At 55.5% G+C, this 57,056-nt stretch carries 55 protein-coding genes and 1 tRNA gene (1 of these 56 running past the window's edge); 26 read left to right on the plus strand and 30 right to left on the minus strand.

Going from position 1 to position 57,056, the window contains the following annotated elements; translation table 11 throughout:
• Nucleotides 1–157: 157 nt before the first annotated feature.
• From Q1A43_RS17745 to Q1A43_RS17805, 13 genes are all read left to right on the plus strand, one after another.
• Nucleotides 158–337: a hypothetical protein gene (locus tag Q1A43_RS17745; RefSeq protein WP_299924596.1), complete on the plus strand. Its 180-nt coding sequence runs from the start codon at nt 158–160 to the stop codon at nt 335–337.
• A gap of 187 nt (nt 338–524) precedes the next feature.
• Nucleotides 525–1,385, plus strand: a complete 861-nt coding sequence (cpaB, locus tag Q1A43_RS17750; protein WP_299924593.1) for a Flp pilus assembly protein CpaB — start codon at nt 525–527, stop codon at nt 1,383–1,385.
• Between the two features lie 204 nt (nt 1,386–1,589).
• Nucleotides 1,590–3,020: a type II and III secretion system protein family protein gene (locus Q1A43_RS17755; protein WP_299924590.1), complete on the plus strand. Its 1,431-nt coding sequence runs from the start codon at nt 1,590–1,592 to the stop codon at nt 3,018–3,020.
• Between the two features lie 16 nt (nt 3,021–3,036).
• On the plus strand, nt 3,037–3,717 hold the full coding sequence (locus Q1A43_RS17760) for an OmpA family protein (protein WP_299924587.1): 681 nt from the start codon (nt 3,037–3,039) through the stop codon (nt 3,715–3,717).
• Between the two features lie 236 nt (nt 3,718–3,953).
• Nucleotides 3,954–5,201 carry an AAA family ATPase gene (locus tag Q1A43_RS17765; protein ID WP_299924584.1) on the plus strand — a complete coding sequence of 416 codons (1,248 nt, stop codon included), beginning with the start codon at nt 3,954–3,956 and terminating at the stop codon, nt 5,199–5,201.
• Nucleotides 5,202–5,216: 15 nt separating this feature from the next.
• Nucleotides 5,217–6,665: a CpaF family protein gene (locus tag Q1A43_RS17770; RefSeq protein WP_299924581.1), complete on the plus strand. Its 1,449-nt coding sequence runs from the start codon at nt 5,217–5,219 to the stop codon at nt 6,663–6,665.
• A gap of 5 nt (nt 6,666–6,670) precedes the next feature.
• Complete coding sequence (locus tag Q1A43_RS17775) at nt 6,671–7,636, plus strand: type II secretion system F family protein (protein WP_299924578.1); 966 nt, start codon at nt 6,671–6,673, stop codon at nt 7,634–7,636.
• Nucleotides 7,637–7,648: 12 nt separating this feature from the next.
• On the plus strand, nt 7,649–8,620 hold the full coding sequence (locus Q1A43_RS17780) for a type II secretion system F family protein (RefSeq protein ID WP_299924575.1): 972 nt from the start codon (nt 7,649–7,651) through the stop codon (nt 8,618–8,620).
• Between the two features lie 2 nt (nt 8,621–8,622).
• Complete coding sequence (locus Q1A43_RS17785) at nt 8,623–9,204, plus strand: tetratricopeptide repeat protein (RefSeq protein ID WP_299924572.1); 582 nt, start codon at nt 8,623–8,625, stop codon at nt 9,202–9,204.
• A gap of 15 nt (nt 9,205–9,219) precedes the next feature.
• Nucleotides 9,220–10,071, plus strand: a complete 852-nt coding sequence (locus Q1A43_RS17790; RefSeq protein WP_299924570.1) for a hypothetical protein — start codon at nt 9,220–9,222, stop codon at nt 10,069–10,071.
• 18 nt (nt 10,072–10,089) lie between these two features.
• The gene (locus Q1A43_RS17795) at nt 10,090–10,623 is read left to right on the plus strand and encodes a prepilin peptidase (protein ID WP_299924568.1); all 534 of its coding nucleotides are present in this window, start codon (nt 10,090–10,092) and stop codon (nt 10,621–10,623) included.
• A 129-nt stretch (nt 10,624–10,752) separates the two neighbouring features.
• Complete coding sequence (locus Q1A43_RS17800; protein WP_299924566.1) at nt 10,753–12,066, plus strand: ATPase; 1,314 nt, start codon at nt 10,753–10,755, stop codon at nt 12,064–12,066.
• Between the two features lie 171 nt (nt 12,067–12,237).
• Nucleotides 12,238–12,314 (plus strand) — tRNA-Met (locus Q1A43_RS17805).
• A gap of 152 nt (nt 12,315–12,466) precedes the next feature.
• On the opposite strand, the gene Q1A43_RS17810 is transcribed toward Q1A43_RS17805, so the two are convergent.
• Nucleotides 12,467–13,216 carry a cell cycle transcriptional regulator TrcR gene (locus Q1A43_RS17810; protein ID WP_299924563.1) on the minus strand — a complete coding sequence of 250 codons (750 nt, stop codon included), beginning with the start codon at nt 13,214–13,216 and terminating at the stop codon, nt 12,467–12,469.
• 287 nt (nt 13,217–13,503) lie between these two features.
• On the opposite strand from Q1A43_RS17810, the gene Q1A43_RS17815 reads away from it, so the two are divergent.
• Both Q1A43_RS17815 and Q1A43_RS17820 read left to right on the plus strand, forming a co-directional pair.
• On the plus strand, nt 13,504–14,154 hold the full coding sequence (locus Q1A43_RS17815) for a ribonuclease T2 (protein WP_299937378.1): 651 nt from the start codon (nt 13,504–13,506) through the stop codon (nt 14,152–14,154).
• Between the two features lie 9 nt (nt 14,155–14,163).
• The gene (locus tag Q1A43_RS17820) at nt 14,164–14,469 is read left to right on the plus strand and encodes a DUF1294 domain-containing protein (protein WP_299924557.1); all 306 of its coding nucleotides are present in this window, start codon (nt 14,164–14,166) and stop codon (nt 14,467–14,469) included.
• Nucleotides 14,470–14,473: 4 nt separating this feature from the next.
• On the opposite strand, the gene Q1A43_RS17825 is transcribed toward Q1A43_RS17820, so the two are convergent.
• The 3 genes from Q1A43_RS17825 to Q1A43_RS17835 form a co-directional block, all read right to left on the minus strand.
• Nucleotides 14,474–15,157: a Crp/Fnr family transcriptional regulator gene (locus Q1A43_RS17825; RefSeq protein WP_299937380.1), complete on the minus strand. Its 684-nt coding sequence runs from the start codon at nt 15,155–15,157 to the stop codon at nt 14,474–14,476.
• A gap of 179 nt (nt 15,158–15,336) precedes the next feature.
• Complete coding sequence (locus tag Q1A43_RS17830; protein ID WP_299937383.1) at nt 15,337–16,014, minus strand: DUF1295 domain-containing protein; 678 nt, start codon at nt 16,012–16,014, stop codon at nt 15,337–15,339.
• Between the two features lie 11 nt (nt 16,015–16,025).
• A complete protein-coding gene (locus tag Q1A43_RS17835; RefSeq protein ID WP_299937386.1) occupies nt 16,026–16,481 on the minus strand; it encodes a DUF2269 family protein in 456 nt (151 codons plus the stop codon).
• Between the two features lie 90 nt (nt 16,482–16,571).
• Here Q1A43_RS17835 and Q1A43_RS17840 point away from each other — a divergent pair, with 90 nt between their 5' ends.
• Nucleotides 16,572–17,099 (plus strand): TetR/AcrR family transcriptional regulator, encoded by a 528-nt coding sequence (locus Q1A43_RS17840; RefSeq protein WP_299937388.1) that lies wholly within the window; start codon nt 16,572–16,574, stop codon nt 17,097–17,099.
• Here the strand turns inward: Q1A43_RS17840 and Q1A43_RS17845 are convergent.
• Nucleotides 17,087–17,725 carry a sulfotransferase family 2 domain-containing protein gene (locus Q1A43_RS17845; protein WP_299937390.1) on the minus strand — a complete coding sequence of 213 codons (639 nt, stop codon included), beginning with the start codon at nt 17,723–17,725 and terminating at the stop codon, nt 17,087–17,089. The two genes, Q1A43_RS17840 and Q1A43_RS17845, sit on opposite strands and share 13 nt — an antisense overlap.
• Before the next feature lie 96 nt (nt 17,726–17,821).
• On the opposite strand from Q1A43_RS17845, the gene Q1A43_RS17850 reads away from it, so the two are divergent.
• Entirely contained in the window at nt 17,822–19,444 is a 1,623-nt protein-coding gene (locus tag Q1A43_RS17850) for an AMP-binding protein (protein WP_299937392.1), read from the plus strand.
• Nucleotides 19,445–19,572: 128 nt separating this feature from the next.
• Here Q1A43_RS17850 and Q1A43_RS17855 read toward each other — a convergent pair whose 3' ends face one another.
• From Q1A43_RS17855 to Q1A43_RS17875, 5 genes are all read right to left on the minus strand, one after another.
• Nucleotides 19,573–20,679, minus strand: a complete 1,107-nt coding sequence (locus tag Q1A43_RS17855; RefSeq protein ID WP_299937395.1) for a hypothetical protein — start codon at nt 20,677–20,679, stop codon at nt 19,573–19,575.
• Between the two features lie 289 nt (nt 20,680–20,968).
• Nucleotides 20,969–21,229 carry a hypothetical protein gene (locus Q1A43_RS17860; protein WP_299924535.1) on the minus strand — a complete coding sequence of 87 codons (261 nt, stop codon included), beginning with the start codon at nt 21,227–21,229 and terminating at the stop codon, nt 20,969–20,971.
• Nucleotides 21,230–21,264: 35 nt separating this feature from the next.
• Nucleotides 21,265–21,744, minus strand: a complete 480-nt coding sequence (locus Q1A43_RS17865) for a hypothetical protein (RefSeq protein WP_299937398.1) — start codon at nt 21,742–21,744, stop codon at nt 21,265–21,267.
• 187 nt (nt 21,745–21,931) lie between these two features.
• On the minus strand, nt 21,932–24,073 hold the full coding sequence (locus tag Q1A43_RS17870) for a hypothetical protein (protein ID WP_299937400.1): 2,142 nt from the start codon (nt 24,071–24,073) through the stop codon (nt 21,932–21,934).
• On the minus strand, nt 24,070–25,182 hold the full coding sequence (locus Q1A43_RS17875; protein WP_299937403.1) for a phosphatase PAP2 family protein: 1,113 nt from the start codon (nt 25,180–25,182) through the stop codon (nt 24,070–24,072). The genes Q1A43_RS17870 and Q1A43_RS17875 overlap by 4 nt, the downstream gene beginning before the upstream one ends.
• 280 nt (nt 25,183–25,462) lie before the next feature.
• Between Q1A43_RS17875 and Q1A43_RS17880 the strand changes: the two genes are divergently transcribed.
• The 3 genes from Q1A43_RS17880 (at nt 25,463) to Q1A43_RS17890 (ending at nt 31,502) form a co-directional block, all read left to right on the plus strand.
• Complete coding sequence (locus Q1A43_RS17880) at nt 25,463–27,040, plus strand: hypothetical protein (protein ID WP_299937406.1); 1,578 nt, start codon at nt 25,463–25,465, stop codon at nt 27,038–27,040.
• A 162-nt stretch (nt 27,041–27,202) separates the two neighbouring features.
• Entirely contained in the window at nt 27,203–28,447 is a 1,245-nt protein-coding gene (locus tag Q1A43_RS17885; RefSeq protein WP_299937409.1) for an efflux RND transporter periplasmic adaptor subunit, read from the plus strand.
• 4 nt (nt 28,448–28,451) lie between these two features.
• On the plus strand, nt 28,452–31,502 hold the full coding sequence (locus Q1A43_RS17890) for an efflux RND transporter permease subunit (protein WP_299937412.1): 3,051 nt from the start codon (nt 28,452–28,454) through the stop codon (nt 31,500–31,502).
• A 60-nt stretch (nt 31,503–31,562) separates the two neighbouring features.
• On the opposite strand, the gene gltS is transcribed toward Q1A43_RS17890, so the two are convergent.
• Both gltS and katG read right to left on the minus strand, forming a co-directional pair.
• Complete coding sequence (gene gltS, locus Q1A43_RS17895; RefSeq protein ID WP_299937415.1) at nt 31,563–32,774, minus strand: sodium/glutamate symporter; 1,212 nt, start codon at nt 32,772–32,774, stop codon at nt 31,563–31,565.
• 117 nt (nt 32,775–32,891) lie between these two features.
• A complete protein-coding gene (gene katG / locus Q1A43_RS17900; RefSeq protein ID WP_299937416.1) occupies nt 32,892–35,069 on the minus strand; it encodes a catalase/peroxidase HPI in 2,178 nt (725 codons plus the stop codon).
• A 106-nt stretch (nt 35,070–35,175) separates the two neighbouring features.
• Here katG and Q1A43_RS17905 point away from each other — a divergent pair, with 106 nt between their 5' ends.
• From Q1A43_RS17905 to Q1A43_RS17920, 4 genes are all read left to right on the plus strand, one after another.
• Nucleotides 35,176–36,066, plus strand: a complete 891-nt coding sequence (locus tag Q1A43_RS17905; protein ID WP_299937419.1) for a hydrogen peroxide-inducible genes activator — start codon at nt 35,176–35,178, stop codon at nt 36,064–36,066.
• Nucleotides 36,067–36,089: 23 nt separating this feature from the next.
• Complete coding sequence (gene pcaQ, locus Q1A43_RS17910; protein ID WP_366944275.1) at nt 36,090–37,061, plus strand: pca operon transcription factor PcaQ; 972 nt, start codon at nt 36,090–36,092, stop codon at nt 37,059–37,061.
• An 84-nt stretch (nt 37,062–37,145) separates the two neighbouring features.
• Nucleotides 37,146–37,553 carry a hypothetical protein gene (locus tag Q1A43_RS17915; RefSeq protein WP_299937422.1) on the plus strand — a complete coding sequence of 136 codons (408 nt, stop codon included), beginning with the start codon at nt 37,146–37,148 and terminating at the stop codon, nt 37,551–37,553.
• A gap of 78 nt (nt 37,554–37,631) precedes the next feature.
• Entirely contained in the window at nt 37,632–38,333 is a 702-nt protein-coding gene (locus Q1A43_RS17920) for a DUF1045 domain-containing protein (RefSeq protein ID WP_299937425.1), read from the plus strand.
• Here the strand turns inward: Q1A43_RS17920 and Q1A43_RS17925 are convergent.
• The 12 genes from Q1A43_RS17925 to Q1A43_RS17980 all read right to left on the minus strand — a co-directional run bounded on the left by Q1A43_RS17925 (nt 38,325) and on the right by Q1A43_RS17980 (nt 52,023).
• Entirely contained in the window at nt 38,325–38,861 is a 537-nt protein-coding gene (locus tag Q1A43_RS17925) for a hypothetical protein (RefSeq protein ID WP_299937428.1), read from the minus strand. The genes Q1A43_RS17920 and Q1A43_RS17925 overlap by 9 nt on opposite strands.
• Before the next feature lie 202 nt (nt 38,862–39,063).
• Nucleotides 39,064–40,134: a DUF1513 domain-containing protein gene (locus Q1A43_RS17930; RefSeq protein WP_299937429.1), complete on the minus strand. Its 1,071-nt coding sequence runs from the start codon at nt 40,132–40,134 to the stop codon at nt 39,064–39,066.
• Between the two features lies 1 nt (nt 40,135).
• Nucleotides 40,136–41,164: an imelysin family protein gene (locus Q1A43_RS17935; RefSeq protein WP_299937432.1), complete on the minus strand. Its 1,029-nt coding sequence runs from the start codon at nt 41,162–41,164 to the stop codon at nt 40,136–40,138.
• Entirely contained in the window at nt 41,164–42,723 is a 1,560-nt protein-coding gene (locus Q1A43_RS17940; RefSeq protein WP_299937435.1) for a di-heme oxidoredictase family protein, read from the minus strand. The genes Q1A43_RS17935 and Q1A43_RS17940 overlap by 1 nt, the downstream gene beginning before the upstream one ends.
• A 69-nt stretch (nt 42,724–42,792) precedes the next feature.
• The gene (locus Q1A43_RS17945) at nt 42,793–44,055 is read right to left on the minus strand and encodes an imelysin family protein (RefSeq protein ID WP_299937438.1); all 1,263 of its coding nucleotides are present in this window, start codon (nt 44,053–44,055) and stop codon (nt 42,793–42,795) included.
• A 228-nt stretch (nt 44,056–44,283) separates the two neighbouring features.
• The gene (locus tag Q1A43_RS17950; RefSeq protein ID WP_299937441.1) at nt 44,284–45,429 is read right to left on the minus strand and encodes an iron-containing alcohol dehydrogenase; all 1,146 of its coding nucleotides are present in this window, start codon (nt 45,427–45,429) and stop codon (nt 44,284–44,286) included.
• Nucleotides 45,426–46,808 (minus strand): aldehyde dehydrogenase family protein, encoded by a 1,383-nt coding sequence (locus Q1A43_RS17955; protein WP_299937444.1) that lies wholly within the window; start codon nt 46,806–46,808, stop codon nt 45,426–45,428. Before Q1A43_RS17955 ends, Q1A43_RS17950 begins: the two co-directional genes overlap by 4 nt.
• A 95-nt stretch (nt 46,809–46,903) precedes the next feature.
• Nucleotides 46,904–48,265, minus strand: a complete 1,362-nt coding sequence (locus tag Q1A43_RS17960; RefSeq protein WP_299924479.1) for a glutamine synthetase family protein — start codon at nt 48,263–48,265, stop codon at nt 46,904–46,906.
• A gap of 60 nt (nt 48,266–48,325) precedes the next feature.
• Nucleotides 48,326–49,360 carry a TRAP transporter substrate-binding protein gene (locus Q1A43_RS17965; protein ID WP_299937447.1) on the minus strand — a complete coding sequence of 345 codons (1,035 nt, stop codon included), beginning with the start codon at nt 49,358–49,360 and terminating at the stop codon, nt 48,326–48,328.
• 65 nt (nt 49,361–49,425) lie between these two features.
• Nucleotides 49,426–50,751, minus strand: coding sequence for a TRAP transporter large permease subunit (locus Q1A43_RS17970; RefSeq protein WP_299924473.1), 1,326 nt, complete (start codon nt 50,749–50,751; stop codon nt 49,426–49,428).
• A complete protein-coding gene (locus Q1A43_RS17975) occupies nt 50,741–51,259 on the minus strand; it encodes a TRAP transporter small permease subunit (RefSeq protein WP_299937450.1) in 519 nt (172 codons plus the stop codon). Before Q1A43_RS17975 ends, Q1A43_RS17970 begins: the two co-directional genes overlap by 11 nt.
• Nucleotides 51,256–52,023 (minus strand): N-formylglutamate amidohydrolase, encoded by a 768-nt coding sequence (locus Q1A43_RS17980; RefSeq protein WP_299924467.1) that lies wholly within the window; start codon nt 52,021–52,023, stop codon nt 51,256–51,258. The genes Q1A43_RS17975 and Q1A43_RS17980 overlap by 4 nt, the downstream gene beginning before the upstream one ends.
• 73 nt (nt 52,024–52,096) lie before the next feature.
• Between Q1A43_RS17980 and Q1A43_RS17985 the strand changes: the two genes are divergently transcribed.
• Nucleotides 52,097–52,978: a MurR/RpiR family transcriptional regulator gene (locus Q1A43_RS17985; RefSeq protein WP_299924464.1), complete on the plus strand. Its 882-nt coding sequence runs from the start codon at nt 52,097–52,099 to the stop codon at nt 52,976–52,978.
• 24 nt (nt 52,979–53,002) lie between these two features.
• Nucleotides 53,003–53,635 carry a transglycosylase domain-containing protein gene (locus Q1A43_RS17990; protein ID WP_299937453.1) on the plus strand — a complete coding sequence of 211 codons (633 nt, stop codon included), beginning with the start codon at nt 53,003–53,005 and terminating at the stop codon, nt 53,633–53,635.
• 8 nt (nt 53,636–53,643) lie between these two features.
• Here the strand turns inward: Q1A43_RS17990 and Q1A43_RS17995 are convergent, their stop codons facing one another.
• The 6 genes in view from Q1A43_RS17995 to Q1A43_RS18020 are tightly spaced (at most 45 nt apart) and all read right to left on the minus strand, a layout consistent with a single transcriptional unit that may run on beyond the window.
• Nucleotides 53,644–53,880 carry an Lrp/AsnC ligand binding domain-containing protein gene (locus Q1A43_RS17995; RefSeq protein ID WP_299924458.1) on the minus strand — a complete coding sequence of 79 codons (237 nt, stop codon included), beginning with the start codon at nt 53,878–53,880 and terminating at the stop codon, nt 53,644–53,646.
• A 10-nt stretch (nt 53,881–53,890) separates the two neighbouring features.
• Nucleotides 53,891–55,087: a kynureninase gene (gene kynU / locus Q1A43_RS18000; protein WP_299937456.1), complete on the minus strand. Its 1,197-nt coding sequence runs from the start codon at nt 55,085–55,087 to the stop codon at nt 53,891–53,893.
• Nucleotides 55,088–55,132: 45 nt separating this feature from the next.
• Entirely contained in the window at nt 55,133–55,795 is a 663-nt protein-coding gene (gene lepB / locus Q1A43_RS18005) for a signal peptidase I (RefSeq protein ID WP_299937459.1), read from the minus strand.
• 4 nt (nt 55,796–55,799) lie between these two features.
• A complete protein-coding gene (locus Q1A43_RS18010; protein WP_299937462.1) occupies nt 55,800–56,201 on the minus strand; it encodes a RidA family protein in 402 nt (133 codons plus the stop codon).
• On the minus strand, nt 56,198–56,605 hold the full coding sequence (locus Q1A43_RS18015; protein ID WP_299937465.1) for a thioesterase family protein: 408 nt from the start codon (nt 56,603–56,605) through the stop codon (nt 56,198–56,200). Before Q1A43_RS18015 ends, Q1A43_RS18010 begins: the two co-directional genes overlap by 4 nt.
• A 2-nt stretch (nt 56,606–56,607) precedes the next feature.
• On the minus strand, nt 56,608–57,056 hold the 3' portion of the coding sequence (locus Q1A43_RS18020; protein ID WP_299937468.1) for an ABC transporter ATP-binding protein. Its footprint extends 241 nt past the window's final position; only the last 449 of its 690 coding nucleotides appear in the window; its start codon lies beyond the right edge, outside the window; it ends in the stop codon at nt 56,608–56,610.

The following is a 57,056-nucleotide window of genomic DNA, read 5'->3' on the forward strand; positions in this document are numbered from 1 at the left end:
TCGACCATCGAAACCAACGCCACAACCCTGATCACCGCTGCCGGTGGCGCAGTTGCGGCTGAAAACGACTTCTAAGTCGATCTAGCTGATACACGCCTCGCGGAAGCAGGTAACTTGCTTCTGCGGACCCTCAATTAAGAGCAGGAAAGGGCCAATAATGCTTAAATTTTTCAAAGCATTCCGTGATGATCAGTGCGGTGCGGTAACTGTCGACTGGATTGTAATCACTTCCGCCGTCGTCGGTATGTCAGCTGTTGCTTTCTTCACCGTTGAAGATGCTTCATTTGCGCTGATGGACGCCGCAGGCACAGCAGTCGCTGCAGAAAACGACTTCTGATCCCCTGTTCCCTACGCACCGAGGGCTGTTTCCCAATTGGGAAGCGGCCCTTTTCTCTGGCACGACTTCAACGCGTGATTTTCACGGAAGTACCGCCATCCCGGCCTCATTTGGCCACAATTGACGATCAAATTGGTACTCGGGCATCAAACCTTTTGCTGCCCTGAGGTTAAAAACGAGGTGAAACATGCGACTTGTATTCGGATTGGTACTGATAGCAGGGCTTGGCTTGGCCGGCTTTGCCGTCTACATGGCGCAAAACTATATCGGTGCCTATGAAAACGCGCTGCAACAGGAACGCGCCAAAGTTGTCGCGGCCATTCCAACCCAGCAGATTTATGTCACCAACCGCGCAATCGCCTATGGCGAAGTCATCTTGCCCGAAGACATCCAATTGGCCCCCTGGCCAAACGAAATCCTCCCCGAGGGGTATTTTGACGAAGCCAATCCAGCCGCAATCGAAGGCCAAGACCCCCGTGTCGCAATGCGTCAGATGGAAAAGTTCGAGGCATTGGTTGCCGTCAAACTGTCTGAACCAGGTGGTGATGCCGGTCTAACGTCTCGGCTTAAGCGAGGCCAACGGGCCTATGCGATCAAGGTTGACGTGGCTTCTGGTGTATCGGGTTTCTTGCGCCCAGGTGACCGTGTTGACGTCTATTGGACAGGTCGTATTCCGGGCAATGACCCCAACCTGCCCAAAGGTGATGTGACAAAGCTTATCGAAACCGGTGTTGGTCTAATTGCGATCGACCAAATGTCAGAAGCCGAATCCAACGCTGCCACGATTGCGCGTACCGTTACCGTTGCTGCCAGCCCTCAACAGGTTGCCGCTTTGGCTCAGGCCCAGAAAACCGGTCAACTGTCGCTGTCCCTGATGGCAAGCAATGACGACACTGTTGCCGAGGCGATTGAGGTCGACCAAATGTCGCTCTTGGGTCTTGAACAGTCCGCCCCTGACGACGCACCCAAACGTGCATTGCAGACCTGTACCCGAATTGAACGCCGTGGCGTTGAGCGTACAGAAATTCCGATCCCCTGCACGAACTAAGGGTAAATCAACAGTCATTGACAGGCGGGCATCCCAAGTGGGTGCCCGTTTTCATTGGTAGTTTTTGCCATCTGTTGCGAGTTATCCACATATATCTCCCTTCCGAAGTCATTGATTCTTGCAAAAAAATCAAAACTAGCGCAGGTTTGGACAAAATGCAGGCAATAAGACCTGCGAGTGAGGCGTGATCGAAAGGCAGGTCACATGAAATTTGATAGATTCATGAAAGCAGCCCTCTTTGGGCTGACATTGGCTGTGGCTCCCGCTGCAACCGTGCTCCCAACGATGCTCGAGGCCGAAACCTTGCGTGTCGTACGTAGCGGGACGGAACAGGTGCTAAAGGTTCCGATGAACCGAGCCGTGGTGGTGGAAAGCGATCAGCCCTTTGCAGAGCTGTCGATCGCCAACCCGTCCATCGCGGACATTTCATCGCTCTCAGACCGGTCAATATATGTCTTGGGTAAATCGCCCGGCACAACGACGTTGACCATTCTGGATGGCCAAGGCCAGCTCATCACCAATGTGGATGTGCGGGTCGCGGCGGACGTTACCGAATTTAAGGAACGCCTCCGCCAAATCCTTCCGGACGAAAAAATCGAAGTGCGTACCGCCAATGACGGTATCGTCTTGTCGGGCACCGCCTCTTCGACGGCACGTATGCAACGCGCGCTTGATCTTGCTGAACGCTATGCGCCTGAACGCGTGTCCAACCTGATGACGGTTGGTGGCATCCAACAGGTGATGCTGAAGGTCCGCTTTGCTGAAATGCAACGCACCGTCGGCAAACAGCTGCGCGCCTCGCTGGCAACCGGTGGGTCGGTGCTTGGCGGTGATCTAGGCCTTGAAATCGGGACAGGCAACGCCGCCCCGCTGGCCAATGTTGATCAGGTCGCCAACAAACTCTTCCCCGAAGGGATTGATAACGAAGGCGCAGCCTTGTTGGGCTTTAACATGGGTGGCCTCGAAGTTGGTATCCTACTCGAAGCGCTCGAAGCCAAAGGCGTTGTTCGCACCCTTGCCGAACCAAATCTGACGGCCCTTTCCGGCCAAGAGGCCAAGTTCCTTGCAGGCGGCGAATATCCGATCCCGGTGGCACAGCAAAACGACACAATCACCATTGAGTTCAAACCCTTTGGTGTTGAGTTGAACTTTATTCCGCGTGTCATGGACGGCGATTTGATCAACCTCGAGCTTGAGGCAGCGGTGTCGTCAATCGACAACACCAACGGGATCAACCTGTCGGACATTACCATTGCGGCCTTTAAGCGCCGCGAGACACAGACAACCGTTGAGCTGCGCGATGGTGAAAGCTTTGCCATTGCTGGGTTGCTCATGGATGACTTTACCGACCTCAACGGTCAGGTGCCGTGGTTGGGTGATGTGCCCGTACTGGGGGCGCTGTTCCGCAGTGCAGAATACCAGCGCGAACAATCCGAATTGGTCATTATTGTAACACCGCACTTGGTCACCCCAACCCGTGGCGAGGCCTTGGCCCTGCCAACGGATCGGGTGATGCCACCAACCGAGAGCGATCTGTTCTTGCGCGGTCGTGTGGTCGGAACCCCGAAAACTGGCGCAGCCGGAGAGGTGGCGAAACAAGATTTCACCGGCTCTTACGGCTATGTGATGGATTAAGCGGAGGCTTGGACAGATGATCAGGACCACCATAACCGGCATCGCCATCAGCTTCGCTTTGGCAGGCTGCGGATCCGAACCGGTCGCAGGGGCATTCCACCGAGAAGCGGGGTCGCTCATCGATACCGGGCATTTCGGCAATGCCACGATGAACAACACCCAAATTCAGAACGGCGAAAAACAATACGTCTATGACCTGTCACAGCGTTTTGCGTCTGAGGTTATGACAACCGTGAACTTTGCCTTCAACAGTTCGCAACTGGACGCCGGGGCGATTGACACCCTACGTGAACAGGCGCGCTGGATCCGCCAATTCCCTGAAGTCCGCTTTAAGGTTTATGGCCACACCGACAAGGTTGGTGGCGACGGGTTTAACAAAAGCCTCGGCATGAATCGTGCGCGGGCGGTGGTAAATTACCTTGTTTCCCAGGGGATTGACCGCAACCGCCTCGAAGCCGTTGTGAGCTTTGGCGAAAGCCAGCCGTTGATTGTGACCGAAGGTCGTGAACGCCGCAACCGCCGCACAGTGACCGAAGTTTCCGGATTTGTTGGACGCCATCCTACTGTTATGGATGGGAAATACGCCGAGGTCGTGTTCCGCGAATACGTGCGCTCTGCTGAACCGACAACCGGCCTTACTGGTCTGTCCGGGTCTGACATCGCCGTTGACCAAGGCGCGGCTGGCGCCGGCGGTTAACACTGGAAGACATGTCTTGAAAGGGCGCCCTTTGGGGCGCCTTTTTGTTTTCACCGTCCAGAAATACCGTACAATTTCGGCTTTTTGGCCCAAATGTTGCCGCCTTTCCCCGTCAATTTCCTTTCCAAAGGATCAAAGCGCCGCAGTGAGTCGGTGCATCGGGTCCGGAAATCGGGTGGCAGATGAGCAGTATCACGCCCCACTCCGAACCGGCTCGTAGGAAAGGACGTGAGGCTATGACGAGTTCGACACCAAACCAGGCGGATCCATCGCCCATCGTGGCATGCACCATCAGCCGCGATGTGCAGAACTTCGATCTTCTGATCGAAGACATGGAAACCATTTTAGGTGAAAGCTGGGGTGACCTCGGCTTTGACGAAGCCCTCGCCTTTCTCAATCAAAAAGAAGCCGAGGGGCTAGAGTTTGTCGCCATGGCAATTGACGCCATCGACGAACCCGATCTTGCCCTTTTGGGTGGGATTATTTCCGGTGCCAAAGACCGTGGTATCAAAGTGGTCCTAATTGCAGAAGATGTGACGCCTGCCTCGCTTCACCAATTGCTCCGCCAAGGTGCCGATGAATTTGTCCCCTATCCTTTGCCCGAAGGTGAACTTGCTGCTGCGGTTGAACGCATGCGCAATCCCCCTGCCCCAGTGGCCCAAGCCAACGCGGCTCCGGGCAACGATGGAGTCAAGCTAAGCGGTGGTGGTGACGGAGTTCTGATTGCGGTGCAAGGGCTTGCTGGTGGGGTTGGTACCACAACCATGGCCGTGAACCTTGCCTATGAGCTGGCGACATGTCGTGCCGAAAACGCCCCCAAGGTTTGCCTCATCGACTTTGGTCTGCAGTTTGGCACTGTCGCAACCTATCTTGACCTTCCACGTCGCGAGGCGGTTTTGGAAATGTTGTCCGACATCGAAACGATGGATGGTGACAGCTTTGGCCAGGCCTTGGTCAGCTATGAAGACAAGTTGCAGGTTTTCACCTCGCCTTCCGATATTCTGCCCTTGGACATGATTGGCCCAAGCGAAGTCCAGGCCATTTTGGACGTTGCGCGCGATCACTTTGACTATGTCATCGTCGATATGCCGTCGACCATCGTGCAATGGACCGAAACCGTTTTGACCGAAGCGCAGGTTTACTTCGCCATGGTGAGCCTCGATATGCGCTCGGCCCAGAACACGATGCGTCTGAAACGAGCCTTGCAGGCCGAAGATCTGCCCTATGACAAGCTGCGCTATGTTCTCAACCACGCCCCTAAATTCACCGATTTGCAGGGCAAAGGTCGGGTCAAGCGTATGGCGGATGGCCTTGGCATTACGTTGGATCTGCAATTGCCCGATGGTGGCAAACCTGTGGCTCAAGCCTGTGACCACGGACTGCCATTGGCAAACCACGTTCCTAAAAACCCGCTTCGCAAAGAATTTGTAAAACTGGCAGCTCAGCTTGATGCGATCGGAAATTCCGACGCCGAAGCCGCTTGAAAACGAGGAAAATAGATGTTTTCGCGCTATAAAAAGACCCAAGTTGCAGAAGCGGCCCCGGTAGAAACCAAGTCACCTGAACCTGTTGCGGCCCCTGCAGCGGAAACCCAAGCGGACAAGCCAAGCGCACGCCGTGTGGTTCAATCCGGTACTCCGGCGCGGGCAGCCCCTGCGGACAAGGAAAAGAAACGCAAAGAACGCCTTGCCGACATCAAGTTGGAAATGCACCGCGCTCTTTTGGAAAACTTGAACCTTGCCGCCCTTGATGGCGCAAGCGAAGCCGAGTTGCGTGAAGAAATCAACGACATCACGTCTGAAGTTCTCCAGGAAAAAGGCATCGTTTTGAACCGTGACGAACGGCGCGCGATGATCAATGACCTGTATGACGAAGTTAAAGGCCTTGGCCCGCTCGAGCCCTTGCTCAAAGATGAGAGCATTTCAGATATTCTGGTTAACGGCCCGCAGCAAATCTTTATCGAACAGAACGGCAAATTAAGCCTGTCTGATGTGACGTTCAAAGATGAAAAGCACCTAATGCGGATCATCGACAAGATCGTCTCGGCGGTGGGTCGTCGTGTTGATGAATCCAACCCCTATGTTGACGCCCGTTTGCAAGATGGCTCGCGTTTCAACGCGATGGTTCCCCCTGTTGCGATTGATGGCTCGCTCGTTTCCATTCGTAAGTTCAAAAAGGACAAGCTGGGCATTGATGACCTGGTGAACTTTGGGGCCTTTACCGAAGAAATGGCCGTTTACCTTCAGGCCGCCGTTGCGACGCGCCTCAATATCATCGTTTCCGGTGGTACAGGTTCTGGTAAAACAACCACGCTGAATGCGCTTTCGTCGTTTATCGACAATGCCGAACGTATCCTGACAATCGAGGATACAGCGGAACTTCAGTTGCAACAGGCCCATGTTGGCCGGATGGAAAGCCGCCCGCCAAACGTTGAAGGCAAAGGGGCTGTTACCCCGCGCGACTGTTTGAAAAACGCCCTTCGTATGCGCCCGGACCGTATCATCGTCGGGGAAACGCGTGGCGAAGAAGTTATCGACATGTTGCAGGCCATGAACACCGGCCACGATGGATCGATGACCACAATTCACGCCAACTCGGCGCGCGATGGCGTTGCCCGACTGGAGAACATGATCGCCATGGCCGGCATCGAGATGCCGCTCAAAGCGATGCGCGCGCAGATTTCATCGGCTGTGAACCTCATCGTTCAGGCCTCGCGCCTTCAAGACGGCTCGCGTCGGATGACTTCGATCACCGAGATCACCGGAATGGAAGGCGATGTGATTTCCATGCAGGAAATCTTTCGGTTCCAACGTGTTGGCCTAACACCCGATAACAAGATCCTCGGTCACTTCACCGCCACCGGTGTTCGGTCTGCGTTCTCTGAACGTTTCCGGATGTGGGGCTATGACGTGCCGTCCTCGATCTATGAACCTTTCCGAGCGGAGTAAGACCTATGCTCAGTGCAGCCCCTATCATCTATGGCATGATCTTCCTTGGCGTGCTGGTCATGGTCAACGGCATCTATCTGGTGGCGTTTGGCAAATCGATCAGCCTGTCCAACAAGGTCAACCGCCGCCTCGAAATGCTCGACAAGGGCGAACGACGCGAAGACGTTTTGGCCAAACTCCGCAAGGAGATGGACCAACACATGAAATCACGGTCTTTGCCGCTTTATTCGCTTTTGGCGGACAAAGCGCAAAAGGCTTCCATCGCCTTTACTCCACAACAGCTTATCATGGTGATGGCCGTTGCATCGGTTGGGGCCTTTCTGGGACTGACAGTCGGCACCGAGGCCTCTTTGCCCGTGCGTGTTGTCATGGGGCTCATGATGGGTGTTGGCGGGGTCTATATGTGGGTCAATCACAAGGCCAACAAGCGCCTTAGCATGATTGAAGAGCAGCTCCCCGATGCAGTTGAGCTTATGGTGCGATCCCTGCGCGTTGGTCACCCGTTTAGCTCGGCGATCACCATCGTATCCAAAGAAATCAAAGACCCTCTGGCCACCGAATTTGGCGTCATCGCAGACGAGGCGACCTATGGCCGCGACGTTGGCGAAGCCTTGAAACATATGGCCGAACGCCTCGACATGCAGGATTTGCGCTTTCTCGCCGTGGCCGTTGCCATTCAACAGCAAGCCGGTGGTAACTTGGCCGAAATTCTCGAAGGTCTGGCCAAGGTGATCCGGGCGCGCTTCCGCCTCTTCCGCCGTGTCAAAGCGATCACCGCCGAGGCGCAATGGTCGGGTAAGTTCCTGTCTGGTTTTCCGGTTGGTGCGTTGATCTTTATCCAGGTGGCCAAGCCCGATTACTACGACGACGTGCTCGACCACCCATGGTTTATCCCCGCCTGTTTTATTGTGGGTATCATGCTGACGCTGAACGTTTTTGTGATGCGCGCACTTGTGAACATCAAGGTTTAAGGGAGCCACGACATGTTTGAACAGATCAATACAATGATCACCGATCTGCTTGGCCCTGCTGGCCCGTTGATGGTGGTTGCTGGCCTCGCCTTTATCCTGATCCTTGCCACCATTCCGATGATGCTAAATGCAAAACCGGATCCGATGGACAAGCTCAAAAAGTCCGGTCAGGAACGCATGAACGCGGAATCCCGTGCCGTACTGCGCGAGAAGAGCAAAAACGACAAGCTGAACAAATACTCGCAGTTCCTTGAACCGCAGGATGAAAAAGAACTGTCCGACATTCGGATGAAGCTCTTGCAGGCCGGGTATCGCTCTAAAGACGCCGTGCAGATGTATTTCTTTGCACAGATGGCCCTTGGTGTTTTGCTTTTGGGTGTCGGGATCGTTTATTTCTTGATGTTTGTGAATGGCCCAGACGCCACGTTGCAGCAAAAGATGATGTATATCCTTGGCCCCGGTGCCATGGGGTATCTCGGGCCCAAATACTGGATCAACAAACGTGTCGAAAAACGCAAAGAAGAGATCCAGAGCGGTTTCCCAGATGCGCTTGATATGATGCTCGTTTGTGTGGATGCCGGTCAATCAATGGACCAATCCATCGTTCGCATCTCTAAAGAACTGCGCGCCTCCTACCCTGCTTTGGCCGATGAATTCGAAATCATCAGTCATGAAATGAAAGCTGGTAAGGACAAAACGCAAGTTCTGAACGACATGTCCGAACGTTGCGGCGTTCAAGATGTCAGCTCCTTTGTGACGGTTTTGAACCAAGCCCAAACCTTTGGTACATCAATTTCGGACGCCCTTCGGGTCTATGCCGGGGAAATGCGTGACAAAAGGGTCATGCGTGCCGAAGAAAAAGCAAACCAGTTGCCGACAAAGATGACGCTAACAACTATGATGCTGACAGTGCCTCCGCTGCTGATCATTCTGGTTGGCCCATCGGCGATCGGCATCACGGAAATGGGCAATATCGGACAATAATCATGCACTTGGCCCCTATTGGCGCCGCCCTATCAATTCTCGTTCTTTTGGCCGCCTGCGATCCGGGCGGCCAAAACGCGTCTCAGGACACCCCCTTTGCCCCGGCCCTTGACCCGCGCGGCGAGGCCGTTGACGGTTTGGTCGTTGGGCATCGGCTGATGGAGGCCGAGCAGTATGAGCTTGCCCTTGATGCCTATACCCGCGCCGCCGGTCAAAAAGGGCTGACCGGAGAGGTATTGGTGGCTTTGGGATCGGCAAACCTTGAGTTGGGCCGCTTAAACCAAGCGGAAAAACAGCTCCGCAGCGCCATCAAGAAAGAACCGGATTGGCCCGAGGCTTGGAATAACCTTGGTGTTTTACTGATCGAAACCGGTGAAACCGCCGAAGCGGTCGAAGTGTTGCGACGCGCCTTTGCCATGGATAATGGCGAAAGTGACGCAATCCGTGACAATTTGCGCTTGGCGATAGCAAAACAAGAAAATACCCTTTATGATGATGAGTTAGAACAAGATTACACGCTGGTGCGACGAGGGCGCGGACAATACACGATCCGCAGCGCAACAGCAGATGAGGCAGAGCAGTAAAAGGACGCAGGCACAATGCGCCACTTGACATTTGTATCTATCGCCGCGGCAGGCATTGTCGCGCTATCGGGCTGTGAAAAAGGCATCGATACCGAAGAAATGGATCGTAAGTTTCAGGGCGTTAACGTCGTGGATGAAACGAACCTGAATGAGGTCATGCTGACCGTCAGTGATCCAAACGAGGCGGTGAACTACTTCCAACGCGCCTCCGCGACTGATCCAGATCGGATTGACCTGACACGCGGCCTCGCCAAGTCTCTGATACGTGCAAAGCGTATCAACGAAGGTACGGTCGCCTGGGCCAAAGTGGTCGATCACGAAGACGCCACCAATGAGGACCGCGTTAATCTTGCCGATGCGCTGATCCGTGGCAACGATTGGGACAAGGCCGAAAAGGTGCTAACCGCCATTCCGCCGACCCATGAAACGTTTAAGCGCTATCGACTTGAGGCGATGATCGCCGATAGCAACAAGGATTGGGAGAAGGCAGACAGTTTCTATGAGATCGCCGTGGGCCTGACGACGAAACCGGCCTCGGTTCTCAATAACTGGGGCTATTCCAAACTGAGCCGTGGCGACTATGCCGCCGCCGAGCGTTTGTTCACCGATGCGATCCGCCAAGATACCACTCTGTTCACTGCCAAGAACAACCTCGTTTTGGCCCGTGGGGCGCAAGGCAAATATGTGCTGCCCGTCGTCCCCATGACGCAAGTTGAACGCGCCGAATTGCTACATTCCATGGGCTTGGCTGCAATCAAACGCGGTGATGTCGAAACCGGCAAGGGCCTATTGCGCAACGCAGTTGAAACCCATCCCCGCCATTTCGAAGCCGCCAAGACCGCGCTTGATGCGTTGGAAAACACCTAAGGCACCCCGAGGCTGACAATGCATATACCGGCGTTTCAGGCGGCTTTGTTCGCTGTCTTTGTGATCCCGATCTGGCTTTACACATTCTATGTGGACATGAAGCTCAAAAAGATCAGCAACTTGACCGTCTGGGCCTTGTTTGCAGTGTTTGTAGTGATCGGCTTTTTGACGATGCCAATCGGCGAATACCTATGGCGCTTTGCCCACTACGGCGTTGTTTTCGCCGTGGGATTTGCGTTTTGGATGCTGCGTCAGGTCGGGGCCGGTGATGTTAAATTCGCCGCTGTGGCCGCTTTGTTCATCCATCAAGGTGACCTGCGTTTGATGATGTTCATCGCCATAGCGGCGATGTTGGCGGCCACTGTGACAACTCTACTTGTGACCTTTTCACCACTGAAAAAGCTCGCCCCAAATTGGGCAACGTGGAAAATGCGCGATCCGAATAACCCGGATTCAGTTGGAGGTGGCAAACAGTTCACCCTTCCCATGGGAACTGGCCTTGGGCTGATGCTCTGCGCCTATCTCGTCCTTGGGATTTTCTACGGGCAATAGGCGTCCAAGGGGGCCATTGCGGCCCCTATTCTATAGCACCTTGCCAATCATCTTCCCCTAACCGGCCCATATCCTGACACAAACCTCGGGCATTCTGTTGCAAAGACCCCAAGTGGCAGGAATCGAGCGATGAATATGCAGACTGGCGCAGTGATGGCGCCCCCCTCCCCCAAGTCATTGGATGACGTCGGGCTGACCGTTGTGATGATGCGTGACATTCTGTTGAAAACGCAGTTCCGCAAGAACATCAACAAGGTGACCGATCTGGCCCGCGCCATTGCGCTGCCTGTGCCCATCACCCAGGAACTGATCGACTTGGCCCGCGGACAAGGGCTGATGGAAGCGATGGGGACCTTGGGTGCGGCTGGTGAAGTCAGCAGCGAAATGCCCTATCAGCTTACCGATCAGGGCAAGGCCCGCGCGCTCGACGCGCTTGCCCAGTCTGAGTATTTTGGCCCGATGCCGATCCCATTGGAAAGCTATCGCGAACAGATGAAGCGCCAGTCGATCCGGAACATTCAGATCACCCGTGATCAGCTTCTTGGCGCGATGGGCCACCTGATCCTTCCCGAAGACCTGATCGGCAACCTTGGCCCGGCTGTTGGCTCTGGCCGCTCAATCCTAATGTACGGCCCCCCCGGCAACGGCAAATCCTCGATCTCAAATGGTATTCGCGACGCGATGGGTGACAAGATTTATGTGCCCCGCGCCATTGAGTATTCGGGTCAGGTGATCACCGTGTATGACCCGATTGTGCACTCCAAGGCCACCGACGAAGTAGAAAACCCCAACGCCCTGCGCCGCCGGTCGCAATATGACCGCCGCTATGTCTATTGCCAGCGCCCCACGGTCATCACCGGGGGTGAACTGTCGCTCGACATGCTTGATCTTGTCTATAACCCGACGGCCCGCACCTATCAGGCCCCGCTTCAGCTCAAGTCCTCCGGCGGCATCTTTATCGTCGACGACCTTGGACGTCAGGCCGAACCGCCGCAAAAGCTCGTCAACCGTTGGATTGTTCCACTGGAAGAAAGCAAAGATATTCTGGCGCTACAATCGGGTGAGAAATTTGAGGTGCCTTTTGACACCCTCGTCATCTTCTCGACCAACTTCCACCCCAATGAAATCTTTGACCAAGCGGCCCTGCGCCGGATCTTCTTCAAAATCAAAATCGATGGTCCAAGTCAGGAAAACTTCTTGAAAATCTTTGCCTTGGTGGCACGCAAGAAAAAGATGCAGCTAGACGAAGCCAGTCTCGTGCATCTTCTCAAAAACAAATACCCGACGATCAACAACACCTTTGCCAACTACCAGCCGGTGTTCCTAATCGACCAAATGATCTCGGTCTGTGATTTTGAGGGCATCCCTTACAAGATGACGCCCGAACTTGTTGATCGGGCTTGGGCGAACATGTTCGTCAAGGATGAAAAGATCGTCAAATAAAGCCAATCCTCGCGCTTTTGAAACCCTCGGTCGCAGCGTCCTGCAACCGGGGGTTTTGTCGTTTTGGCATTGCGGTTCTCAGACTCCGGGAGGCGTGGCAAAAACCCTGAATTTTTCGTCGAAATTGGCTTGACGGCACCCCTGCCCTGCCTTAATCACCGCGCACGGTCCGGCGCGGTAGCTCAGTTGGTTAGAGCGATCGACTCATAATCGATAGGTCGGGAGTTCAAGTCTCCCCCACGCCACCACCGTCCCCAAACACACTGATACCCAAACAAAACTCGATTTTGGCTTTCGACGTTGCTTGTTTGAACGCTCGTTGCCATCGCCTTTGGCGCATCGGCAAAAGAAAACCCCGGCCACACGGACCGGGGTTTGGCATTCACACGATAGGACGGTCTTAGTCCTTTTCGTCTTCCTCGGCGTCATCATCCCCACCGGGGAGGTTAAAGAAGCTGTCAGCGTCCGAATAATCGGCATCGCTCTTCTCTTCTTCATCACGAGTGTCAGAGAGGCTAAAGCTTTCCAGCCCTTCCATCGACGACGGCAGACGTGGTTCTGTTTCCATCTCAAGGCTTTGCTCGGTCGAAACCAGTTTGCGGCGCTCATCGTCGCTCATCACCGTCCCGGTGGCTTTGGCGGCCTTGGCAACGGCGGCGTCCAGCTCGGTCTGACGGCACAGCCCAAGCGCAACCGGGTCAATCGGTTGCATGTTCTGGATGTTCCAGTGGGTGCGCTCACGGATCGATTGGATCGTCGGTTTGGTTGTGCCAACCAGTTTCGAAATCTGACCGTCGCTTAGCTCGGGGTGGAATTTCACCAACCAAAGGATTGCATTCGGACGATCCTGACGTTTGGACAGCGGGGTGTAACGCGGACCACGACGCTTTTCTTCGTCATGAGCGGCCGGGTTAAACTTGATCTTCATTTTATAAAGCGGGTCTTTTTCCGCCTGGTCGATCTGAACCTGCTCAAGCTGATTGTTGGCGACCGGGTCAAACCCTTTCACACCAACTGCGACATCGCCATCTGCGATGCCCTGAATTTCCAGCTCGTGAAAGCCGGTGAAATCCGCAACCTGCTTAAAGGTCAGCGTGGTGTTATCCACCAACCAAACCGCGGTCGCCTTGGGGTGCAGCAGCTTTGCCATATTGTAAACTCCTTGCGAATTTTGGACCCGAAATAGCTTTTTGCCCCGCCCGAGGCTTGGGCCTTGGGCGGCCCCGGAGGCCGGGGCGGGTTACCGTTGTAGGGAAACTTGGCCCGTATATAGTGCGCGATCTGCCTATATGGAAGAGAAAATGCGTTAACTGACGTACTGAGGGACGATCCCGGCTTAGCTTTCCCCGCAACAGAGCATGGACCTGCGCGCTTGGCTGTTCTACCACAAGACAGAACAACAACCGCCTCAGACACTTGCGGCAGTGGAGTAACGTTATGAAAAGTCTAAAAACCTGCCTTCTGGCGGTAGCTCTTGGGTTCTCTTTGGCCTCTGGGGCCATAGCCAAAGGTGATAAATCCGGCGAATTTGACTATTATGTTTTGGCCCTAAGCTGGTCCCCCAACTGGTGTGAAATCGAAGGCGATTCCAAACGCTCGGAACAGTGTGAAACCCGCCATGACTACGGTTGGGTGCTCCATGGTTTGTGGCCGCAATTCCATCGCGGCTGGCCAAGTTTCTGCCCGACGGTCGAACGCCACCCATCGCGGGGCATGACATCTGAAATGGTTGATATCATGGGCACATCTGGCCTCGCGTGGCATCAATGGAAAAAACACGGCACCTGTTCCGGCCTATCGGCCCGCGCCTATTACGATCTTTCACGCGACGCCTATGAAAGCGTGACGCGCCCCCAAATCTTTCGCAAACTCGACAAGAGCGTCAAACTGCCCGCCTCGGTCGTCGAAGAAGCGTTCTTGAAAGCCAATCCTGATTGGAGCGCCGACAACCTGACAATCACTTGCCGCGATGGCTTCATCTCGGAAGCGCGCCTTTGCTTGTCCAAGGACTTGCAACCGGTGCCCTGTGGTCGTGACGTGATTAAAGATTGCAAGCTCAAAGACGCTATGTTCGAGCCAGTACGCTGATCCTCAGGCATGAACACAACCGTACTGGCCTGGTTGGTCACCACAAACATCGCGGCGTTTGTCTGTTTCTATTTTGACAAACGCCGCGCCATCTCGGGCGGTTGGCGTATCCCTGAGAAGACGCTTTTAACGCTCGCTCTATTCGGGGGCAGCCTTGGGGCAAAACTTGCTCAACACCGGTTTCGGCATAAAACCCGCAAGCAACCTTTTGCTGCGATCTTGAACCTGATTGTGCTGGCCCACATGTGCTTTGCTATTGCGTGGACGCAACCGAACCTACGCGAACACATCAAACAAGTGCTGATCAGCCTCTAGCCGGTCACGCGGCAATGTCTTCGGACAAGGCCCGCAGCGCAGAAATATCCTCGATCCGAACATTGCGATATTCGCTGGAAACGCCCACTTGCTTGAGACGGCTAAAGGCGCGTGAAAGGCTTTCTGGTTTCATACCAAGCTTGCCGGCAAGGATGGTTTTCTCAAAAGGAAGCTCAAGTTCAACAACGCCCGACTCTTGGGTTTGAAGGCGCATCAAAAACTTTGTAAGCCTTTGGGTCCCCGTCTGAATCTTCAGCTGCTCAATTTGTTCCATCATGCCATTCATGTGGTAGGCAGACGCGTCCAAAACCGCGTCTTGAATGGCCGCTTTTGCATTTGAGCAACTACAAATCGATTTCAAATCCAGGTGTAGAATTGTGCAAGCACTCACCGCTTCGGCAGAGGCTTGCGACACGCCATGTTGTAAGGCAGCGACTTCATCAAAGCTCTCGCCAGCTTCCAAAGTTGCTAAAAGCGCCTCATCCCCTGCGGACGAGTTCCTGTAGAGCTTGATCCAACCATCCAACACCAATTTCAGTGTCCCGGCCTGCTCTCCCTGAAGGCAAATAGTGGCACCTCGGTCGTAGCTGCGCGGCTGCGCTTTGGCCAAAAGGCACTTGCGGACATTCGCCGGCAAGCGGCCAAACAATGGCCCATTTGCGAGGACCTGCGTCATCTGCGGTGTCATTAAATATGCCTCCCTTGGGTATCTTACCCCTACGTCAGGCAGGCCGCCGCACAAGTTGACATGGATCAACGTTTCCGAAAAGAATCGCAAACGGTCTTACCGCTAACACCACAAAAAACCATCAATTTCGCACAATGAAGACCGTCTTGCGCATCGTGCGCCTAGCAAGAGGGTAATTGTTAATACAGATAGGGAATGAACTTGGCTGTCTTCTCTGAATACGCTTTGAATTCAGCGCCATAGCGTTGCAAAAGATAGGTATCTAGTGCGGGGATGTGATAGAAAACGAACCCCACAGTCATGACCAACGGGATCACAAATGCGACCAAAGAATGGGTCAACATAGCCCAGCCGGAAAACATAACTGTGTCGCCAAAATAATTTATGTGCATGGAGTGCGAAAACAACCCAAGAGTGTATGCACGCCCTTTGGATGAGGAGTGTTTCTTCCATTTCCAACGCTGGAGTTCAGACCAAGTGTTGAGCCAAGACCCAACGAGAATCAATGTGACGGCAATAATATCCAGCCCGCCAAACGGGATGAGTTGCCCGGAAAATGCTCCACCACCCAAAAGGGTGAAACCTATTTCAAACACGGCCATGAAGGCAGACAGGCCTAGAACCTCTGACCACGCCACATTCCGTTTTAGCAATATAAACAATGTGATCAGATGCCGAGCAAAGTATAATGCCGCCACCAAGACCAGTATCTGGGCGCGCTTGGGATCACTCAACGTAACACCACCAAACGCAATCCAAGCGCAAACCATAACAATGGACCCGTGCAATAGGGCAAACCCAAGCTTGGGGCCGATTGACAACGCGTGATCACGCGACACACCACCAGATTGTGACATTTCAATTCTCCTTATACGGGTTTAGCAATCATCACCCACAGGGTGATCAGGCTCAAAATCAACGCCCCTGCCCCAATGGGCGCAGCGCGTTTAAACGTTTTGAAATAGGCAGGCGGAAGCTGACGTTCCGCCGTTTGTGCAGCTGTGTTCAACCGGGCTTCGAGCCGCGCGCCAACCGCAAAAGCCAGAACAAGCGCCGCTGTTAGACCAAGGCCAAGGACAATCCAAAATTCGGTCCAAGCGTAGCCACTCCAGACCGTCAATGCGGCCCCACTTAGCGGAAGCACAACAAAACTTGGCAACATGACACGGCGGTTTACCATGCCAACGGCATGAGTAAGGGTCGAGGCTTCGCTCGGGGTCGCCTTAACGGCCAAACCGTGCAGCAGCCCATTGATGATCGTTGCCCCGATCATCATCACCACCGCCAATAGGTGGACAAGCTTTAAGCCAATATAGAGTGACATCTTTTTAGTCCAATCGGTCGAAAACAATTGCCGTATGGACTTTCTTGTATCTGTCTGTCAATTCCTTTTTGGACCAGTTGGACGGAAAAGATGCCGAAGATTGTCGATCACGATGCTTACAAACAAGAATTGGCAGGCCGTGCCGCCGTTCTTTTTGCCGAACAGGGCTATTCCGGCCTTGGGATGCGCAAGATTGCCGAGGCGCTTGGACTGTCGAAAAGCGCGCTTTACCACTATTTTCCGTCGAAAAAGGAGCTGTTCCTTGCTTGCACGGCTGTCGCAACGGCCCCGCAAGACGCACCTCCGCTAACCGGGTCTCCGTGCGATCAGCTGATGGCCATGGCAACGGATATGCGCTCGGGGTTTGCCAGTGAAATGGCGCTTGTTTTCGACTTTATCCGCGGTATGTCCCCGACGGACATCGCCAAAGATCCGGCAATGAAACAGGCCATGTCAAACTACCAAACCACAATCCAAAACATCACCGGCCCCAAGGTCGCGGATGAAATCCTGACGCTGCTGATTGGCGCGCTCATGCTTGATCTGTTTAGTGGCGGCTCATGGCCAGAGGATGCCATACGCGCCCGTTTTGACCGTGTTTTGGCTCAGAATTCATAGCCAAACCGCGCGATATCTTCGGCACAAAGCCGCCCCAAAAGGTCGCGCAGTTCGTCATCGTAATACCGTCGGTAGTCGCCGCGCTCCGACTTGTTTTCATGCGGCATGTCCGGGCAAAACCCCAAATGCTCGACAAGTGGCTCGATATCTTGATCAAGATGTTCAAGCCGCAAAAACGCCCCCCGCTCAACCCCATCCACCGTGCGCATATAGCGCCCGTAGGGCCAAGCGATCAGCGTCGACATCGTCAATCTATGATGCAGGAAATCACCAAATTCCAACTGCTTAGCAATCTGAACAGCCGGGTGATCAAAACCTTGCCCCTGAAGCCAATGGTAATAGCTCACCACCCGATCCCACGGATTGCGCACAAGCGTGAAACAGAACATCGCGCCAATCGTGTCCACATCAAACGCCCCGTCGATATCGGTTAGGTTCGAGTGTTTCCAAACCCGCCCTTTGGCTTTGAGCGCTTCGGCACGAGCCCGGCGTTTACGGGCCTTTGGCGTGTCGCCAATCAAAATATCATCGCGATGCGCCCGCGCCTCAAGCGCCAACGCCATCGACGTGCCCCCGGTTTTGGGGATATGAACAAAGATGAACCGACGGCCGGGCGAAATAATCATGCCTTAGTCTAACCTCCTCTCGCGCGACACGGAATCCCCTTTTCACGCGCTGCCTGCCTGCGCATAGTGCCGCAACAAAACAGAGCGAGGAACATAATGGGCTGGATGCGTGACGAAACCGGGTTAGAGAAAAATGCCGCAAACTATGTGCCGCTGACGCCGCTATCCTTTTTGAAGCGCGCCGCCACGATTTGGCCCGATCACCTTGCCGTCGTTTACGGCCCGCATCGCAAGACCTATGCCGACTACATCACCCGTGTGACACGCCTGGCCTCGGGGTTGACCAAGCTTGGCGTCAAACCCGGCGATGTGGTCGCCGCGATCTTGCCCAATATCCCGGCCCAAGCCGAGGCACATTTTGGTGTGCCCGCTTGTGGCGCGGTTTTGAATGCGATTAACACCCGACTTGATGTCGATACGATCACCTACATCCTTGACCACGGTGAAGCCAAAGTGGTGCTGTGCGATCCGCAATTCTTGCCGGTTTTGGCCGAAGCGATCGAGCAAATGGCCACTACACCGCCGCAGATCATTGAGGTTGCCGACGACATCGCAGGGGTGCATGCCCATGGTCATTACATGGAATACGAGGAACTGTTGGCCTCTGGTGATCCTGGTTTTGACTGGATCATGCCCGAGGATGAATGGGAAAGCCTCGCGCTCAACTACACCTCTGGCACCACCGGGCGACCCAAGGGAGTGGTCTACCACCATCGCGGTGCCTATCTAAATGCCATGGGTCAGGTGCTAAGCTGGCGCATGACCTTGCACCCAATTTACCTGACGATTGTGCCGCTGTTTCACTGCAACGGCTGGTGTCACACATGGATGATGCCCGCCTTGGGCGGAACGGTTGTGTGCTGTCGCGATATCACCGCCAAGGCGATCTTTGACGCCATCGCCGACGAAGGGGTGACCCATTTTGGCGGCGCGCCGATTGTTTTGAACATGCTGGTCAATGAACCAGAGGCCCAACGCCCCGTCGATCATGTAGTCGAGGTCTTTACCGCCGGTGCGCCCCCTGCCCCGGCTACGCTCGCCAAGATCGAGCCGATGGGGTTCAACGTCACACAGGTTTATGGATTGACCGAAGTCTATGGCCCGGCGACCGAATGCACATGGAATACCCGTTGGGATGATCTTGAGGGTGATGAACGCGCCGCGATCAAAGCCCGGCAGGGTGTCGCAATGCCCTTTATCGAAGAGGTCCGGGTTACCGATGACGAGATGACCGACGTTGCCCGCGACAGCACCGCCAAGGGCGAAATTCTGTTTCGCGGCAATGGTGTTATGAAAGGGTATCTCAAAAACCAGCGTGCCACGGATGAGGCATTTTCCGGCGGCTACTTTCATTCTGGCGACATCGCGGTTCACCACCCCGATAGCTATGTGCAAATCGCCGACCGCGCCAAAGACATCATCATTTCAGGGGGGGAAAACATCTCTTCGGTCGAGGTCGAAGCCTGTTTGATGAATCACGAGGCGGTCTTGCTTTGTGCCGTTGTGGCGAAACCCGACGAAAAATGGGGGGAGGTTCCTTGCGCCTTTGTTGAGCTTAAAGACGGTCACGACTGTACAGAGGCTGAGATTATCAGCTTTGCCAAAGATCGGCTTGCTGGCTTCAAGACGCCCAAAGTTGTGGTTTTCCAAGAGCTTCCCAAAACCTCAACAGGCAAAATTCAGAAGTTTGAATTGCGCAGTTTTGCCAAAACCCTATGACAAAAAAAACGCCGGGTAGAGGTAAAACCTCTCCCGGCGTCGCGTCATATAAATAAAGCCTTACATGGCGTCTCACACAACACACTCACACATAGTGAACATGTTGATTTTTGGAGATTCTTTCAAGTTCATTTTTCTTCATCTTTGGTGAAGTCGCGATTGCGCAAAACGAGATCTTGTTTCTTCAACCCGCCCAATTTAACGCTGGCAGATTTCCAAATATCGGCATTCGCGCGAACCGAAATGCCAAATAGCTCGGCACCGTCTTTGACTTTGCCACCATGTGCCAAAAGTCGTACCAAAAGCTTTTCCCGCTCATTCAGATTCGAATGTTCCCAATCCGGGGCAGCCTTCACAACATCTTGTTTTCTCATAATAAACAAAATTCGATAGCCATTGCTTTCACCGGACAAATGCTCCAGACGAACATCTTTCGCGACGAACGGTTGCCATTTCTCGGCCTCATCTGAGGCCGAAAACCCTGCCAATGACGTCAATTCTTTTGGCAAATAGGGGGACCATTGTTGTGGAAGCGCAAGCGTCTCTCCGGGAATTGCCTGCAAAACTCCCGCCTCTGTTAGATGTGTTGCCGCCGCATTCAGTGTCGACACCACATGTTTAAGGTCCACCACGATACATGGATCCGACATGTGCTCAACAATCGAGGGGATCGGCCAATAGTCTGATCTGGCGATAAAAACATCCCGGCCCGCCGTCCAAACTTCTTTCAAGTCGGACAAAACCTCAGACAGCCGTTGAATAATCTGGTCGCTGTTGCGGGCTTGTTCTGCGTCCAAATACAGATTTAATGCCGTCCACCCGGTGTCATCCTGATCGACCACCGCAACGATGCTATCCACCAGTCCTTGTGGCTCAAGCCACCCCCAAAACATGGTCTCTTGAAGCTTTTTCAAAGGCAGAAAACGGCTGAGCTCATAGGGTGTAAATGGAAAGTTTTGCGCCTCGATTTGGTTCCAGGGATCGGTTGACGCAAATTGGGTCAGAAAGGTCTCAACTTCTTGGCGAGAAAACCCATAAATGAGCGGGCTCTGCCACTCGTTTTGGAGCGTTGTCGGAATCACAATTTGCGCGCCTCTCAGGGTGCGTCGAGAGATCAATGCTTTGGAAGCTCCGCAATATTCACATAAAGAATGCAAAGCCGCATCCCAGCACTTTGGGTCCAAAACCGTCCGCGAAAGTGCTGTGACCAATTCCGCTGCCAACGCGTCTTTCATGCAATCTGCCCTACATAAGTATAGCCTATCGTTAACAAATAATGACAGGTTAGGAAAAGAGAATAAAAGACGCAGGGACATCTTGGCGTCTTGCAAAAACTTGTGATCGATCTGGTTAGATTTACCACCCCGGCTTAGGCTAAATAGCCAAGACGGGGTGGCATTGAGGCGCACATTATACTCGCGGGAACAAACACATACTCAGCCGCCAAAACCCTTGCCCAACACCAATACTGGGCTCGCCCCAATTCTATCAAAGCGGGCCGCAACACAGCCCGCCAATTCCATGTCAATTCTTGGCGACAATTCTCATTTCTATCGCCTCACCCTCGGGATCAAATTCGCCGAAGTCGCCACCAACATGAGGATAAGTAACGATTTCATTGAGTTTCGTAGCACCAATTGCATTGAGTTGATTCAATTGATCCGTGTCCCAACTCGGGTCAGGAGTGGTCGGCGGAGAGCTATTCGCCTCATCGCCGCGAATGACGCGTAAAACCGGTTTATCCAACAGAGCCTTTGCACCTACAACTTTTAGCTTCTCGCTCATGTTCCCACTCCTTCAAATTCTCTAGTCTCAGCCCGTCAGCGCGCACGCTGACGGCCCAACCGCCGCACAGTTTCCGTGCCGACAGGCAAATCGTCACATACCGGTTGATACCCGTAACGATCCGAATACGAATGCCGACGGACAGTGCCATCTGGCTTTTGGCTCTCAATAACCCGGAACCCACACACAAGTTCATTGGTGACCCTGTAGGCGTTTCCGCGCTCAAGCCACCCGCCGTAAAACGCGGTGCCCGAGGCATCGCGCATCACAATTTCAACAAAGCCGGATTGCTGCATCTCAAACATGAGATCCATGGCCGAAGCGTCTATCAAAGACGGATGCCCGGCGCGCAACCACTGCGATGACACCTTTGCACCGATCAAGCTACTGACCGGGTACTCGAACTCGGACATGATAACGCTGAGTACCGATGAAACATCTTCGTCTTTCTCAAAATCACGTATATCCGCGCCGTACTGCGCGTAGAGTCTGAGAAAGCTAAAGCTTCCCGGCATAATCCAATTCCCCGTCTCGGTGCCTGTCTATCGCGGCTTGCGAAAACCTTAACAGGCGCGGGTCATGAGATGGTCAATCCTGGGTCAATCCCCGGTCAAAAACCTTGAAAATTTCAAAAAGTTTCACCTGTTTTCACCACCGCCTTGGGCCGTCTCGGCAATTGCCCAAGGCAGTGGGTACAGTTTTCTAGTTTTCTTGGCGCAACACTTCTCGTGCCGCTCCACTTGGCACCCGACCCGCTCCGGCACGTGCCGGGTCAAGCTCCGCGCCGCGAGTGGCCAAGCTCACCGCATAAGTACGCAAGTCCGGCTTGGATGATGCTCCGGATGCTTCGGCAAGGCCGTCCAAAATCGCATCGGCAAGTTTGCGAGACAGGTTCGCTGTGGCCGCACTGGTTCCGTTGGCAAGGCGCACCGTTCCTGACCCCGTTCCGGCCGCCAGCATGGATCGCCGCGCGTCAGATAGCTCAACCTCCAACGCGACCAACGGCCCAATGGGCTCATCGCCGGGCACATCCGCTCCGGCCCCTGCGGACGAATAGGCCGCCATAGCGTCCGACGAGGGCCCTCGCGCGGCCGCGGCAACCAAGGCCCCTGCGGCGCAGGCATTGCTGCTCATTGTATTGCGCCGCTTGATTGGATTTCCGGCGATGGACAATGCCTCATCCAAACGCCCGTTCTCCAGACGTCGCTGATGGCTTGGGTGATCCAGATAGGCTTGCCGGCCTCGCGCCGGGAACCCGGCCAAACTGTCCCCGCGTTCAACCCAAAGCATCACCCGTTCCTCCCTGGAAAGCGCCGCTCCCTGTTTGGGGCCAAACACCAAACGCCAACGCCCCGCAGGCGCGACAAGCGCGGTCGGATCGTCACTCGCAGTTGGACGAATGGCCAGCGTGACCCGTGTCCGCGCTTTGCCTGACATTCCAACAGGAAGCGCATAATCGGGCAAATCTCGCTGAACATAAATCCTTGCAATTGCAGCACTTGGGTCTGCCATATCCTGCAACTCACCATCTTGGGAAAGAGGCGCGGGAGGTGGTTCATAGCCAATCGTGGTTGGTGGAACGACGTCAAACTCAAACGGCAAGTCAGGGCAATCACCCTCTAGCCAGAATTGGACAAAACTGGCGGTTTTGTCATCTGGTTGCAGGCACAAATACAGCTCTTGCCTTTGGACAATGTCGTCCGATGTCAGCTCGGCATGACAATCCGCTTGAAATGAATTTCCGGCCGACACGGTGACCGCTGCAAACTCATTGCGGTCTAGGCGAAGCTGAAAATCCGCGTCCAAAAGCCCCTGCCCGTCATGGCGGCCGCTATGATCACCAAAGCTGTAGTTCAGCAAAACCTCATGGGGCACATTTGCATAAAGCTGCCGCGCCGCGTGCCAGACCCAATTCATCGCAGATTTCACATAGATTTCATGCATGAAACCGTTGGTTTGCGCGACCAATTGCGGAGGGAGTTCGACCGCTAAAATCCGGTGACGCGTGGCTTTGGGATCATCGATATCGCGCCCGGCCGCGATATCGAGCATCATGCCACCATGACAATAGGATTGCGCCAAGGGCCTATTTCCGGCCCGCCACGACGCACCTGCTGGATTGGCAATTTCGGAATAAACGGCTGCCTCGCTGTCTAAATCCCCGCCAATTCGGCCCAGAAAGGCATCAATCTCTGCTCCGGCAATTTGCCGACCAATCACCACCTCGCTGGCCGACGCCCCCTCGATGCCGCGCCCTTGCAACCAAACCGCATCCAACCGGCTATGGGCACGCCCATGGCGAAACCGGGCATGGGCAAAGGGGATCGCGTGATCGATGATCGCCGTCACCACCAAGGGGTCGCCATCTGTCTGCGCCCCGTTGGTTTGTTCACGTTCTCCTAAGGTACGGGGTTGGAGCCCGAAGGATGTCGCGGTTTGAGCCGCCGCAACCCCTTGGGCGGTTTCCCCCAACCGGCTGCCGGAAATAGCCGACGTGTCATCCCCACCGAGATGGGCTTGCAAAGCGGCTGGCAACTCAAAGCTAGGGCAATCGACCTTCTCAAAAACGATGAGCTCATTGGGGCCCGTCTCGTAGCCATCCTTGCCAGCGTTTTGATCCGCATATAGCCAATGCGCCAAATCGTGATCGGTTACCTTGTAGCCAGATTGCGTTGCGAAAAAGCTGTGCATATCCGCAGCTGTCTTTGCGCCACTCACCCCCGGCTGCGTGTAGATGATCCTAGGCCGCCAGCCAGTTGACCCGCGCTCCTCTTGTGTCTGGGCCAACCAATCCCCCATCGGATCGGCCTGCGTCGATGGCAAGGATGTCCATGTCAGGGTCATACCCCGGCCCCCGATTGGTTCGGTGTGGCAATCGCCCATTCCCCGGCCGCTTTGTTCCAGAGCCAGCCCAAGGACGCGCAGCTAGGAACGCCAAACTCAGGATCAGGGCGCACGTAAGCTCCCTCTTGCCCCCCATCCGGGCCTGCGGATTGAGTGTTAAAGTTGGCCAAGCTGAAATCCGGTGTTTCGCCCCCCGTTGATGGGTCCCATGGGCTTTCGAAATTCAGACCGCGCATGGTCGCGCCGCCGGTGGCACGCCCGACCATATATTGCCCCAATGCCGTCCCAAGGCTGGCTCCGGCAAAGGTATCAATCGGATAATGCACCCCGGCCACGGTCCGGTTGACACCAACACGGGCGGCCTGCATCTGCATTTGACCGCGCCGTGACACACGTCCGCTTAGCCCTTGGGCGGCATCCATATGGTCAACGATCCCCGCCAGCACTTCGGACATGGCAAAGGCTTCGGTCGCATGGCCGCTAGGAAAGGCGCTATGTGCCGGTGTGGTGATCATCGGCTGCATCTGCGACGAAAGCTCAAACGGACGGCGCACATTCATCACCGCCTTGAACCGCTTTTCTATTTCAATCACCGCCCCCACGGCGACGAACAAAAACTCGATGGTCCATTTGTGACGCTGAGGGTGAAGCGAAATCGTCTGGCCAATGACCGACATGATTTCCCCCACCTGCGCATAGATTTCTGACGCACGATCAAGGCGCAAATCGGCGTAGGCTGCGATATAGTCGAGTTGCTTGTGAAACTCACCCATATGCGGGCGTTTTATCCCTGCAATTAAACCACCAGTTGCACGATCTGAAACGGAAAGCGTTTCTGTGCCCAAAGCAAATTCGATTTCAGAAAACAATTCGGACTGGATTGTCGAAATGCGCACCCCAGTTTCCATAAAGGCCATATGGTCCAAAGAATTGAATGGTAAGTGCTCGGGAACAATTGCGGGGGGCTCATAATGACCAACAATTCCGTCGCGCGCACCGATCAATGACCCGGATGCCGCCGCGGGAACCGCTTCTGTTGTCAATGACTTACCCCCTCCACCGGAGCTGGCCATCGAGGCCATGCTTGCCATAGAAGCCATAGATGCCATGCTTGCCATTGAGGCCATGCTGGCCATTGCGTATGAATTCGTTCCCATTGATCAAATCTCCCTTTTTTCCCAAGCCAAACCGACCCCGTTATTATGTTTTAAGCCGATCCAGATAAAAGGATCGGGCCGGAATAGGGTTTGGGTCAACCAGTGACGCGCGTTCCAATGCGGTTTTGACCGATTTTTGACGGGCGCTAGGCAGAGCAGCATTCCTTTGCTAGGGTAAGTTTAGAAACGGTTTAATGGTTTGAAACGACCCATGCGCACCCCACAGGCACCCATGGCAAAAGCGCAATTGTTTGGCTCCTTTGAGGTCCGGGCAATGGATGGGCGTGACCTCACTCCGCGCAAAAGCGCCAAAGCGCAGGGCTTGTTAAGTCTGCTTCTATTGGCTCCGAATATGTCGCGGTCCAAAGAATACCTGATCGACAAACTGTGGAGCGACCGACAACCGGTTCAAGGCGGGCGCAGCCTCAAAAACGAAATCTACACGATCCGCCGCCATTTTGGCGATCTGCGCGATTTAATCCGTACGGAACACAACACCGTAAGCCTCAAACCCGGTGCCTTTTTGCGCGACTTCGATGCGCCGGACTTTCGCCCTCCAGATGGGTCAACTTTGCTGGAAAGCAGCGCAATCCGCGATCCCGAGTTTGTCGATTGGCTTGAAACAGAACGACGTGCTGCGACCAAGCTAAGCGAACGCAAGCCGGCCCCAATTTTGGTTATCGAGGCGCCGCGCGACTCGGCGCAATTTCACAATGATGCGGTGACCAACGCCTTTGGCCAGACTCTTGCCGATTGGTGTGCCATTCGGATTGTCACCGCCGATAACGACGACCCAGACTTCAACATCGAAGAGGAGACATCCTCGGGGTTTTGGCTGCGTAGCTCGGCCGCCAATGGGGCGTCTCAGGTGGCGACAAACCTGCGCATGTCGCGCAGCTCAGACAAACGGCTTTTGTGGAACAGAAGCGAATTGCTCCCGGTAGATCCAACCGATCTATTGCAAACGCCTCAAATGCACCGGCTGGTCAACACCAGCGTCGATCGAACGGTTTTCAATCCCAGCTCACCGGATCGCAACTCGTCCGAATTGCGGTATTTGGAACGCGGCACATTGGGCGCGATCCGATTGATTTTCCGCAACCAGAACACCGATTTGGAACTTGCGCGTCATCAATTGGCTGTCAACCACGAAGCACAACCAAGCGGGATTTTCCTAGCTTGGTCGGCCTACATCCTCGCATTCTTCAAAGGCGAGCGCATGGTCGCCCAAGAGGCGTTGCGCGATGAAGCCGAGGATTTGGCGCGCCGCGCCTTGGAACTTGATCCCTACAATTCTATGGTTTTGGCCCTAACCTCCTACATTTACACCTATCTTTTAGATGATCCATCCTATGGGTTGGAGCTATCGGCGCGGGCGATCGAAGCAAATCGCTCCAACCCACTGGCTTGGAGTTTTCGCTCGGCCGCGCTCTATACGCTCGGCCAATTGCCCGAAGCCATGAACGCCGCAAATTTCGCGCGCAGCATTTCCGGCGATGGCCCCTATCGCTATGCCGTTGAAACGTTCTATTGCATCGCTGCGGCCAAATCCCACCGCATTGACGACGCCATCCGCGCCGGTGAGGCCTCTTTCAGGCTCAAGCCGGATTTCCGCGCCCCACTCCGTTACCTAACGCTGCTTTATGCCTACAAAGGTGAGACCCAAAAGCTTGACCGCCTTGTGACCCATATGCGCAAGGACGAACCCGACTATTCGTTAACCAAGTTGATCCACAACAACAATTATCCCTCTGAAATTCTGCGCAGCACCCGTGTCGCCAATGAATTGATTGCCGCCGACGGCAATTGAGCTAACATTTCAAGCCTGAAACCTATGCGTTTTCATGTCGTTCGCTATGTCGACCTGCGTTGGGTCGGCGCGTGCAGACCGGCAAACTGCGTTCTATAGGTTTTTACTTCCAAGGAGAATCATGCCACCCTGACGTGGCAATCAAAAGATAGGGTAAACGCGATGAAAACGCTGGTATTTGCGGCAGTTTTGGCAGGGGTTTCAGGATTAGGCACGGCTCCGGTCTTGGCTCAGGATACTGCCCGCCCGGCCAAGGTCTTTACGGTCGAGCAAAAGGACATTGCGCTTCGCCGTCAGTACTCTGGTGTTGTCTATCCATCTCAAGAGGTTGAGCTGTCGTTTCGCGTGTCTGGACGGGTGATTGAGTTGCCTGTGCGTGGCGCAACACAGGTCGCCGAAGGTGACATGATTGCCCGCCTTGATCCCCGGGATTTTGAGGCCAATATCTCTCAACTTGAAAGCCAAGTTGATCAAGCGAGCGCCCAGTTGCAAGCCCTGCGCACAGGTGCCCGTGACGAAGAAATTGCCGCGCTTGAGGCCGCCGTAGCCGCCGCCCAGGCCCAAGTTGATCAGGCCCGCGACCAAGCCGAACGCACCCGGCAATTGGCCGAACGCGGCGTTGCCGCCAAGGCAAAGCTTGATCAGGACGAAGCCACCCTTCGCGTCGCCGAAGCCGATTTGCGCGCCCAGCAAGAACAGCTTTTGATTGGTCAATCCGGTGGTCGCACTGAGGATATCGAGGCCGCAGAAGCCGCTTTGCGCGGCCTAGAGGCTCAACTATCCACAGCACAAAGCAACCTAGAAGACGCGACGCTTACCGCCCCTTTCGCCGGCATCGTTGCCCGGCGCGATATTGATAACTTTACCAATGTGCAGGCCGGGCAAGACGTGGTTTTGCTTCAGGCCCTCTCGGTTATCAACCTCGCCTTTGATGTGCCCGGTGCCGATGTGATCGCGCTCTCTAATCACGGTGACCCAGTTTTAAGCGTTACCTTTGATAACCTGCCCGGCCCTGTTCTTGACGCCGATCTTGTTGAGTTTTCGACCCAAGCTGACGCAGCCACCCAAACATACCGGGCCCGCGTCGCCGTTGACGTTCCAGAAGGGTTGCTCATCCTTCCCGGCATGGTTGGCCAGATTGACGTGATCATCCAAGGCAGCAGCACCCTCGCCATTCAAGCCCCGATCACTTCTGTCGCTGCACTTCCAGATGGCTCCACCTTTGTGTGGGTGATGGACCCGGAAACCAAAACCGTGTCGAAACGGGATGTGACCCTTGGCCGGGTTAGCGGTGATATGGTTGCGATAAGCTCCGGTTTGGAAGATGGCGATATCATCGTCACCGCCGGACTGAACAAATTGCAGGACGGTATGCACATCCGCCCGATCACCAAGATTGGGGGCTAAGCATATGGATCTCGCACGTTTTGCGATTGAAAAACGCCTGATCTCGGCGATTTGCACGCTGTTGATTTTGGTAGCGGGCTACTTTGCCTATTCCAATTTGCCGCGATTTGAAGACCCGGAATTTATCATCCGTCAGGCTCAGATCATCACCCCCTACCCCGGTGCCAGCGCCGAAGAAGTGGCCGACGAGGTCACCGAAGTCATCGAAGATGCCCTGCAGCAATTGCAGGGTGTCAAAGAGGTTCGGTCGGTCTCATCGCCCGGTCTAAGCAACGTCACCGTTGAATTTACCATCCAATCCATTCCTGATTATCCGTCGCTTTATCAACGCTTTGCTCAAATGCGGGCTAAGATTGACGACGTTCAGGGCGACCTGCCCCCCAATGCGCTTGAAACGCAGGTCTATGATGATTTCGGCGATGTTTACGCGCTCTATTTTGCGATTTTGGGTGAGGGTTATACCATGCCTGACCTGCAAGCCTATGCCGAGGAGTTGCAACGCGAGTTGGTCACCGTCAAAGGCGTGTCCAAGGTGGAGTTGAACGGCATTCAGGACGAGGTGATTTACGTTGAATTCGCCCCGGCCCGTCTTGTCGAATTGGGGCTTTCCCCCAACGCCATCGGCCAAGTGCTCGAGGGGCAAAACCTTGTGGCCCCCGCCGGTTCAATCAAGGCCGGATCGCGGCGCATCACCATCCGCCCAGAGACCGCAATTGATTCCGTCGAGGCGATCAGCAATTTGGTTATTTCCAATGCTCAAACTGGGGCGTCTTTCCGCCTCAAAGACATCGCCAGCATCTCGCGCGGGCTTGTCGATCCGGCGCAAGCCTTGCTCTACCGTGATGGGCGCCCCGCTGTCGGGATCGGCATTTCCAACACCATTGGTGGCAACGTTGTGAAAATGGGCGAAGCCGTCAAGGCGCGCATGGATGCTCTGATTAAAGACCGCCCAATCGGCATCGAAGTCCTTGCTATCTCTGATCAATCTGACTCAGTCAAAACCTCGGTGAATGACTTTGTCATGAACGTTGTTGTGGCGCTCATCATCGTTGTTGGCACCCTGCTTTTGTTCATGGGGCTGCGCTCGGGCATCTTGATGGGCGGCATTTTGTTGGTCACCGTCGCTGGCACCCTGTTTGGTATGTACCTTTATGGGCTGGATATGCAGCGTATTTCGCTCGGCGCGCTGATCATTGCCTTGGGTATGTTGGTCGACAACGCCATTGTGGTGGTCGAAGGAACGTTGGTGCGGGTGCATCGCGGTGAAAATGCCCGCGAGGCGTCGATCGCCGTGGTCAATCAAACCAAATGGCCGCTCTTGGGTGGTACGGTTGTCGGATTTCTGGCCTTCTCGCCCATCGGGTTTTCACCCGACAACACCGGCGAGTATGCCGGAAGCCTGTTTTGGACCATCTCAATTGCCTTGCTGTTTTCATGGTTGGTCGCGATCTGGCTCACCCCCTATTTCTGTACCCTGCTGCTCAAACCCGATGAGACACCAAAAGAGGAAAAGGAAAACGCCATTTTGCGCTGGTATCGCGGGGTATTGGCCAAGGCGATCCAAGTTCGCTATGTGACGATAGCCATCGTTGTGGCCATGTTCGTATCGGCCTTGGCGAGCTTTAGCCTCGTGCCTCCGGGCTTCTTTCCGTCCTCGACACGAGCGCAATTTGTGATCGATTATACACTGCCCGAAGGCAGCGATATTTCGCAAACTCAAAGCGACCTGTTGGAAATCGACTCTTATGTTCAAGGACTTGAAGGCGTCACAAGCACCAATCTGATGGTTGGCAGCGGCCACACGCGTTTCATGCTGATCTATGAAAGTGCGGACAGCAATCCGGGCTATGGGCAAATCCTTGTCGATGTTGAAGATTTCAAACAAATCGACCCATTGCGAGGACCGTTGCAAGATTGGATTGACGATACCTATCCCGATGCCAATGCCAAGGTTTGGCGCTTTGTGCTTGGCCCCGGCGGTGGGTCTAAAATCGAAACCCGCTTCTTTGGTCCTGATGCCGAAATTCTGCGGGAATTGGCGGCCCAAGCCAAGGTTATCTTTGCGGATGCCGGTGCCGTGGCGATCAAGGATGATTGGCGCGAACAGGTGCAGGTCATGCGCCCGATCATCAACACCGAAAATGCCCGCCGCCTTGGACTAACCCAAGGGGAAATTTCCAGCGCGATCTATTCCCATTTCAACGGCACAAATATCGGCGTTTACCGCGAAAGCGATAAACTGGTGAATATCACCATGCGCCCGTTTGAAGCCGACCGGAACGACATCTCGATGCTAAACGAGGTGCAGATTTATAGCCAAGCCATCGGCGGCTACATTCCGATCAGTCAGGTTGTGGATGATTTCGAGCTGGTCTTTGAGGCCGGAAACCTGCGCAAGATTGACCGTCAATTGGCAATCACCGCACAGGCCGACAATGCCCCGGATGTTCTCTCGGGGGATCTCTTTGAACAGGTGCGCGGCCCGGTCGAGGCCATCCCCCTTCCGCCCGGCTATTCGATGGTTTGGAAAGGCGAGTTTGGAAACAGCACCGAAGCCAACGCCGGCCTCGCGTCGACCATGCCCTTGGGTTTTGGCGCGATGATCCTCGTGGTCTTGTTCCTGTTCAACGCCATTCGCCAGCCGTTGATCATCTGGCTCACGGTGCCTTTGGCGCTGATCGGGGTGATCTGGGGCCTTGCCGCAACGCAAACGCCACTCGAATTCATGGCCATCTTGGGCATCCTTTCTCTGACCGGAATGTTGATCAAAAATGCCATTGTTCTGATTGACGAAACCGACAGTCAAATCTCGGACGGAAAGGCACGAAAACAAGCGATCATCGACGCCTCGGTTAGCCGCGTGCGACCCGTGTCGCTTGGGGTTTTGACCACGGTGTTGGGGGTTGTCCCGCTAATCTGGGACCCGTTCTTTCAATCCCTTGCGGTTGTGATCATCTGCGGTCTTAGCTTTGCCACCGTCCTGACCTTGATTGTGGTGCCGACGCTCTATGCGGTGTTCTTCAAGGTCCGCAACGATGAGGTCGCGGCCAGTTAAGCCACCCAATCGACCGAAACAAAACGCCCCGCAGTCCAACCGGATCGCGGGGCGTTTATGTTACAAGCCGACAAAAAACTGGATCATAAACGCATTGGCCAAATCGACGAAAAACGCCGAGACCAGCGGCAAAATGATAAAGGCCAACGGGGCCGCGCCGTATCGTTTTGTGACCGACGACATGTTGGCTATTGCCGTAGGCGTTGCGCCCAAGGCGAAACCGGCAAACCCGGCGCTGAGCACCGCAGCCTGATAGTTGCGCCCGATCAAGGGGAACACCACCAACAAGATAAACGCGACGGTCATCACCACCTGCATCGCCAAAACGCCCGCAACTGGCCCGCCAAGCTCGGCCAAGGTCCAAAGCTGCATGCTCATCAACGACATGGCAAGGAACACCGACAGGCAGAAGTCAGACACAACCGCCAAGGCGCGGCTGCCCGCAGGCCATGTCAGGTTTGGCATCACATAGGGTACCGTGTTGGACATGATGATCCCAACCAAAAGGCAAGGCACAAAAAGCGGTAATTGCAGGCCGGCGTCTTTGATAAACTCATGCGCAATGAACCCGAAAAAGATCGCCACATGCACCCCCAACATCGCCCGCATCAACCCGATATGGGTGACCTCTTCGGGGGTATCGTCGTCCTCTTCGTCGAATTCCAGGCCAACAATCGGGTCCGCATCATCGCGACCATGTAGATCGTTTTTGTCGATCAACCGTTTGGCGATGGGTCCACCGATCAAGGCCGCCAGAACAAGACCCAAGGTCGCGGCGGCGATGCCCATCTCTTCGGCGGCTTCAAACCCGGTTAGCGTTTCGATCTGCGGCCCCCAAGCGATGGCCGTGCCATGCCCGCCAATCAACGAGGCCGAGCCAAGCAAAACCGACACGGGGCGCGGTAAATCAAACAGGGTCACGCCGATCAATCCGACAAGGTTTTGCAAGAACATAAACCCAATCGTCAGACCCAGCAGCAAAACCAACAACCGCCCGCCACGCATCAGATCGGCAAAGCGTGCATTCAATCCAATGGTGGCGAAAAACGCCACCAACAGATAATCACGCACCGCCAGATCAAAGACCAATTCACGCCCGGCAAAGGCGTAGATCGCCCAGCTGCCAAGAGCCACGGCGATGCCACCCGACACCGGTTCCGGGATGTTGAAATCACGTAAAAAAGCAACGCTTCGGGTTAGAAATGCCCCTAGGAAAAACACCACAATCCCAATGGTTACGGCGACAAACGCCGGAACTTCGATCACACCCATTTTGGTCTCCTACGCAGGTTGCACATAGAGTGCCACGCTTGGGATCGGGCCGCCACCCAAACGTAAAACCGGCGCCTGGGGTCAAGCGCCGGTTTTCAGTTTCTTGTTGCCTTTGGCTTAGCTTAGATCGAAACGATCCGCGTCCATAACCTTGGTCCAAGCGGCGACAAAATCAGATACGAATTTGCCTTGATTATCCGCCTGAGCATAAACCTCGGACAATGCCCGCAGTTGCGAATTTGAGCCAAACACAAGGTCAACCCGTGTCGCCGTCCAACGCAAGTCGCCCGCCGTGGATTTGCCTTCATAGACGCCTTCACCAGCATCGGACCAACTTGTGCCCATATCCAGAAGGTTGACGAAGAAGTCAGTGCTCAAGACACCAACCCGATCGGTCAGGACACCATGGGCGCTATTGCCATGATTGGCCCCCAGAACCCGCAGCCCACCGACCAAAACCGTCATTTCCGGCGCGGTCAGGGTCAAGAGCTGCGCCTTGTCGATCAACAGTTCTTCGGGGGAAATGCTATAGGCTTGGCGTTGGTAATTGCGGAACCCATCCGCAGCCGGTTCCAACATTGCAACGCTTTCCACATCGGTTTGCTCTTGGCTGGCATCACCGCGCCCAAGCGTCACCGGAACACTCACATCATGCCCTGCCGCTTTGGCGGCCTGTTCGACACCTGCCGCACCACCAATAACAATCAGATCAGCCATCGAGACCGGCTTGCCAAATCCGGCCTGCACGCCTTCCAAAACGCCCAAAACCCGCGCAAGTTCTTCTGGCTCATTGGCCTCCCAACGGTTCATCGGCTCAAGACGAACACGCGCGCCATTGGCCCCGCCGCGCATATCCGACCCACGATAAGTCGAAGCCGAGGCCCACGCGGTTTTGACCAAATCAGCGACCGATAGACCCGCCTCAAGAACTGCCGCCTTAAGTGCCGCAACATCCGCATCACTCAAATCCGTCTGTGACGCAGGTACCGGATCTTGCCAGATCAGCTCCTCGCTCGGTGCCTCTTTGCCAAGGTAACGCGCACGCGGCCCCATATCGCGATGGGTCAGCTTGAACCACGCGCGGGCAAAGGCATCGGCGAATTCTTCGGGATTCTCATGGAAACGGCGTGAAATCGGGCCATAAATTGGGTCCATTCGCATCGCCATATCGGCGGTGGTCATCATGGTCTTGACCTTCTGGCTGGCATCATGGGCTGCTGGGGCCATATGCTCCTCTGGAACGCCAACCGGCTCCCAAATCCACGCCCCCGCCGGGCTTTTGGTTAGGTTCCAGTCATAGCCAAACAGCAAGTCAAAGTAGCCGTTGTCCCATTGCGTCGGGTTTGCCGTCCACGCGCCTTCGATGCCGCTGGTGGTGGTGTCACCACCCTTGCCGCTGCCATGTGCATTACGCCAGCCAAGGCCCATTTCCTCAATCCCAGCGGCCTCTGGCTCGGGTCCAACAAGCGTCGGGTCACCGGCCCCATGCGCCTTGCCAAAGGTATGGCCACCGGCCACAAGCGCAACGGTTTCCTCGTCATTCATCGCCATGCGCGCAAATGTATCGCGGATATCGCGACCAGAGGCCAAGATGTCGGGCTGTCCGTCCGGCCCTTCGGGATTCACATAGATCAACCCCATCTGAACGGCGGCCAACGGATTATCAAGGTCACGCTCGCCGGAATAGCGCGAGTTTTCACCACCCGATTCCTCCAACCATTCGGTCTCGGCACCCCAATAGACGTCTTCTTCAGGTTCCCACACATCGGCACGCCCACCGGCAAAGCCAAAGGTCGTGCCACCCATACTTTCAATCGCGCAGTTACCCGCCAAAATCATCAAATCCGCCCAGGATATCGCATTGCCGTATTTCTGTTTGATCGGCCAAAGCAAGCGGCGCGCTTTGTCCAGATTGCCGTTGTCAGGCCATGAATTAAGCGGTGCAAACCGCTGTTGCCCTGTGCCGGCCCCACCGCGCCCATCGGCGGTCCGATAGGTCCCGGCACTGTGCCACGCCATGCGGATAAACAAGCCACCATAATGGCCATAATCGGCTGGCCACCAATCCTGACTATCGGTCATCAGCGCCACAAGATCGGCCTTGAGACCATCGAGATCAAGCGCCTTAAACGCTTCGGCATAGTCAAAATCCGCATCCATCGGATCGGACTTGTTGGTATTCTGGTTCAGGATGCGCAGGTTAAGCTGATTGGGCCACCAATCCTTGTTTGACCGCATGCTGGCATTGGTTGCACCATGGGCAATTGGGCATTTTCCGACGCTATTTCCGTCCATTTGATCTCTCCTTGGCAGGGGTATTCCTGTGGCTATGAGGTCAGCCTAGACCGGAAGTTCAATAAAAAGAAATTGCAATTTTACATCGGATCAATAATTAAAAACTATGAGTCATATCACCTTAAAGCAGCTTCGCTATTTTCAGGCCCTCGCCCATCACGGCCACTTTGGTCAGGCGGCCGCGGCTAGCGCCATTTCCCAACCCGCACTTTCCGTTCAAATCAAAGAGCTTGAGCATCGTCTTGGCGGTCCGTTGTTCGAACGGGAACCGCGCCGGGTGCATTTGACCCATTTGGGGGCCGAGCTGTTGGATCGTGCGCGCGACATCCTCAAATCGGTGGATGATCTCGAAAACCTCGCCCGCGCTGCCCAGACCCAATTGCAAGGGCGGTTGCGGATCGGGATCATCCCGACAATCGCGCCCTATTTGCTTCCGTCCATCCTAACCGATCTGACTGCGGCCTACCCACAGGCCGATATTCATATCCGCGAAACGATGACCCCAACCCTGATCCAAGAGCTTTCGGATGGGGTGATTGATACCGCCATTCTTGCCCTGCCGATCTCTGAACCTTGGCTATCTGAACATCCGCTTTTCGAGGAAAACTTTGTTCTGGTGCGCCCGATGGCCGAGGCTGGCAACCCTGTGCCTGACCCGTCTGATTTGCAAAAAATGCGGTTGTTGCTGCTCGAAGAGGGGCATTGTTTTCGCGATCAGGCCCTGTCTTTTTGCCATATCCCCGCCACCGCCCGCGCCAAAACGCTTGACGGGACCACGCTATCGACCTTGGTGCGGATGGTGGATGCCGGGTTTGGGGTCACGTTGATCCCGCAAATGGCAATCGCATCGGAAACGCAATCGGCCAATGTCTCGGTCGCCCATTTCCAAGACCCACAGCCGAGCCGCACAATCGGAATGGTCTGGCGGCAAAACAGCCCGCTCACCGCCCATTTTGAAGCGATGGCCGCCCTGATCAAAACCGCGACACAACCCTAGCCGCCCTTGCAATACCTACCCATTTGGGCAAGAAAACCGATAGTTTGACCAAATCTCTTGTCAAAACGGGTATCCAAATGGATCGTCGCATCAAAATCAGGCATATCCAAAGCTTTGTCGAAATTGCCCGTGAGGGCAGTTTGAAACGTGCGGCCGAAAAGCTTTACCTAACCCAACCGGCCATTTCCAAAACCCTCAAAGAGCTTGAGGACATTTTGGGCGCTCCGCTCATGCTACGCAATCGCTCAGGCGTCTCGCTCACCGATCAGGGCGAGGTGTTTTTGCATTTCGCACAGATGTCTTTGGCCAGTCTGCAACAAGGGCTTCAGGGGATTGAGCAGATCGGCAAAGACGCTAGCCAAAGAATCCGCGTCGGCAGCCTACCTAGCGTCGCGGCGTCGCTGATGCCTTCCGTCGTAGAAGAGTTCAGCAAGCTTGCGCCACGTGCCACGTTATCGATGGTGGATGGGCCGCATCACTATCTGGTTGACCGGTTGCGCCTTGGCGACCTTGACCTTGTCATCGGGCGTTTGGGGGCCCCGGATACGATGCAAGGCATTAGCTTTACGCAACTTTATACCGAACAGGTCGAATTTGTGGTACGCACCGGGCACCCGTTGGCCAAGGACCCGGATTTACAGCGCATCGGCGACTGGCAAGTGCTTTTCCCCCCTGCGGGATCGGCGATCCAGCCGCTGGTTGAACGGTTTTTAATTGCCAATGGTGTCGGTGATTTGCCCAACCGGATCGAAACCGTTTCGGGGGCCTTTGGCCGGGTCTACACCCGCAACACAGACGCGGTTTGGGTCATTTCCAGCGGCGTTGTGGCGCGCGAATTGGCTGACGGTATCCTTGTCAAATTGCCCTTTGATACCGGCCTGACACAGGGGCCAGTGGGGCTCATGGCGCGCCCTGAGACAACCGACACCCCCGTGACACAATTGTTCCGACTCGCCATACGCAACGTTTTGGAAAACCAACACATCATCCCCTAGGCGGAAAAGCTCTGCGAAGTTTCAGAGACATTGAAAACATTGGGGCCACCTCTTAGCTTCGCCTTAGGATCAAAGGAGCCACCTATGCCGTTCTTCTCCCCCCTCCCGCGTCGATATGGCCCAAGTATCGCTTTGGCGTCGCTACTCGCAGTCAGCGCATCCTTGGCAACGGCTCAAACGCCGCCGTCCGTGTCGGCTGACAATGGTCAGATCACGATATCTGGCTCCGAGTTACTGACCAATAGCTGTTGGAGCTCATCCGGCTTGAAAGCCGGGGCACCGGCCGGGCAAATTGTTCCGGAAAACGCCCAGGCGGTGCAGCTGACCCTGACCAACAACGGCGGCGATATATGCGCGATGGTGGTGACGCCGGCCGCTTATTCTCTCACGCTGAACAAAGATGAAAGCCGCCCCTTTGTGATTTTCTATCGCAGTATCATTGGCCGAAATGACGGCGTTACCAGCACCATTTTCTCCCCCACTGAACGCTAAGAGCCCTTGGTCACACGGCCTTTTCCTGTCACATAGCTGTGCCACAAAAGGCCGAACAACGCCCGAGGGGGCACAACCATGTCTGATTACACACGTTTTGCGGTCTATTATTTACCGCCTTTGGGGCCCTTGACCGAGTTTGGCGCGCAATGGTTGGGCTGGAATATCGACACCGGCTCCGCCGTCGCTCACTTCGACATCCCCGACCTCGACGTCTTTACGCAAACGCCGCGCAAATACGGCTTTCACGGCACTCTGAAGCCGCCCTTTCGCCTCGCCGATGGGATGACATTGGACGGGTTGCGCCATGCTGTTGCCACATTAGCCAAGACCCAACCAGCGGTGCAAATTGACGGACTCACCCCTATAAAACTTGGGCGTTTCTGGGCCTTGGCACCGGTTGGCGACACTGCCGATCTTGCCCATCTAGCCACACGAATTGTCCAGGATTTGGATGGGTTTCGCGCCCCGTCGACACCAGAAGACCTCGAACGGCGCAGAAAAGCCAACCTAACCCTCGAGCAAGTCGCCCATCTGCAAAAGTGGGGCTACCCCTATGTGCTCGACCAGTTCAAATTTCACCTGACCCTGACCGGGAAATTATCAAAACCGCAGTCACGCCTTGCCGAGGCGGCCTTGGCCGACACCTTGCCGTCACTGCCTCAGCCCTATCCGATCAACACGATTGCCTTGGTTGGCGAACGCAGCGATGGTCAGTTTGAAACCCTGCATCGCTACGATCTAACCGGCCAAAACAATGGCGCAAAAAGCTCAGTTTAACCGCCAAGTCATCGATTTTTTGGCAGCACTTGGTTTGGCATTACCCACGCTCAACTGCGTCGATGCATCGGGCTGCACCGCCATTAATCGCGCAAGCTCCGCCAAACTGTTCAAGAGCGCGCTGGTGTCATTGCCTTCACAGAGCAACAACGCGTTGGCGTGGCTCACACTTCTGCGCCCTTCACGACAAGCGGTCAAACTGCCCATCAACAAACGCTCGTCATCGCAAAGGTACTGCGAACAATTGGCGCAATCGGGATTGGTAAAGTGAAACCCGGATTTGCGGGCACGTCGCAAGGCGTCGATAACCCCAACGATGGCGTGGAAAACCTCGCCCGCGTCGCGATGGGCAAAACTCCCCCGCACCACGGTTAAACCCAGCGTCCATCCCTGACTTGCCGGGTTGGCAAAGGTCTGAAACACCAAACGCATCGCTTTGAGGACATCCCGATCGTCCCCATCCAGCCCGGCATCGCTTACGCGAATATAGGCTCGGCCCCGCCCTTGCGGTGATTTTCTGACGCTCATTTGTCGTCATCTCTAAATGTGAACATGTTTGCCCTTACCATCGTTTTCGGAAAGGCGGCGCGGCCCCGCATTTGCGCGATGCTCGCTTGCCACGCAGGCCTTTCCGAAAGCTCTTTGTTTCGAAATGGCTGGCGCGGGGCACTGGCTCTGTCAGATACATATCTGACAAAAACCATTAGGTATTGCAAGTCTGATTTTCACCTTAGCCGGAAATAGCAACCAGATGGTTGTCAAAGGCGAGTTCCGGGATCTGCCCCATGCGCCGTTCATCTAAAAACAGCTCTCCCTGCCCCGTCGTTGTGACCACATGGCCATCACGGGTTGAAACGCCGCAAACATCGGATTGAAGATGACTTGCCAGAGGCTCCAAACTATCCGCATCCAGCTCAACCACCACGCCACCGCGCGGCGATGTCACGGCAATACGCGTGCCACCTCTTACAAAACTGACACTTCCGACATAGGCGTGCATGTTGCGCCAGATCGCGTTTTCAGGTGCAATAACAGGACCCTGACCGGCGCTATACGTTCCAACTAACGGAGGCGTTGTGTGGATGTCACGTTGCCATTGCATCCCAAACGCCACCCGTCCATCCGCGCGCACATCCAAATGACGGATGGAATTGCGGCGCAAGGCGACCGGCGGCTCGGCAATATCCAAAACCGTTCCATCCAGTCCAATCAGGCTTAGATTTGGGCGCATTGTTGGAATGTTAAGCTTGGCCCGGCCACTATCGGGGTGGGTGTCGATGCCGCCATTGGCGACAATCAAAGCCTGTCCATCCGGCATAAGCGAAAGCTCATGCGGGCCAACCCCGCCCGAGTCAAATTCGCCAATACGGCGATAGCTGCGCTTGGTATCCCAAACGCCAATCACACCGCGTCCGGCCTCAAAATCGTTTTCCGTTGTGAACAACACCGACCCATCGGCGCTAAATGCCCCATGTCCGTAAAAATGCCGCCCCTCAGGGGCCTGCATTTGGGCGCTGATCTCTCCGCTTCGGCAATCAATCACCAGCGCATAGGTGCCGGGGCGTCGCGCAAATCCAACGGCTTCGGGCCGGGTAGGATGCGCCGCGGCGGCGTGCCCTCGGCTTGGCAAAGGCAAACGAAACAGCTCGCCCAAGTGATCCGACAGCCCGACCAAAACAAAATCACCCGACGAGGTTTTTGCGGCGGTCACAAACCCCGGCGACCCGACATCGGCCCAGCTTGGGGCCGGTAACAAACTGGCCGAGACCAGACCAGCCAAAAATCCACGCCGGTTGGTCATATCAATCCCCGTCGAGCGCGTTAAACCCGGTCCCCACCCCAAGGGCAGGCCCAAGTTCGGCCAACATCAAATCCCGAACTTCCGCGATTTGGATTTGCAAGATTTCAACGCGCAAGCGTCCTTGAATATCGCTCACACTCGCAAAAACCGGGTCGTTCAGCGCGTCGATCAAAACATGCACCTGATCATAGGCGGCCCCGATCCGTGTGCGCAGTGCTGGGTTCACCTGCGCCAAGATCATCGCCAATTCCTGTGTGCCCTCAACCGACATCTCGACCTGTCGCAAGGACCGTTCCGAGCGCCTCAGCTCGGACCGTTTCGGGCGTGGACGATCAAAGGTTCCCAAAGGGCGGCCAAGTCGCGTGTCGATGGTAAACTGCAACCCCGTTGTTGCCGCTTTGAACAATTCCTGAACGGATTCGGGCGGGGTATGATACACCCGCCCCGCGCCCGGATTGGTAAGCTCATCCCCGAAATCTTCCTGCCAATCCGCCGCGATAGCTTGGGCATTGGCGGCGATATCCGTGGCAACGGCGGCAATCACCGCGCACCGTCGCGCGCCCGTTCCGACATCCATAACCGGTTGGTCAAAAAGTAAAAACTCCATTGCATATAAACCGCGACCGGCGATTGAGACCTCGCGAATCGCCGCTTCGCTCAAATCGGCATCCGATTGCAACAGCCCGGTCAACACCTTGGGGGTTTTGCCACGCCCATCGGGCCAAAACGCCAGCGCAAAAGCCCGATCATCATGTTCGGTAGGTCCAAATCGCAGATGGCTGATCGCGGTCCAATCATCCATGGCCTGATGAAATCCGGCCTCTAACCCCGCCTGCGCAGTGGTGCAATCATCCTGTGCCGTCTCGGCCAACGCGGTGGCAGATTGGGCAAAGGCTTGGGTTCTCGGCAGGATATGTTCGCTCACCGATTGCGCGATCAAAGGCGTCACCACCTCTGGCCCCGGCCCATCCGCCCACACCGGGTGCGCCCCCAGAACAGCAGTCAAAACAAAAGGAAGGATGCGGTTCATCACAGGCTCTCCAGAAAAGCGATTAGCGCGGCGCGGTCCGGGCTAGGCATCTCGGCAAAAGCGTCGCGCGCGGCCTGACCTTCTCCGCCATGCCACAAGACAGCCTCTAACAGGCTCCGCGCCCGCCCGTCATGTAGAAAATAGCTATGTCCGCTGACTTGTTTGGTCAACCCGATCCCCCAAAGCGGCGGCGTGCGCCATTCGCGCCCATTGGCCACCGCTTCGGGTCGGTTATCCGCCAAACCGTCGCCCATGTCGTGCAAAAGCATATCCGTATAGGGCCAGATCAGCTGAAAACTCTGCTCGGGGCGATCCTCTAGGCGATGGGTGACAAATTTCGGGCGGTGACAGGCCGGGCACCCCGCCGCGTAAAACATCTCTTTGCCGCGCAACACCTGTGGGTCATTTACATTCCGCCGCGCCGGAACGGCGAGGTTGCGACTGTAAAACGTGACCAAATCCATGCCGGTCTGATCAACTTCAAACCCGTCCCTTTCCACATCCTCGCCATGCGGGGCATTGCGGCACTCGGATTGTGCGGCGGTGCAATCGCCGCTTTCGGCCGGAAACAGCGGCGTGGAAATTCCGATATCACCCGAAAACGCCGCCGCCGATTGTTCGTGAACCGTGGGCATCCCGGCCTTGAGGCCAAATCGCCCCAGCATTGGTTGATCAAACTCGCGCGACCACACCACATTAGGCCGCCCCGAAATCCCGTCGCCATCCGCGTCACCGGGATCAGCAAGGGCAAGAATATCCGCCGCTGGAATCGCCTCTAACAAACCCAACCCAATCATCTGTGGGGCCACGCGCGGGCTAAACATCGCCTCCTCACCAAAAGCACCATATCCCGGATCGGCCGCGACATAGGTTGGCTTGCGCAGGGTCACCGTGTCATCGGTCAGATAGGCCGCGATCTCTTCATAATGGATCTCGAGACGGTATTCCGCCATCAACCCGCCCACGGTCGCATCCTGCAATTGTCCGCCATAGTTCGGATGCGGCTGCGTGGGGTGATAACCCTCGATCACGGGCACCTCGCCCCCCGGAACCGACACACGCAAAAACATAGAAATTGCGTTGTCATCATTGTCTTCGGGAGGATGCCCACGCCCATCTTTGACATGGCACCGCTGGCACGCGCGCGCATTGTAAAAAGGCCCCAACCCATCGGAGGCCTTGGTCGAGGACGGCGAGGAAACCCAGATTTTTTCAAACAAAGCATCGCCCAAACGGAAATCCATCTGGCGATCAAATGCCATATTGGCCGAAGGTTGCGAAAACGCATCGCGATTGCGCCTAACCCGCGCCGTCGCCTTACCTGCGCTGCGCTCTTCAAACCTCTCGGCCTGACTGAAATCAGAGGTAAGTGCCGTCACCGCCGCAATGCGTTTGGCCTCGCTCTCACTACGCGCAACCACCGCCAAATGTGGGTCACGCGCCAACACGCCCCCATCACCAGCAGGCTCTCCAGCCACTTGCGCGCTTGTCGCAAAAACAAAAAGACCCGCAGCAAGAGTGCGCGGGAAAACATCGGGGATACCTGTCATCGACTTCATTCCAATATCCATTTTGGCGCTGTGCTAAATGGGAATTGCCGGGGGTTTCCCCCCCGGCACCGGTGTTATTTATTCAAAAACAGCATCCGGATCATCAAGGCTGTCCGAGCCTTCAAAGGCGATGTTGTCAAGGCCAAGAACGGTCACGGCGCGTTCGATGGATTTGGTTTGATCAACCAGACCGTTGACACCGCCCATGATCAAGGCTTCGCCCTTTTCATTGCCTGCTTCGAGCATCTGGTCATAGGCAAATCCGCCATCGGCGGCGGCCTTGAGATCGCCAAGCGCGGCCATGGTGACCGCAAGCTTGCCGGTCAATTCCTTGTCCAGATCGGCATCCGCCGCAGCCACCAAGGACGACAAAGACGCGCCCGAAATCTTGGTGCCGTCTACCCGCGTGTAGCTACCGAGATAGACGTTTTGGATGCCCTGACCATCGTAGAAATGGCTATTGTGGGTGTTGTCCGAAAAACAATCATGCTCTTCTTCTGGATCATTAAGCATCAGGCCAAGACGCATACGCTCACCGGCTTGCTCACCATAGGAAAGCGACCCCATGCCCGTCAGGATGGTCACAATCCCGCGGCCTTCATCGGCCAAAACCTCGGCGCGCGCTGCGCCACCCTCGGCCCATTGAGCGACCATCCATTCCAAATCGGACACCAACAAATCGGTTGCGGCCTGCAAATACTGACCACGACGGTCACAATGGCCACCGGTGCAATCGTCACCCGATGCATAATCCGTTGCCGGACGTGCGCCCGCTCCGGCCCCGTGACCGTTCAGATCCTGACCCCAAAGCAGGAATTCGATGGCGTGATAGCCGGTCGCCACATTGGCTTCGACACCATCGGCTTCGTGCAATGTCTCGGCCAGTAATTCAGGCGTGATAGTCGAGGCATCAATCTCGGTGCCCGCGATGCTAAACGTCGGGTTTGCTATGATGTTCAGAACCGCGAACTCGTTGTCATCGGTCGGGCCACCGTAAGAGGCATCGACATAGTCAATCAAACCCTCGTCGAGCGGCCAAGCGTTTACCTTGCCTTCCCAATCGTCAACGATGGCATTGCCGAAACGATAAACTTCGGTCTGCTGATAAGGCGCGCGCGATGCCAACCAAGCCTCTTTGGCGGCGGCCAGATTTGCGTCTGTAGGCTCGGCGATCAAGGTCGCAACAGCCGCCTGAAGCGCCTGCGCGGTGCTGAGGCTATCGGCATATTTGGCTTCGGCGATATTGGCATAGTTGACCAAAACATCAGCCTTGGTGTCTGCAATCGCTGCGGTGCCCAAAAGGCCCGCCAAAACAGTGGTTGCGATACGCGCGTTGTTCATAAGATGTCCGTCCCTGGAAAATCTGAGAATGTCTGATTTGCATCAGCCAAACCCCCGATTTTCGACGGCCTGACCTGTTCGGACGGTAACCTGAGTGATTTAGTCAAACATGTCAACCCGAGTATTTCACTCGGGTTTAAAATCACCTTCTAGAGATGAAAATCCGGTTAACAAAAAGGGGGTGCGCAACACCGCTGCGCACCCCCGATTCGATTTCGTATCAATATGTTAGATGCAAGCTTCAAACAGCGCTTTCAGGTTGACAGCTGTCAACTCTACCGGATTGCCACCACAGGACGGATCCACCAGCGCCATGGCCACAAGGTCGTCTATCCGCTCGGATGTGACGCCCATATCCGATAGCTTGCGAGGAATCTCAAAGCTGTCGTTGAACTCCTGCACAAAGGCGCGGAATCCGTCGTAACCACCGTCAAGTCCAAGGTAGCCGGCGGCCCGATCAAATCGGTCGCGAATGACCGGTTCATTCAGGTCTAGGACCGCTGGCATACAGACCGCATTGGTGGTGCCGTGGTGGGTGTTGAACACCGCGCCAATCGGGTGGCTCATGGCATGAATCGCACCAAGCCCCTTTTGGAACGCCGTCGCGCCCATCGCCGCCGCGCTCATCATATTGGCACGCGCGTCAATGTCGGTTCCATCCGCATAGGCCCGCGGAAGGTTGTCGATCACAAGGCGCATCCCCTCAAGGGCAATGCCCTGGCTCATCGGGTGATAATGCGGGCTGGAAAACGCCTCAACGCAATGGGCAAAGGCATCAAGCCCCGTCCCCGCCGTGATGAATTTCGGCATGCCAACCGTCAGTTCCGGGTCACAAATCACCACACTGGGGAGCACTTTTGGATGGAAAATGATCTTTTTCACATGGGTCTGCGAATTGGTGATGACGCTGGCGCGCCCGACTTCGGACCCGGTCCCGGCGGTGGTGGGCACCGCAACAATCGGCGCGATAGCATCGGCGTCGGCGCGGGTCCACCAATCACCTACATCTTCGAAATCCCAAATCGGACGGGTCTGACCGGCCATAAAGGCAACCATTTTACCAAGGTCCAAACCGGACCCACCACCAAAGGCAATCACCCCGTCATGGCCACCGGCCTTATAGGCGGCAACACCCGCGTCTAGATTGATCTCACTCGGGTTGGGATCCACTTCGGAAAACAGCCCGCGCCCAAGGCCCGCCGCCTCCATAATGTCGAGCGTGGCGGCGGTGATCGGCAACCCAGCCAATCCCTTGTCGGTCACCAAAAGCGGCTTTTTCATTCCGGCGGCGGCACAGGCTTCGGGCAGTTCCTTGATCCGACCCGGACCAAATTTCATCGCGGTCGGATAGGACCAGTTTCCAACAAGGCTCATGATGTCACCTTTTTCAGATGGTAAGATTTCGGACGTGTGAGGTTGTGGAACCCAATTTGAGACAAACCACCGCCCCGCCCGGTGTTTTTGCAGCCGGTCCAGCACAGGCCCGGATCAAGGTAATCGGCGCGGTTCATAAACACGGTGCCGGTTTCGATCTGATCGCCAATGCGCGCCGCCCGGTCGATATCCTGTGTCCACAGGCTTGCGGTTAGGCCAAACTCGCTGTCATTCATCAGCGCAATGGCCTCTTCATCCGACGACACCTTCATGATCCCAACAACCGGGCCAAAGCTTTCGTCCCGCATCACCCGCATTTCGTGGGTAACATTGGTGAGGATTTGCGGCGTCAGATAGGCCCCGCCATCATCTTCGGCAAAGCTTTCGATATGCGGCGTCGCGCCATCGGCCACGGCCTCGGCAATTTGCATCCGGACCTCGGCGGCAAACCGTTCATTGGCCATCGGCCCAATCGTCGTCGCGCCGTCCAAAGGATTGCCAAGCTTGTAGCCCTTCACAATCGCCACAGCCTTTTCGATGAAGGCGTCGAAAAGGCTCTCATGGACGTAAATCCGTTCGATCCCACAACAGCATTGCCCGGAATTGAACATCGCCCCATCAATCAACGTATCGACCGCCGCATCAAGATCGGCGTCTTCCATGACGTAACCCGGATCCTTGCCGCCAAGCTCGGTTCCGACACCGGTAAAGGTGCCCGCAGCGGCGCGCTCCATCGCCTGACCACCGCCCACCGATCCGGTGAAATTGACAAAATCAAAGGCATTGCCTGCGATCAAATCCGAGGTCACATCGTGGCCTAAAAACAGATTGGCAAACACATCCTTGGGCACCCCCGCCGAATGGAACGCCGCCGCCATGCGTTCGCCCACCAAAAGCGTCTGGGTGGCATGTTTCAACGCCACTACGTTGCCCGCGATCAACGCCGGGGCAACCGTGTTAATCGCTGTCATATATGGGTAATTCCACGGCGCAACGACGAAAACCACCCCATGCGGCACCCGCTTGATGTAGCGTTTAAACGTCTCATCCTCGCCAACGGAAATATCCGCCAAAGACTCCGCCGCGATGTCGGCCATATGGCTGGCGCGCTCATTAAACCCGCCAAATTCACCGCCATATCGCACCGGGCGCCCCATCATATGGGCAAGCTCTGGCACGATCTCATCATTCATCGCCCCGACGGCCGCAACACCCGCCATGACAAGCTCAACCCGCTCGGCCAAGGGCCGTGCCGCCCAAGCGGCCTGCGCCGCGCGCAACCGTGCGACCTCGGCCTGCGCCGCTTGCAAAGACAACACATCGCGTTCCGCAAAAACCGACCCGTCGATCGGCGAAATGCACTTCAACGTCTGGCCCATCGCCAAACCTCCATCCTGCAAAACCAGACCTCTGGTTTCTTCTTTCCAAAAATATCCCGGAGAGCGCGAAAGGCTGGCCTCTCGCTCCCCAACCGTTAAACGCGCTCAAACCCGCGGGCAATTTCCCAATCGGTCACAACACGATCAAACTCTTCGATCTCAACCTCGGCGGCGCGGGCGTAATGTGTCACCACATCTTCACCAAAGGCCGCGCTGAGCATGTCTGAGTTCAACAGGGCTTCGCGCGCTTGGCGCAGGTTGACCGGGATCATACCCGTATCCCCGGAATAGGCATCGCCAACCGTTGGCGCATCCAATTCCAGCCCCTCTTCGATCCCGGCAATCCCCGCCGCCAAGAGCGCCGCCATGGCGAGATAAGGATTAATATCCGACCCACCAATCCGGCATTCCATCCGCACCGCTTTGGTGCCATCCCCACACAAACGGAAGCCCGCCGTGCGATTATCGACCGACCAAATGATCCGCGTCGGCGCGAAAGTACCCTTCATGAACCGTTTGTAGCTATTGATATAAGGGGCAAGGAAGTATGTGTAATCGCTGGCATATTTCAGCATGCCCGCCACATAGTTCTTCATCAAGGCGCTCATCCCCAGCTTGTCACTTGGGTCATAAAAGGCGTTTTGCCCATCCTTCCAAAGCGACTGATGCACGTGTGAGGACGAGCCAACCTTGTCATGGCTCCACTTGGGGAGAAAACTTGCGGCGTGCCCCTGTTGCCAAGCGATCTCTTTGATCGCGTGTTTGGCGATGGTGTGATACTCGGCTGTGTCCATCGCAGCCGCGTATTTGATATTCAGCTCTTCCTGACCGGCCTCGGCTTCCCCCTTGGAATTCTCGATCGGAATACCGGCGTTCCACAGGTGGTTGCGCACCGGGCGCATCACGTGCTCTTCCTTGGTGGTCTGGAATATGTGGTAGTCTTCGTTGTAGCCGGAAATCGGCTCTAGATCACGGAAACCGGATTTGCGGATTTCGTCCAAGCTCTTCTCAAACAGAAAGAATTCCAGCTCGGTCGCCATCATCGGCGTCAGACCCATATGTTCAAGCCGCTGAACCTGTTTCTTCAAAATGGCGCGCGGCGAATGGGGGACTTCTTCGTGCGTGTGGTGGTCAAGCACATCACAGATCACCATGACTGTCCCATCAAGCCACGGCACAGGGCGTAGCGTGGCAAGGTCAGGTTTCATGACGTAATCGCCATAGCCGCTTTCCCAGCTGGTCGAGGCAAAGCCTTCGGGCGTTGCCATCTCTAGATCAGTGGCGAGCAGATAGTTGCAGCAATGGGTTTCTTCATAAGCTCCGGCAACAAAATGCCCGGCATGGAACCGCTTGCCCATCAGGCGGCCTTGCATGTCGACAAGACACACAAGAACGGTATCAACCGACCCGTCCGCAACCTGTTGCTTCAACGTCTCGAAGCTCAAAACCTGACTCATATCCGTGATCCCAATCCTTGATGTGCTGCGCCCCAAAGGCTTGAGGCGCAGCAGAGTTATTTAGCCGTAGCGGTAAGGCCGTCCAGCCTTTTGCATGTCAGCGTTATACTTTTTGATGATCTCGACAACCTTGGCCTTGGTTGGGCTTTCGGCGGCGATTTCGTCCCAGAATTCCATGGCCGCATTTTCAACGGTGGCCCATTCTTCGTCTGGAATTGTGGTCAGTTCCATCTTGGTGCCATCAACACGCAACGATGCTTCGCCACCCCAATACCACCACTGGCGATAGTAGTGCGATTGATCACAGCAGACGCGGAACAGGGTCTGAAGGTCTTCTGGAAGCTCGTTCCAGCGGTCTTGGTTGGCAAAGAACGATCCGGCCCATGCGCCCGAAATGTTGTTGGTGAGGAAGTAGTTTGTCACATCGGCCCAACCAACGGTGTAGTCTTCGGTGATGCCCGACCACGCGATGCCGTCAAGCTCGCCGGTTTGAACCGCGACTTCGATGTCTTCCCACGGCAAGGTCACAGGAACCACGCCGAATTGGGTCAGGAAGCGACCCGCAGTTGGGAAGGTAAAGATGCGCTTGCCTTTGAGATCGGCGAGCGAGTTGATCGGATCTTTGGTGGCGAAATGGCACGGATCCCAGGCACCAGCTGAGATATGTTTGACGCCAACTTTGGAATACTCTTCATCCCAGATTTCGTTCAGTCCGTATTGGTTGAACAGCACCGGCACATCGAGAGAATAGCGCGACGCGAACGGAAAATAGCCTCCGAAAACAGTGACATCGGTGGGCGAGGCCATCGAGTCATCATCCGATTGTACCGCATCAATGGTGCCGCGCTGCATAGCGCGGAACAGCTCACCGGTTGGGACAAGCTGATCAGCAAAGAAGAGCTCGATCTGCATACGGTCGCCAGCGATCTTGTTGAACATATCAATGGCGGGTTTCACCACATGTTCGGCCAACGCCGGGCCAGCATAGGTTTGCATGCGCCATTTGATCGTGCTTTGCGCCAGCGCGGGTGTGGCCAGCGGCGCAGCGGCCAAACCGGCCCCTGCGGTGGTGATAAACTTACGTCTTGTCGTCATGGTCGTTCCTCCTAGTGGGGTTTGTGAACGCCCGTTTGCCGGGTCTTTTTAGTGACTTATCGGTGTTAGTTTCCGTAAACATATTGCGGCAGCCAAAGCGCGATCTGTGGAAAGACCATGACCAGCGTCAGCGCCAAGGTCATCACCAGAACAAAGGGCAGGATCGAGCCGTAGATGTCCCGCAGGGTGATTTCCGGCGGGGCCATGGCGCGCATCAAGAACAGGTTATAGCCAAAGGGCGGCGTCATATAGGCAATTTGCGTGGTGATCGTATAAAGCACGCCGTACCAGATCAAATCAAAGCCAAGCGCCTTGACCAGCGGCACGTATAGGGGCGCAACGATGACCAGCATGGCCGTGTCATCAAGAAACGTGCCCATGATGATAAAGCTCAGCTGCATCAAAACCAGCACCATCCACGGGTCAAGGTCGAGCTGTTCGGTGAACAGGTCCTTGATCGCGTTGACCGCGCCCAGCCCGTCAAACACTGCGCCAAAGGCCAGAGCCGCAAGGATGATCCACATGAACATGCAGGAAATACCCAGCGTCATTTTCACCGATGTTTCAAAGACATCCCGCGTCATGCGCCCCTTGAACACCGCCGCAAGAAAAGCGGCTATCGCGCCAATGGCCGAGCTTTCGACAAGCGAGGTCCAGCCATTCACAAAGGGCACCATCATCGTCGCAAAGATCATCACAGGGAGCAGACCCGCGCGCAAAAGCGCCAGCTTTTCGGATCGCGGCATGGCGCGTTCTTCGGCGCTCAGCGCCGGGCCAAGCGATGGGTTCAGGCGACAGCGCACCACGATATAGAGGATGAACATCGCCGCCATCATCAGGCCCGGAACCACCCCGGCGAGCCAGAGCTGCCCGACCGGTTGGCGAGCAATCATCGCGTAAAGCACCAAAACGACCGAGGGCGGCACAAGGATACCGAGGCTTGATCCGGCTTGGACCACCCCCGTCACCATTTTCTTGTCATAGTTTCGCTTGAGCAGTTCCGGCAAGGCAATCGTCGCCCCAATCGCCATCCCCGCCACCGACAAGCCGTTCATCGCGGAAATCATCACCATCAATCCAATGGTGCCAATCGCCAAGCCGCCGGGAACACCGCCCATCCAGACATGGAACATCTTGTAAAGATCATCGGCTATCTTGGATTCCGATAGAACGTAGCCCATGAAAATGAACATCGGCAGGGTCAAAAGCGGATACCATTTCATCAGCTTCATCGCGCTGGAAAAGGCAATATCATAACCGCCACGATCGCCCCAAAGCACCAGCGCCGCAATCACCGCAACAAAGCCAATCGCGCCGAAAACCCGCTGACCGGTCATCAGCATGGCCATCATCGTGGCGAACATGAAGATCGCGATCATTTCATATGACATGCGGAATTTCCTCTCCGCGCAGGCGCAGAATGTCTTTGGCAAGTTCGGACAGGGCCTGCAAAAGCATGAGCACAATACCGGTGCACATGATCACTTTGATCGGCCAGAGATAGGGGCGCCATGCGGTTGGGCTCCGCTCGCCACCATATTGGAAACTGTACATGGTGCTGTCGATCCCGCCCCAAAGCAGAACGCCAAGATAGAAGATCAAGAACATCACTGTAACGATATCTACAGCGGCCTTGCGCCGGGTCGACCACCCGCCATAGAGAAGGTCCATCCGCACGTTTGATCCCATCTGGATCGAATAGGGTCCGCCCAACATGTAATAGGCGACCATAGCAAATTGCGCCATTTCCAACGTCCAGAGTGACGGGTTGAAAAAGGTTTTGGAAATCGACGACCACAGCAAAATCGCCATCATCACAAAGATGCCGTACATGGTGACCCGGCCAACGCGGTAGTTGATCCGGTCAACGACGCGAATAAACCTGTGCAGCACGCTCATGACGTCACCTCCTTTTGGGCGGCGATCAGAGTTGCGGCCAAGTGATCGCCCATGGCTTGGGCCTTGTGGGGCGTGTCGATCAAATCGTTGCGCACCTCGATCATCACATTGAGCAAACCGCGCGCTTCGCCATGTTTTTGCAAACTGTAGGTCACGCCATCGGTGGCGGAATAGGGTTCATCCAGCGCCGCTTTCATGCGGCCGCGCTCTTGTTCTTGGGTCAGACAGGCACGCGCCAACCGGTCATCGCTATGGCTTAGGTAGCCAAGTTCTGTAACGCGCGGCAAGTCGTTGTAAACAGGCGTAAAGCTATGGATCGTCACAAGGATCACCTCGCCCACCGCCGCATCCAAAACACGGGTCACCGTATCATGAAACGGCGTGTGGATATGGTCAAACCGCGATTGGCGACTGGCCGCGCTTAGGTCTTTGTTGCCCGGCACATCGTAGATTTCACTACGGGCGGGAATGCAATCCGGGGCCTCAAGCGGTCGGTTGCAATCATAGACCAGCCGCGAAATTTCGCCCGCTATCAGGGGTGATTTCAACCGCACGCTCAGGCGTTTGGCCATGTCCAGAGCGCCGATATCCCATGCGGCATGAGACAGCTTTGCCGCCGCACTTAGACCCAGACCATCGGCATTGGGAGGAATAAAGCTTGAGGCATGTTCGCAGACGAGCACAAAGCCCCCCTGCCCCGGCTGACCGTAAACCGCGGCGGCAGGCCAGCCCCAAGTATCTATATGTTGTTCAATTCGCGCCATCGTGTAATGATCACTACAGCAGGACCCCTCCTGTCAAGAAGTTTATGTAGCATTCTCTACACGTGGCGAGACTATGAATAGAAACCCACCAAAATCCGGCGATCAACGGCTGGTATTGGACCGTATCCGAGACAAGCAATCGGAACTCACGGCGGCCGAGCGCCGGTTAACCGCCGTCTTGATGGATGATTCTTTGGTGGCGGGGATGCAATCGATCACCAAATTGGCCGAAGCCGCCGAGGTCTCGACCCCCACAGTGATCCGATTGGCGCGCAAGTTGGGGTTCGAAGGCTTCCCGGATTTTCAGGCCGCGATCCGAGAAGAAATCGCCGCGCGGATGAAGGAACCCTTGGCCAAGCTCGACGCGCCCTCAACCACCGAAAACAAGGACCACATCGTTAGCCGGTTCGCCATGGCGGTGTCGCATAATATCAACGCCACAATTGACCGGCTAGACCCAGCCGAGTTTGACCTTGTGGCGCGGCTTTTGGCCGATCCAAGCCGGGCGCTTTATGTGCTTGGCGGGCGGATCACCCGATCCAACGCCCATTACTTTTTCAACCATCTGCAAATCATCCGCCCCGGTGTAAGCCTGCTCGACAGCTCGCCTTCGGTTTGGCCGCAATCCTTGTTGGATATGGACGAGCGCGCCACGCTGATCGTGTTCGATATCCGGCGCTATGAAAAAGAGTTGGAACGGCTTGCCAGTCTGGTGGTTGGACAAGGCGCGAATATCATTTTGTTCACGGATCAATGGGGCAGCCCCATTGAAAAATACGCCAAACACACGTTCCGAACGCTTGTCGAAGTGCCCTCAAGCTGGGACAGCACGCTGGCGATCAATTTCCTGATCGAGGCCTTGGTGGCGGAAATTCAGACCCTGCATTCGAGCACCGACAGGATTGCCGCGCTCGAAGAGATGATTGGCGAAAGTCGGATTTTCAGAAGCAATTGAGGCCGGGTTCTCGTGCTAAAACGGGTGGCTATATCAACCCTGACTGTCTTGATCTTGGTTGTTCTCTTTGTGTTTGTCGCCTTTCGGGCGTTTGTCCCCACAAGCTTGACTTCGGAGTTGCGACGTAGCTTCGAAAGCGCGGTAATCCACCTACCTGAATTGCCGGAACACGTGCCTCTCGCCTTTAGCACTGCCATTGATCCGGATTTCTATGTAACCCCTCGCTTGACCTCGCCGATAACCAAATATTTGGTCACGTTGTACGCAAGGCAAGAAGCGCCGGATCGCCGCATGTCCCCGACCGGACAAATCGCCCTTGGCTCGGCTTTTGCAGCCGAGTTTTCACACGATGAACTAATGCTCTGGCTTGTTTCAAAAGCTTACCTAGGCTTGGGCTGCTTTGGTGTCGCGAACGCCTCCCAAGCCCATTTCGCGACACCGATACAAGACATTGACCTGTCTCGCATCGCGCTTTTAACCGCTTTATCCAAAGCCACCACACATCTAAACCTAGAACGTGCACCAGATTTAGTTTTGGCAGAGCGGAACGCTATTCTAAAGGGCATGGAAACCATGGGGGCCATGGGCCCGGACGTCATAGTCCAGGCCATCTCTATGCCATTGCAGGTTCAATCCCCCCTGCCCAAATGCGATTGATCAGACGCTTAGAACGCCTTGAACGTCAGGGTGGTAAAGGTGCGTTCAATGCCATCAATATCCATCAATTTGGCATTGATGTATTTGCCGACATCTTCATCCTCGGGGACATAAAGCTTCATCAGAAGTTCGTATTGGCCGCTTGTCGAATAGAGTTCAGAGTGGAATTCGCGCAGGGCGATTTCATCGGCGACCTTGTAGGTGGTGCCGGGGCGGCATTGGATTTGAACAAAGAGGCAGGTCATGGTCTGTCCTTCAGGTTACGCGCGACACGCTGTGGTATTTCGGGTCGCGCCAAATGTCGTTGTTGATCACATCTTCGATGATTTCGGCGGCAGCGACCACGTCTTTTTCATCCAAGTAGAGCGGGGTAAAGCCGAAACGCATGATATTGGGCGCACGGAAGTCGCCGATCACACCGCGTTCGATGAGGGCCTGCATCGCCGGATAGCCGTTTTCAAAGGCAAAGGACACCTGTGAGCCACGTTGATGCGGGTCGCGGGGGCTTGCCAGAGTGAGTGTGGGGCAGCGTGCTTCAACTTCGCGGATAAAGGTCTCGGACAGGGCGATTGAGGCGGCGCGCAGGTCCTCCATGGCGACGCCGTCCCAGGCTTCGAGCGCATCTTGCAGCACCGCCAGTTGCAGGATCGGTGGGGTGCCAACGCGCATTCGTTCGGTGGACATAGCCGGGCGGTAATCAAGCTCCATCGCGAAAGGCGCATCGTGACCAAGCCATCCCGACAAGGCCGGTTTGATGGTATCGACGATGTCAGGCCGGACGTAAATGAAGGCCGGGGCACCGGGACCGCCATTGAGGTATTTATAGCTACAACCAACCGCAAATTCGGCGTTTGATGCGGTGAGATCAACCGGAACAGCCCCAGCAGAATGGGCCAAATCCCAGATCATCACCGCGCCCATGGCATGGGCCTTTTCGGTAATGGCGCGCATGTCGTGCATACGACCAGAGCGATAATCAACCTGTGTCAGCATCACCACAGCGATGTCTTCGGTGATGGCGTCGATGACATTTTCGGGGGCCGGGGTGCGCAGCTCGTACCCTTTGTCGATAGTCTCAATCAGGCCCTGCGCCATATAAAGGTCGCTTGGGAAATTGCCGTTGTCAGAGAGGATGACCCGGCGATCAGGCCGCATTTTCAGAGCTGCCGCAAGGGCTTGGTAAACTTTGATCGACAGGGTATCGCCGGTCGCAACGGAACCAGACGGTGCCCCCAGCAGATCGGCGATGCGATCGCCAACAACCTGCGGCAGTGCCATCCAACCAGCGGTGTTCCACGCTTTGATAAGCTGATTGCCCCATTCGTTTTCAATCACTTGCGTGGCGCGGGCTGCGGCCCCTTTCGGCAAAACGCCCAGAGAGTTGCCATCGAGATAGATGACCCCTTGGGGAATATCGAAAAGCTCTTTGCGAGGGAGAGAAACACGGACCATCAAAAGGTATCCTTTTTGGGTTTTATGTCGGCTTGCACCAACAGCTTAATTCTTGTCATCTAGGGTATCGAAAACCGCTCGGATATTGCCAACAGGAATGCCCCCCGGGCCGCCCTTGGCGACACCGAAACGGCTATCCAATGCGTTGTCCCGATTATCGCCAAGCACGAAAACATGGCCGTCTGGCACGGTGAACACCTCGGTATTGTCTTGCGGTTGCAATCCCAAATCCAAGGTCTGGTAGCGATAGCCGTTCGTCTCTTCTTGCCAAACATCGATATCGCAGCTGTCGCCTAGGGTGGTCGGAGCACCACAACGTGGCAGATGCCCCTGAGCCCCCTCAGGTTCCATTTTCTGCACATATGGCTGATCAAGCTTTTTCGCCGAAATAGTGACCCCGTCGATCACCAAACGGCCATCAACCATTTGTACGGTTTGCCCAGCCAGAGCGGCGATCCGAAACACGAATTCCACATTTCTTTTAGGATGTTGAAAGGCGACAATACGGCCTGGAACAATGTCTTCCATCGTTAGGTCCGTCCGCGCGATATAACAAACCTCGGGTTCCATAGTCGGCTTCATTGATCCCGCGACAAGGTAAAAACTGCGAAAATCTCCTGTTAGACACTTTAGACAAACACAAAGCGGCGTGGCCTGTCCCACGGTCCCCAACAGGCTAATCACAAAAACAAAACTCAATACACGCATTGGTTCACCCTTTAGAAATATGCGCCGTGGCTTCGATTTCGAGCAGGGCCTCGTCTTCGATCAAATCGGCCACGACCAGCATCGACATGGCGGGGAAATTGCGGCCCAAAATCTTGCGATAGGCCTGTCCGACCTCAGCTTGATGAGCGAGATAGGTTTTCTTGGATTTGACGAACCACGTCAGGCGGGTGATATCGGCGGCGCTACCGCCAGCGGCCTCAACCACCGCCAGAATATTGCGGAGGGTTTGTTCCATCTGACCGATGAAATCATGGGCCTCAAACACCTGCTCGGCGGTCCAGCCAATCTGGCCGCCAACATAAAGCACACCATCGGCGCTCAGCACACCATTGGCATAGCCTTTGGCCGGGGCCCATCCGTCTGGGTGAATGATCTGATTGCTCATGTGCTCTCTCCGGTAAAGGCGTCGAGTTTGGATTTCACCGCTTTTGGCCATGGCTGGGACGCGCCTTTGGCATCGGTGTAAACTAGGGTGGATGTGGCGGTGAAACGTGTCTCATCACCGCAATTGGCGGTGATGGTCAGAGTGAAACTTTTGGTGCCCGCACGCACGCCAACTAGGGTCAAAACAAGCGCATCGCCATGGCGGCTTGGCGCCAAAAACCGGGTCTGAATTTCCGCCGTAGGCACCCCGGCGCTCTGCAACAGGGTTTCAAACGGATAGTCTAGAACCTGATCAAAAAACGCCTCGACACAGTCGTTGATCATCTCGAAATAGCGCGGATAAAAGACGATGCCCGCCGGGTCGCAATGTTTGAACAGCACCTTTTGAGGATAGTCAAACCCCATGGCTACACCCCCAAAAACTGATTGGTGACGTCGTCGTTCAGGGCCGCCATCGCACCCGACCAAACATCTTCGCCACGTTGCAAAATCACGGCCTTATCAGCAACTTGCCCCAACTCTCGCAGGGATTTATCGACCACCAGAATGGCCATGCCGGTTTCGCGTTTCAACTTGGCCACCGCCGCCCAGATTTCTTGGCGCACCAAGGGGGCCAGCCCTTCGGTGGCCTCGTCCAAAATCAACAGACGCGGGTTGGTCATCAGCGCACGACCAATCGCCAACATTTGCTGTTCACCACCCGACAAGGACGCGGCGGATTGATCGCGGCGCTCAGACAGACGTGGGAACAATTCGGCCACGCGCGCCTCATCCCAATGGCCCGGACGGGCGGCGGCAATGAGGTTTTCGATGACCGATAGGCTGGCAAAACACCGGCGCCCTTCGGGAACCAGAC

This window comes from uncultured Pelagimonas sp. (assembly GCF_947498515.1).
Lineage (GTDB): Bacteria > Pseudomonadota > Alphaproteobacteria > Rhodobacterales > Rhodobacteraceae > Pelagimonas.

Bases quoted from the DNA above. Each gene is read 5' to 3' on its own strand.
- Q1A43_RS17745 (WP_299924596.1), top strand. From the start codon at position 158: ATGCTTAAATTTTTCAAAGCATTCCGTGATGATCAGTGCGGTGCGGTA.
- cpaB (WP_299924593.1), top strand. From the start codon at position 525: ATGCGACTTGTATTCGGATTGGTACTGATAGCAGGGCTTGGCTTGGCC.
- Q1A43_RS17755 (WP_299924590.1), top strand. From the start codon at position 1,590: ATGAAATTTGATAGATTCATGAAAGCAGCCCTCTTTGGGCTGACATTG.
- Q1A43_RS17760 (WP_299924587.1), top strand. From the start codon at position 3,037: ATGATCAGGACCACCATAACCGGCATCGCCATCAGCTTCGCTTTGGCA.
- Q1A43_RS17765 (WP_299924584.1), top strand. From the start codon at position 3,954: ATGACGAGTTCGACACCAAACCAGGCGGATCCATCGCCCATCGTGGCA.
- Q1A43_RS17770 (WP_299924581.1), top strand. From the start codon at position 5,217: ATGTTTTCGCGCTATAAAAAGACCCAAGTTGCAGAAGCGGCCCCGGTA.
- Q1A43_RS17775 (WP_299924578.1), top strand. From the start codon at position 6,671: ATGCTCAGTGCAGCCCCTATCATCTATGGCATGATCTTCCTTGGCGTG.
- Q1A43_RS17780 (WP_299924575.1), top strand. From the start codon at position 7,649: ATGTTTGAACAGATCAATACAATGATCACCGATCTGCTTGGCCCTGCT.
- Q1A43_RS17785 (WP_299924572.1), top strand. From the start codon at position 8,623: ATGCACTTGGCCCCTATTGGCGCCGCCCTATCAATTCTCGTTCTTTTG.
- Q1A43_RS17790 (WP_299924570.1), top strand. From the start codon at position 9,220: ATGCGCCACTTGACATTTGTATCTATCGCCGCGGCAGGCATTGTCGCG.
- Q1A43_RS17795 (WP_299924568.1), top strand. From the start codon at position 10,090: ATGCATATACCGGCGTTTCAGGCGGCTTTGTTCGCTGTCTTTGTGATC.
- Q1A43_RS17800 (WP_299924566.1), top strand. From the start codon at position 10,753: ATGAATATGCAGACTGGCGCAGTGATGGCGCCCCCCTCCCCCAAGTCA.
- Q1A43_RS17810 (WP_299924563.1), bottom strand. From the start codon at position 13,216: ATGGCAAAGCTGCTGCACCCCAAGGCGACCGCGGTTTGGTTGGTGGAT.
- Q1A43_RS17815 (WP_299937378.1), top strand. From the start codon at position 13,504: ATGAAAAGTCTAAAAACCTGCCTTCTGGCGGTAGCTCTTGGGTTCTCT.
- Q1A43_RS17820 (WP_299924557.1), top strand. From the start codon at position 14,164: ATGAACACAACCGTACTGGCCTGGTTGGTCACCACAAACATCGCGGCG.
- Q1A43_RS17825 (WP_299937380.1), bottom strand. From the start codon at position 15,157: ATGACACCGCAGATGACGCAGGTCCTCGCAAATGGGCCATTGTTTGGC.
- Q1A43_RS17830 (WP_299937383.1), bottom strand. From the start codon at position 16,014: ATGTCACAATCTGGTGGTGTGTCGCGTGATCACGCGTTGTCAATCGGC.
- Q1A43_RS17835 (WP_299937386.1), bottom strand. From the start codon at position 16,481: ATGTCACTCTATATTGGCTTAAAGCTTGTCCACCTATTGGCGGTGGTG.
- Q1A43_RS17840 (WP_299937388.1), top strand. From the start codon at position 16,572: ATGCCGAAGATTGTCGATCACGATGCTTACAAACAAGAATTGGCAGGC.
- Q1A43_RS17845 (WP_299937390.1), bottom strand. From the start codon at position 17,725: ATGATTATTTCGCCCGGCCGTCGGTTCATCTTTGTTCATATCCCCAAA.
- Q1A43_RS17850 (WP_299937392.1), top strand. From the start codon at position 17,822: ATGGGCTGGATGCGTGACGAAACCGGGTTAGAGAAAAATGCCGCAAAC.
- Q1A43_RS17855 (WP_299937395.1), bottom strand. From the start codon at position 20,679: ATGAAAGACGCGTTGGCAGCGGAATTGGTCACAGCACTTTCGCGGACG.
- Q1A43_RS17860 (WP_299924535.1), bottom strand. From the start codon at position 21,229: ATGAGCGAGAAGCTAAAAGTTGTAGGTGCAAAGGCTCTGTTGGATAAA.
- Q1A43_RS17865 (WP_299937398.1), bottom strand. From the start codon at position 21,744: ATGCCGGGAAGCTTTAGCTTTCTCAGACTCTACGCGCAGTACGGCGCG.
- Q1A43_RS17870 (WP_299937400.1), bottom strand. From the start codon at position 24,073: ATGACCCTGACATGGACATCCTTGCCATCGACGCAGGCCGATCCGATG.
- Q1A43_RS17875 (WP_299937403.1), bottom strand. From the start codon at position 25,182: ATGGCATCTATGGCTTCTATGGCAAGCATGGCCTCGATGGCCAGCTCC.
- Q1A43_RS17880 (WP_299937406.1), top strand. From the start codon at position 25,463: ATGGCAAAAGCGCAATTGTTTGGCTCCTTTGAGGTCCGGGCAATGGAT.
- Q1A43_RS17885 (WP_299937409.1), top strand. From the start codon at position 27,203: ATGAAAACGCTGGTATTTGCGGCAGTTTTGGCAGGGGTTTCAGGATTA.
- Q1A43_RS17890 (WP_299937412.1), top strand. From the start codon at position 28,452: ATGGATCTCGCACGTTTTGCGATTGAAAAACGCCTGATCTCGGCGATT.
- gltS (WP_299937415.1), bottom strand. From the start codon at position 32,774: ATGGGTGTGATCGAAGTTCCGGCGTTTGTCGCCGTAACCATTGGGATT.
- katG (WP_299937416.1), bottom strand. From the start codon at position 35,069: ATGGACGGAAATAGCGTCGGAAAATGCCCAATTGCCCATGGTGCAACC.
- Q1A43_RS17905 (WP_299937419.1), top strand. From the start codon at position 35,176: ATGAGTCATATCACCTTAAAGCAGCTTCGCTATTTTCAGGCCCTCGCC.
- Q1A43_RS17915 (WP_299937422.1), top strand. From the start codon at position 37,146: ATGCCGTTCTTCTCCCCCCTCCCGCGTCGATATGGCCCAAGTATCGCT.
- Q1A43_RS17920 (WP_299937425.1), top strand. From the start codon at position 37,632: ATGTCTGATTACACACGTTTTGCGGTCTATTATTTACCGCCTTTGGGG.
- Q1A43_RS17925 (WP_299937428.1), bottom strand. From the start codon at position 38,861: ATGAGCGTCAGAAAATCACCGCAAGGGCGGGGCCGAGCCTATATTCGC.
- Q1A43_RS17930 (WP_299937429.1), bottom strand. From the start codon at position 40,134: ATGACCAACCGGCGTGGATTTTTGGCTGGTCTGGTCTCGGCCAGTTTG.
- Q1A43_RS17935 (WP_299937432.1), bottom strand. From the start codon at position 41,164: ATGAACCGCATCCTTCCTTTTGTTTTGACTGCTGTTCTGGGGGCGCAC.
- Q1A43_RS17940 (WP_299937435.1), bottom strand. From the start codon at position 42,723: ATGAAGTCGATGACAGGTATCCCCGATGTTTTCCCGCGCACTCTTGCT.
- Q1A43_RS17945 (WP_299937438.1), bottom strand. From the start codon at position 44,055: ATGAACAACGCGCGTATCGCAACCACTGTTTTGGCGGGCCTTTTGGGC.
- Q1A43_RS17950 (WP_299937441.1), bottom strand. From the start codon at position 45,429: ATGAGCCTTGTTGGAAACTGGTCCTATCCGACCGCGATGAAATTTGGT.
- Q1A43_RS17955 (WP_299937444.1), bottom strand. From the start codon at position 46,808: ATGGGCCAGACGTTGAAGTGCATTTCGCCGATCGACGGGTCGGTTTTT.
- Q1A43_RS17960 (WP_299924479.1), bottom strand. From the start codon at position 48,265: ATGAGTCAGGTTTTGAGCTTCGAGACGTTGAAGCAACAGGTTGCGGAC.
- Q1A43_RS17965 (WP_299937447.1), bottom strand. From the start codon at position 49,360: ATGACGACAAGACGTAAGTTTATCACCACCGCAGGGGCCGGTTTGGCC.
- Q1A43_RS17970 (WP_299924473.1), bottom strand. From the start codon at position 50,751: ATGTCATATGAAATGATCGCGATCTTCATGTTCGCCACGATGATGGCC.
- Q1A43_RS17975 (WP_299937450.1), bottom strand. From the start codon at position 51,259: ATGAGCGTGCTGCACAGGTTTATTCGCGTCGTTGACCGGATCAACTAC.
- Q1A43_RS17980 (WP_299924467.1), bottom strand. From the start codon at position 52,023: ATGGCGCGAATTGAACAACATATAGATACTTGGGGCTGGCCTGCCGCC.
- Q1A43_RS17985 (WP_299924464.1), top strand. From the start codon at position 52,097: ATGAATAGAAACCCACCAAAATCCGGCGATCAACGGCTGGTATTGGAC.
- Q1A43_RS17995 (WP_299924458.1), bottom strand. From the start codon at position 53,880: ATGACCTGCCTCTTTGTTCAAATCCAATGCCGCCCCGGCACCACCTAC.
- kynU (WP_299937456.1), bottom strand. From the start codon at position 55,087: ATGGTCCGTGTTTCTCTCCCTCGCAAAGAGCTTTTCGATATTCCCCAA.
- lepB (WP_299937459.1), bottom strand. From the start codon at position 55,795: ATGCGTGTATTGAGTTTTGTTTTTGTGATTAGCCTGTTGGGGACCGTG.
- Q1A43_RS18010 (WP_299937462.1), bottom strand. From the start codon at position 56,201: ATGAGCAATCAGATCATTCACCCAGACGGATGGGCCCCGGCCAAAGGC.
- Q1A43_RS18015 (WP_299937465.1), bottom strand. From the start codon at position 56,605: ATGGGGTTTGACTATCCTCAAAAGGTGCTGTTCAAACATTGCGACCCG.